This window comes from Plantactinospora sp. KLBMP9567 (assembly GCF_033446045.1).
In the GTDB taxonomy this organism is placed as follows: Bacteria; Actinomycetota; Actinomycetes; order Mycobacteriales; family Micromonosporaceae; genus Plantactinospora.
In genome coordinates this window covers 56,693-113,225 of record NZ_JAWQRR010000006.1, presented here as the reverse complement: position 1 = coordinate 113,225, position 56,533 = coordinate 56,693, and the positions used below count along the sequence as shown (strand labels likewise).

The 56,533-nt window shown below is 71.8% G+C and carries 52 protein-coding genes, 1 tRNA gene, 1 other RNA gene and 2 pseudogenes (1 of these 56 only partly in view); 26 read left to right on the top strand and 30 right to left on the bottom strand.

Going from position 1 to position 56,533, the window contains the following annotated elements; translation table 11 throughout:
- Positions 1-742 precede the first annotated feature (742 nt).
- Complete coding sequence (locus R6Y94_RS03330) at positions 743-1,261, top strand: restriction endonuclease (RefSeq protein WP_318394253.1); 519 nt, start codon at positions 743-745, stop codon at positions 1,259-1,261.
- Between the two features lie 38 nt (positions 1,262-1,299).
- Positions 1,300-2,022, top strand: coding sequence for a hypothetical protein (locus tag R6Y94_RS03325; RefSeq protein ID WP_318394252.1), 723 nt, complete (start codon positions 1,300-1,302; stop codon positions 2,020-2,022).
- Between the two features lie 116 nt (positions 2,023-2,138).
- On the opposite strand, the gene R6Y94_RS03320 is transcribed toward R6Y94_RS03325, so the two are convergent.
- Positions 2,139-3,047: a PIN domain-containing protein gene (locus R6Y94_RS03320; RefSeq protein WP_318394251.1), complete on the bottom strand. Its 909-nt coding sequence runs from the start codon at positions 3,045-3,047 to the stop codon at positions 2,139-2,141.
- Positions 3,048-3,287: 240 nt separating this feature from the next.
- Between R6Y94_RS03320 and R6Y94_RS03315 the strand changes: the two genes are divergently transcribed.
- Positions 3,288-4,121, top strand: coding sequence for a hypothetical protein (locus tag R6Y94_RS03315; RefSeq protein WP_318394250.1), 834 nt, complete (start codon positions 3,288-3,290; stop codon positions 4,119-4,121).
- Positions 4,122-4,380: 259 nt separating this feature from the next.
- Here R6Y94_RS03315 and R6Y94_RS03310 read toward each other — a convergent pair whose 3' ends face one another.
- From R6Y94_RS03310 to R6Y94_RS03300, 3 genes are all read right to left on the bottom strand, one after another.
- Positions 4,381-4,614: a hypothetical protein gene (locus R6Y94_RS03310; protein WP_318394249.1), complete on the bottom strand. Its 234-nt coding sequence runs from the start codon at positions 4,612-4,614 to the stop codon at positions 4,381-4,383.
- 385 nt (positions 4,615-4,999) lie between these two features.
- An RNA gene (gene rnpB / locus R6Y94_RS03305) (RNase P RNA component class A) lies at positions 5,000-5,440 on the bottom strand.
- A 59-nt stretch (positions 5,441-5,499) separates the two neighbouring features.
- Positions 5,500-6,117, bottom strand: coding sequence for a helix-turn-helix domain-containing protein (locus tag R6Y94_RS03300; RefSeq protein ID WP_318394248.1), 618 nt, complete (start codon positions 6,115-6,117; stop codon positions 5,500-5,502).
- Between the two features lie 98 nt (positions 6,118-6,215).
- Here R6Y94_RS03300 and R6Y94_RS03295 point away from each other — a divergent pair, with 98 nt between their 5' ends.
- From R6Y94_RS03295 to R6Y94_RS03285, 3 genes are all read left to right on the top strand, one after another.
- Complete coding sequence (locus R6Y94_RS03295; protein WP_318394247.1) at positions 6,216-6,599, top strand: SDR family NAD(P)-dependent oxidoreductase; 384 nt, start codon at positions 6,216-6,218, stop codon at positions 6,597-6,599.
- Positions 6,596-6,970 (top strand): SDR family oxidoreductase, encoded by a 375-nt coding sequence (locus tag R6Y94_RS03290; RefSeq protein ID WP_318394246.1) that lies wholly within the window; start codon positions 6,596-6,598, stop codon positions 6,968-6,970. Before R6Y94_RS03295 ends, R6Y94_RS03290 begins: the two co-directional genes overlap by 4 nt.
- Positions 6,971-7,125: 155 nt before the next feature.
- Positions 7,126-7,938: a sulfite exporter TauE/SafE family protein gene (locus tag R6Y94_RS03285; RefSeq protein WP_318394245.1), complete on the top strand. Its 813-nt coding sequence runs from the start codon at positions 7,126-7,128 to the stop codon at positions 7,936-7,938.
- Between the two features lie 314 nt (positions 7,939-8,252).
- Here the strand turns inward: R6Y94_RS03285 and mctP are convergent, their stop codons facing one another.
- Both mctP and R6Y94_RS03275 read right to left on the bottom strand, forming a co-directional pair.
- Positions 8,253-9,926, bottom strand: coding sequence for a monocarboxylate uptake permease MctP (mctP, locus tag R6Y94_RS03280; protein ID WP_318394244.1), 1,674 nt, complete (start codon positions 9,924-9,926; stop codon positions 8,253-8,255).
- A gap of 6 nt (positions 9,927-9,932) precedes the next feature.
- Complete coding sequence (locus tag R6Y94_RS03275) at positions 9,933-10,181, bottom strand: DUF3311 domain-containing protein (protein WP_318394243.1); 249 nt, start codon at positions 10,179-10,181, stop codon at positions 9,933-9,935.
- Positions 10,182-10,552: 371 nt separating this feature from the next.
- Here R6Y94_RS03275 and R6Y94_RS03270 point away from each other — a divergent pair, with 371 nt between their 5' ends.
- Positions 10,553-11,437 (top strand): alpha/beta hydrolase, encoded by an 885-nt coding sequence (locus R6Y94_RS03270; protein ID WP_318394242.1) that lies wholly within the window; start codon positions 10,553-10,555, stop codon positions 11,435-11,437.
- A gap of 77 nt (positions 11,438-11,514) precedes the next feature.
- On the opposite strand, the gene R6Y94_RS03265 is transcribed toward R6Y94_RS03270, so the two are convergent.
- The 5 genes from R6Y94_RS03265 to R6Y94_RS03245 all read right to left on the bottom strand — a co-directional run bounded on the left by R6Y94_RS03265 (position 11,515) and on the right by R6Y94_RS03245 (position 16,312).
- Complete coding sequence (locus R6Y94_RS03265) at positions 11,515-12,693, bottom strand: bifunctional RNase H/acid phosphatase (RefSeq protein ID WP_318394241.1); 1,179 nt, start codon at positions 12,691-12,693, stop codon at positions 11,515-11,517.
- Between the two features lie 33 nt (positions 12,694-12,726).
- Positions 12,727-13,467 carry a zinc ribbon domain-containing protein gene (locus tag R6Y94_RS03260; RefSeq protein ID WP_318394240.1) on the bottom strand — a complete coding sequence of 247 codons (741 nt, stop codon included), beginning with the start codon at positions 13,465-13,467 and terminating at the stop codon, positions 12,727-12,729.
- A complete protein-coding gene (locus R6Y94_RS03255; RefSeq protein WP_318394239.1) occupies positions 13,464-14,357 on the bottom strand; it encodes a Nif3-like dinuclear metal center hexameric protein in 894 nt (297 codons plus the stop codon). Before R6Y94_RS03255 ends, R6Y94_RS03260 begins: the two co-directional genes overlap by 4 nt.
- A gap of 130 nt (positions 14,358-14,487) precedes the next feature.
- Positions 14,488-15,057 (bottom strand): flavoprotein, encoded by a 570-nt coding sequence (locus R6Y94_RS03250; protein ID WP_318394238.1) that lies wholly within the window; start codon positions 15,055-15,057, stop codon positions 14,488-14,490.
- 22 nt (positions 15,058-15,079) lie between these two features.
- The gene (locus R6Y94_RS03245; protein ID WP_318394237.1) at positions 15,080-16,312 is read right to left on the bottom strand and encodes a helix-turn-helix domain-containing protein; all 1,233 of its coding nucleotides are present in this window, start codon (positions 16,310-16,312) and stop codon (positions 15,080-15,082) included.
- Between the two features lie 237 nt (positions 16,313-16,549).
- On the opposite strand from R6Y94_RS03245, the gene R6Y94_RS03240 reads away from it, so the two are divergent.
- Together R6Y94_RS03240 and R6Y94_RS03235 are read left to right on the top strand one after the other, a co-directional pair.
- Complete coding sequence (locus R6Y94_RS03240) at positions 16,550-17,230, top strand: bifunctional DNA primase/polymerase (protein WP_318394236.1); 681 nt, start codon at positions 16,550-16,552, stop codon at positions 17,228-17,230.
- Between the two features lie 317 nt (positions 17,231-17,547).
- The gene (locus tag R6Y94_RS03235; RefSeq protein ID WP_318394235.1) at positions 17,548-17,802 is read left to right on the top strand and encodes a DUF3040 domain-containing protein; all 255 of its coding nucleotides are present in this window, start codon (positions 17,548-17,550) and stop codon (positions 17,800-17,802) included.
- Between the two features lie 121 nt (positions 17,803-17,923).
- Here the strand turns inward: R6Y94_RS03235 and R6Y94_RS03230 are convergent, their stop codons facing one another.
- The 3 genes from R6Y94_RS03230 to R6Y94_RS03220 all read right to left on the bottom strand — a co-directional run bounded on the left by R6Y94_RS03230 (position 17,924) and on the right by R6Y94_RS03220 (position 23,059).
- The gene (locus R6Y94_RS03230) at positions 17,924-18,892 is read right to left on the bottom strand and encodes an SWIM zinc finger family protein (protein WP_318394234.1); all 969 of its coding nucleotides are present in this window, start codon (positions 18,890-18,892) and stop codon (positions 17,924-17,926) included.
- Entirely contained in the window at positions 18,889-22,206 is a 3,318-nt protein-coding gene (locus R6Y94_RS03225; RefSeq protein ID WP_412102687.1) for an SNF2-related protein, read from the bottom strand. Before R6Y94_RS03225 ends, R6Y94_RS03230 begins: the two co-directional genes overlap by 4 nt.
- Before the next feature lie 334 nt (positions 22,207-22,540).
- Positions 22,541-23,059 carry a GAF domain-containing protein gene (locus R6Y94_RS03220; protein WP_318394232.1) on the bottom strand — a complete coding sequence of 173 codons (519 nt, stop codon included), beginning with the start codon at positions 23,057-23,059 and terminating at the stop codon, positions 22,541-22,543.
- A 184-nt stretch (positions 23,060-23,243) separates the two neighbouring features.
- Between R6Y94_RS03220 and R6Y94_RS03215 the strand changes: the two genes are divergently transcribed.
- Both R6Y94_RS03215 and R6Y94_RS03210 read left to right on the top strand, forming a co-directional pair.
- Positions 23,244-23,567: a zinc ribbon domain-containing protein gene (locus R6Y94_RS03215; RefSeq protein WP_318394231.1), complete on the top strand. Its 324-nt coding sequence runs from the start codon at positions 23,244-23,246 to the stop codon at positions 23,565-23,567.
- A 56-nt stretch (positions 23,568-23,623) separates the two neighbouring features.
- Positions 23,624-23,833, top strand: coding sequence for a hypothetical protein (locus R6Y94_RS03210; protein WP_318394230.1), 210 nt, complete (start codon positions 23,624-23,626; stop codon positions 23,831-23,833).
- 72 nt (positions 23,834-23,905) lie between these two features.
- Here the strand turns inward: R6Y94_RS03210 and R6Y94_RS03205 are convergent, their stop codons facing one another.
- From R6Y94_RS03205 to R6Y94_RS03175, 8 genes and pseudogenes are all read right to left on the bottom strand, one after another.
- Positions 23,906-24,604, bottom strand: a complete 699-nt coding sequence (locus R6Y94_RS03205) for a DUF4142 domain-containing protein (RefSeq protein ID WP_318394229.1) — start codon at positions 24,602-24,604, stop codon at positions 23,906-23,908.
- Positions 24,605-24,967: 363 nt separating this feature from the next.
- Positions 24,968-25,042: transfer RNA gene (locus R6Y94_RS03200), tRNA-Val, on the bottom strand.
- A 127-nt stretch (positions 25,043-25,169) separates the two neighbouring features.
- Positions 25,170-25,634, bottom strand: coding sequence for a peroxiredoxin (locus tag R6Y94_RS03195; RefSeq protein WP_318394228.1), 465 nt, complete (start codon positions 25,632-25,634; stop codon positions 25,170-25,172).
- A gap of 149 nt (positions 25,635-25,783) precedes the next feature.
- On the bottom strand, positions 25,784-26,221 hold the full coding sequence (locus tag R6Y94_RS03190) for a DUF3052 domain-containing protein (RefSeq protein ID WP_318394227.1): 438 nt from the start codon (positions 26,219-26,221) through the stop codon (positions 25,784-25,786).
- A gap of 111 nt (positions 26,222-26,332) precedes the next feature.
- Positions 26,333-28,306, bottom strand: a pseudogene (locus tag R6Y94_RS03185) (transketolase C-terminal domain-containing protein); the annotation flags it as partial.
- Positions 28,307-28,449: 143 nt separating this feature from the next.
- A pseudogene (locus R6Y94_RS44990) lies at positions 28,450-28,810 on the bottom strand (MFS transporter); the annotation flags it as partial.
- 94 nt (positions 28,811-28,904) lie between these two features.
- Entirely contained in the window at positions 28,905-29,162 is a 258-nt protein-coding gene (locus tag R6Y94_RS03180) for a hypothetical protein (RefSeq protein WP_318394225.1), read from the bottom strand.
- Positions 29,159-29,290, bottom strand: a complete 132-nt coding sequence (locus R6Y94_RS03175) for a hypothetical protein (protein WP_318394224.1) — start codon at positions 29,288-29,290, stop codon at positions 29,159-29,161. Before R6Y94_RS03175 ends, R6Y94_RS03180 begins: the two co-directional genes overlap by 4 nt.
- 548 nt (positions 29,291-29,838) lie before the next feature.
- On the opposite strand from R6Y94_RS03175, the gene R6Y94_RS03170 reads away from it, so the two are divergent.
- The 3 genes from R6Y94_RS03170 (at position 29,839) to R6Y94_RS03160 (ending at position 33,401) form a co-directional block, all read left to right on the top strand.
- Positions 29,839-31,056, top strand: a complete 1,218-nt coding sequence (locus tag R6Y94_RS03170; protein WP_318394223.1) for a helix-turn-helix transcriptional regulator — start codon at positions 29,839-29,841, stop codon at positions 31,054-31,056.
- Positions 31,057-31,065: 9 nt separating this feature from the next.
- On the top strand, positions 31,066-31,590 hold the full coding sequence (locus R6Y94_RS03165) for a GNAT family N-acetyltransferase (protein WP_318394222.1): 525 nt from the start codon (positions 31,066-31,068) through the stop codon (positions 31,588-31,590).
- Positions 31,591-31,748: 158 nt separating this feature from the next.
- A complete protein-coding gene (locus tag R6Y94_RS03160) occupies positions 31,749-33,401 on the top strand; it encodes an alkaline phosphatase D family protein (protein ID WP_318394221.1) in 1,653 nt (550 codons plus the stop codon).
- Positions 33,402-33,587: 186 nt separating this feature from the next.
- Here the strand turns inward: R6Y94_RS03160 and R6Y94_RS03155 are convergent, their stop codons facing one another.
- Together R6Y94_RS03155 and R6Y94_RS03150 are read right to left on the bottom strand one after the other, a co-directional pair.
- Entirely contained in the window at positions 33,588-35,240 is a 1,653-nt protein-coding gene (locus tag R6Y94_RS03155) for a mucoidy inhibitor MuiA family protein (RefSeq protein ID WP_318394220.1), read from the bottom strand.
- A gap of 115 nt (positions 35,241-35,355) precedes the next feature.
- On the bottom strand, positions 35,356-35,760 hold the full coding sequence (locus R6Y94_RS03150) for a YjbQ family protein (protein ID WP_318394219.1): 405 nt from the start codon (positions 35,758-35,760) through the stop codon (positions 35,356-35,358).
- Between the two features lie 188 nt (positions 35,761-35,948).
- On the opposite strand from R6Y94_RS03150, the gene aceE reads away from it, so the two are divergent.
- Positions 35,949-38,705: a pyruvate dehydrogenase (acetyl-transferring), homodimeric type gene (aceE, locus tag R6Y94_RS03145; protein ID WP_318394218.1), complete on the top strand. Its 2,757-nt coding sequence runs from the start codon at positions 35,949-35,951 to the stop codon at positions 38,703-38,705.
- A gap of 58 nt (positions 38,706-38,763) precedes the next feature.
- Here aceE and R6Y94_RS03140 read toward each other — a convergent pair whose 3' ends face one another.
- A complete protein-coding gene (locus R6Y94_RS03140; RefSeq protein ID WP_101367363.1) occupies positions 38,764-39,201 on the bottom strand; it encodes an SRPBCC family protein in 438 nt (145 codons plus the stop codon).
- Positions 39,202-39,425: 224 nt separating this feature from the next.
- Between R6Y94_RS03140 and gltX the strand changes: the two genes are divergently transcribed.
- Positions 39,426-40,835, top strand: a complete 1,410-nt coding sequence (gltX, locus tag R6Y94_RS03135) for a glutamate--tRNA ligase (RefSeq protein ID WP_318394217.1) — start codon at positions 39,426-39,428, stop codon at positions 40,833-40,835.
- Between the two features lie 82 nt (positions 40,836-40,917).
- Here gltX and R6Y94_RS03130 read toward each other — a convergent pair whose 3' ends face one another.
- Positions 40,918-41,529 (bottom strand): copper resistance protein CopC, encoded by a 612-nt coding sequence (locus tag R6Y94_RS03130; RefSeq protein WP_318394216.1) that lies wholly within the window; start codon positions 41,527-41,529, stop codon positions 40,918-40,920.
- Positions 41,530-41,798: 269 nt separating this feature from the next.
- Between R6Y94_RS03130 and R6Y94_RS03125 the strand changes: the two genes are divergently transcribed.
- The gene (locus R6Y94_RS03125) at positions 41,799-42,422 is read left to right on the top strand and encodes a hypothetical protein (protein ID WP_318394215.1); all 624 of its coding nucleotides are present in this window, start codon (positions 41,799-41,801) and stop codon (positions 42,420-42,422) included.
- A gap of 83 nt (positions 42,423-42,505) precedes the next feature.
- Here R6Y94_RS03125 and R6Y94_RS03120 read toward each other — a convergent pair whose 3' ends face one another.
- Together R6Y94_RS03120 and R6Y94_RS03115 are read right to left on the bottom strand one after the other, a co-directional pair.
- Positions 42,506-43,171, bottom strand: coding sequence for a hypothetical protein (locus R6Y94_RS03120; protein WP_318394623.1), 666 nt, complete (start codon positions 43,169-43,171; stop codon positions 42,506-42,508).
- A 230-nt stretch (positions 43,172-43,401) separates the two neighbouring features.
- A complete protein-coding gene (locus R6Y94_RS03115; protein WP_318394595.1) occupies positions 43,402-43,941 on the bottom strand; it encodes a hypothetical protein in 540 nt (179 codons plus the stop codon).
- Between the two features lie 243 nt (positions 43,942-44,184).
- Here R6Y94_RS03115 and R6Y94_RS03110 point away from each other — a divergent pair, with 243 nt between their 5' ends.
- Together R6Y94_RS03110 and R6Y94_RS03105 are read left to right on the top strand one after the other, a co-directional pair.
- A complete protein-coding gene (locus R6Y94_RS03110; RefSeq protein ID WP_318394214.1) occupies positions 44,185-45,678 on the top strand; it encodes a sensor histidine kinase in 1,494 nt (497 codons plus the stop codon).
- A 179-nt stretch (positions 45,679-45,857) separates the two neighbouring features.
- Positions 45,858-46,508, top strand: a complete 651-nt coding sequence (locus R6Y94_RS03105; protein ID WP_318394594.1) for a response regulator transcription factor — start codon at positions 45,858-45,860, stop codon at positions 46,506-46,508.
- Positions 46,509-46,667: 159 nt separating this feature from the next.
- Here the strand turns inward: R6Y94_RS03105 and R6Y94_RS03100 are convergent, their stop codons facing one another.
- The gene (locus R6Y94_RS03100) at positions 46,668-47,330 is read right to left on the bottom strand and encodes a phosphatase PAP2 family protein (RefSeq protein ID WP_318394213.1); all 663 of its coding nucleotides are present in this window, start codon (positions 47,328-47,330) and stop codon (positions 46,668-46,670) included.
- Positions 47,331-47,389: 59 nt separating this feature from the next.
- Here R6Y94_RS03100 and R6Y94_RS03095 point away from each other — a divergent pair, with 59 nt between their 5' ends.
- The 7 genes from R6Y94_RS03095 (at position 47,390) to R6Y94_RS03065 (ending at position 54,592) form a co-directional block, all read left to right on the top strand.
- Positions 47,390-48,610, top strand: coding sequence for a helix-turn-helix domain-containing protein (locus R6Y94_RS03095; RefSeq protein WP_318394212.1), 1,221 nt, complete (start codon positions 47,390-47,392; stop codon positions 48,608-48,610).
- 133 nt (positions 48,611-48,743) lie between these two features.
- On the top strand, positions 48,744-49,919 hold the full coding sequence (locus R6Y94_RS03090; RefSeq protein WP_318394211.1) for an acyltransferase domain-containing protein: 1,176 nt from the start codon (positions 48,744-48,746) through the stop codon (positions 49,917-49,919).
- Between the two features lie 52 nt (positions 49,920-49,971).
- Entirely contained in the window at positions 49,972-50,901 is a 930-nt protein-coding gene (locus R6Y94_RS03085; RefSeq protein WP_318394593.1) for a beta-ketoacyl-ACP synthase III, read from the top strand.
- A 132-nt stretch (positions 50,902-51,033) separates the two neighbouring features.
- Positions 51,034-51,273, top strand: a complete 240-nt coding sequence (locus R6Y94_RS03080; protein WP_107261778.1) for an acyl carrier protein — start codon at positions 51,034-51,036, stop codon at positions 51,271-51,273.
- Between the two features lie 2 nt (positions 51,274-51,275).
- Positions 51,276-52,502 (top strand): beta-ketoacyl-ACP synthase II, encoded by a 1,227-nt coding sequence (gene fabF / locus R6Y94_RS03075; protein ID WP_318394210.1) that lies wholly within the window; start codon positions 51,276-51,278, stop codon positions 52,500-52,502.
- 180 nt (positions 52,503-52,682) lie between these two features.
- Positions 52,683-53,315 (top strand): SAM-dependent methyltransferase, encoded by a 633-nt coding sequence (locus R6Y94_RS03070; protein ID WP_318394209.1) that lies wholly within the window; start codon positions 52,683-52,685, stop codon positions 53,313-53,315.
- A gap of 8 nt (positions 53,316-53,323) precedes the next feature.
- Positions 53,324-54,592 carry a D-arabinono-1,4-lactone oxidase gene (locus R6Y94_RS03065; protein ID WP_318394208.1) on the top strand — a complete coding sequence of 423 codons (1,269 nt, stop codon included), beginning with the start codon at positions 53,324-53,326 and terminating at the stop codon, positions 54,590-54,592.
- A gap of 16 nt (positions 54,593-54,608) precedes the next feature.
- On the opposite strand, the gene R6Y94_RS03060 is transcribed toward R6Y94_RS03065, so the two are convergent.
- Positions 54,609-56,533: the 3' portion of a hypothetical protein gene (locus tag R6Y94_RS03060; protein ID WP_318394207.1), read on the bottom strand. Its footprint extends 355 nt past the window's final position; only the last 1,925 of its 2,280 coding nucleotides appear in the window; its start codon lies off the right edge, out of view; it ends in the stop codon at positions 54,609-54,611.

The following is a 56,533-nucleotide window of genomic DNA, read 5'->3' as shown; positions in this document are numbered from 1 at the left end:
GTACGAAGGCGACCAAGTGAATCACTATCGCGTCATATGTGATCGGCTATTACACAACGGAACTCGCTGCGCCCTGCACCGCTGCCATTCTGGCGAATGCCGTCCCATTTAGGGACCCGACTTAAACCTAATTCGTCACTGGGGGACCTTCCGTACGTCTTCAAAGCGGCCGTTGACGGGCCGCACGCGTCGCCGCCATGGGCGCATCCGTCGCTCCGCTGACGCTCCGACTCCGGCCACGCAGCACGCCCAGCGGCTAGCACGGAAAGCGGAAGCCCAAGGGGTCGCCGGAGACGACAGCGGTGGAAGCTAAGAAATGTTGATGGGCCGTCAGCCGGCCGGGCCGGGCAAGAGCCCCGCGGCGCGCTCGACGCACGCCACCGCCAGACGGGCGAAGGACGGACCGGCCGGCCGCACCCGGGCGTGGAGCATTGGCGAACTCCGGGAACGTGCGAGGTTGCGGTTACTGCCGCCTCCGGCGGGGATCCCCCGGCCCGGTATGCCGGTGGGTCCGACGCCGCCGGGTCCTTATGTGGCTGAGGTGGGGGAGCCATCCTGCCCACCGTCGACCCGGGCCCAGTCGAGCAGACCCCGGCCCAAGGCGCCAGCTTGACGGCGTACGGGATAGCAGACAGGAGATGAACCGCCTGTTCGGTCCGTTGACTAGCCGGAAGTGCCGTTGACAGACTGGAGGAACACGGGTTCCATGGGTTCGATCGAGCCGCCTTGAAAGAGAGGGCCTGTGTCCGACTCCGTCGACCCTTTATGGCAGCGCTACGAAATTTCTGTCCAAGAGTTACTAGCTGCTATGGACCCCAGCGCCCAAGTTGTGCACAACCAGAAGGTTCGGGGTCGTCTCAGCATGGCCGATAGGCAAGTAGATGTGCTTGCAAGAGGAACTGTTGTTGGCATCGAGGTTACTGTTGCCGTCGAATGCAAACGCCACCGACGCATTCTTGACATTGGCGCGGTTGACCAATTCATAGGAAAGGTACTTGACCTTAGCGCCGACAAGGGTATTCTCTACTCCTACTCCGGATTCACTGATAATGCCGTTACGCGCGCAATCAATGCGCGGAACCCACATATCCTGACAGTTGCTGTCGAAACTCCGGAGGAGTTGACAGGACTCCTGGGCGTGCCTGGATATCCTGCGGAGCTAAGCTGGCAAGAGGTTCCTCCTCAGTGGATCGAGGAACTCCGCAGTGACGCATTCGAACGCTTTCTGCGGACGGGAGAGTGGAACAAGTTCTGGAGCTAGCGCTAGTCGCAGCTGGGGGCTCACAGGGAGGCGCAATAGTGTCGACGGAAGAAATACCAACGGAGATTGCTCGTATTGTTGAACCCTCTACAGAAGAAAAAAGAGCGACAAAGGCGCTGCCTATTGCCAAGGTGGTTGCGGGCGTACTGACTAAAGGCACACTTAGCTTGGTTCCCGGCGGTGGATTCGTCACAGAATTAATGCACGTAGTGGAGCAACGCAGCGATCGTAAAAAGCAAGAGGTTCTGGCGCTTGCCGTTGCGGCCTTGCAGGAAGATGCGGACGCATTGAAGGCGAGACTAGAGGACGATGACGAACTGGCGGCCTTGTGGCTCAGGGGCCTTTCAGCTGCACAAGTTGCGCGAACGTCGGAAAAACTGAAGGTTTTTGCGGCGATACTCGCGGGTGCCGTAGATGCGGATCACCATCAGCGGATGGTAGCTAATGCGTTATTCCGGGTGCTTGAACAGTTGGAACAGGAACACATAGAGGTTATGAGATTGGTCGAGGAGGCTGGGGCCGCCGCAACCTCCAAGGAGCCAGATGGTTCGAATGGCCGATCCGGCGCGACGTTGCCCTGGCTCCAAGAGCGTCTGCCTCATCTCACTCCAGTACTGCCCCTTCTTCTTGCAACCCTAACCTCGCTTTCCCTGACAAGGAATGCTTGGGAAAACACCTGGGGGGGTATCGAGGGGCGTGTCGCCTTTGTGTTGACGGACCTTGGATCCGAGCTCCTGCGGGTTTTCCGCTCCCAAGTCTGACAACTGAGTGGTGCGACGACCACAGCGTAGATACAGTTAAGGCGATCCCGAGCGTAGGGTCATGTGTGTTTCTGTGTAGCAGCCGACGGAGACGAACCAGAATATCCGACGACCCGCTACGACTTTGTCGGCGGCTGACCTTCGGCCTTGTGCGCCGCTTCGAGCTCCGCCTTTTGGTTTTTCCGTGGTGCCTTGACTGCCTTGAGACGGACCGAGCGGGCTCGGAACGATTGGTTAGTATCACAGGTCAGGAGGATCACCTCACGTGCCGCGAGCGGCTGGACGGCCAACGCCCTGTCGATGATCTCGTCGTCCACTATTGGAAGGCGGACGTGTCCGGGCGAGTCGAGCAGAATCTCAACGGTCAGTTGCCCAGTCGGGACCTGAAACCCCGGGCTGAGTTGGCGGAGTTCGGGCGGTCGGAGCTCGTGAGGGTCCTGGGGGGACCCAGAGACCACACGGTCAAGAATGGCGAGCGAGACTCGGGCGCGGTGCCGCACTTCAGTGCGGGCTTCTTTGAGGTCGTCCAGTTCGTCGACAACGGCGACAGGGATGAGCAACCGAATTGGTTCCCGCCAGTTAACGTCGAGGATGCCGTGATAGTCCGCTTGGTCAAACAGGCGCTCTCCCTGGCAGAAGAAACTTGTGTCCGGAACGATATAGGTGGCGAGATCAGCCCATCGGTGGATCTGGCTTTCGAGGGCTCGACTGGCGGCATCGAATTCGGCGATCCGCTGGTCAATTTCACGAGAAAGGACGGCATAAAACTGAGGGGTACCGATGTTGGGCGAACCGAGCAATGCCCAGTAACGTGGAGTAAGAACGAGCCGCCGGATATCCCGTTCGGCGACTTGGCCCGTCAGTTGGCCGACGGCAGTGTCCGTCCAACGAAAGTACGAACCAATTGGAACCTGCTCACCGTGGCCGGCGCCACCGCCACGAACGTTGGTCGCAGCGGCATGGAGTTGGCGGAGGGTTTGTCGCAAGTTTTGGCGATTGGTGCCAGGTAGGGGTGTGACAAGCATCCAGAGATTCTGACACGCCCATGGACGGTATCGGGCGGCGTGGCGGCCCCAGGGGTTGTTTCGCCAACGTGGGGTACAGCAACCTGCCGAACACCGAACCCAGCCGGGACAATCGCCGCGTGGCGGACCAGTGTGTCGTATCGGACTTTCGGCTCTCCGCGTCAAGGTCTGGGAATCAAGAGCTCACGTCAACCGAGTGACAGACTGGGTGACGACGGAGGTCAACACCGACGGACACCCGTGAACGCTGCTTGGACTGTTCTGGCAGCTCAGACCACCCTTTCGGGCAGCTCAGTTGCCTCGATCGCTCCTTCCGCCAAGCAGGTCAATGGTTTGCTCCCAGCATCGCCCACCAAGTCAAAGGGTTTGCTAGGTGTGCCAGGTGCCCCACCGGTATCGTCGATCACCCTGCTTGCCAACCGAGTCTGGGACGAGGGGAACTGGATGGGTAAAGCGGGCCGGAACAGCACCAAGACCCGGGGTATCCGGGCTCTCACCCGCGCGCAAAGAAGCACGGTCCTCAGCCGCGCCACTCGGCTCGTCGCCCAGCTCAATGCCGCGAGAGCGCGGTGTATCGAGAGTGTAGCGCTGCTCGACCGTGTAGCCGATCTGGTTCACATCAAGGCGGAGCCGGTGCCGGTTGCGGTCGCGGCGCAGGGTCCCGCCGGCTCCTGCATGCTGGGCGAGGCCGTGAATGGCGTCATCCCGCTCGCCGCTGGCGGCAGAGTTAGGCGTGCGCCGACCTTGAACGCCGGGCCCTGGGATGGTGCAGGTCACCTCGTGCTGTTCGCGACGCAGGAGCGCGTGCTCTTCGATCCGACGCTGGACCAGGTGAGCGTTGCCACGGGTTTCCCTGTTGGGACGCTGATCATGCCAGTCACCCCCGACGAACTCTACGCCGACGACGTATCTTTCGGAATCGACGAGGGCTGCCAGGTTCTATATCGCGTAGTTCGAGGCGACTCCACCTGGAGGACTGCGTACAACAGTCAGTATGCCGTTCTCGGGCAGACCGCTCGGGCGACCGCACAGCGGGCGTTGGAACTGGAGGGTTTCGACGAGAATCTGGTCTAAGGCGGCTGGCAGGACACCAGTGGATCGGGCATCCGCGCGTCGTTGACGAGCACCAAGTCCAAGCCGGTAGGCCAATCTGTTGACCAAGGCGATCCTGGCTACACCTCACGCATTGCCGAAACGTTCTCTTTTGGATCAAGGCACCGCGCTCCGCGCGGTGCGGGGCGGCAGGCCCGGCCGGCGGCAAGCCGCCCCGGCCGCCTACGGCGCCGGGGCGGAGAGCCACCGACAGCCGCCGGTACACCGCCCCGACACAGGGTCAGTTCGGGGCGACCTCGTCCGGGAAGCGCTCATGAAGCCTGGCGACCACATGGCGGAGGCAATGGTCAAGACTGTTGCCGTCGCACCTGATCGACGCCCCGTCGAGCCGCTGGCCCGAAATCACCACCGTCCAGGGCTTGTGCTCCCGCTCCCCGTCAATCTTGACGATGCCGACCAGGCCCAGCTCGCCCAGACGCGTCAGCAGCTCCGGTACACGCTCGTCCCACCCCATCCAGGGATTGGACCACGAAGGCCGGTACGGAAGCCGGCACACCACCCGCCGTCGAGGTTGGGGCTTCCGGCTGCCGCGCCAGTCCAAACCCCGCTGGCTTGCCACCGGTCGCCGGTTCGCGGCACCAGCTCCACCGCCAGGACGTGCCCGACGTCCGCCCCCGCGTCGCGCACCGTCCAGGAGACCAGGCCGCCGCTGAGCCCACCGCACGGCACGGCAGACGAGATATCAACTGAGCGGGAAGCAGCCTCTCCCGGGCCGTCTCTGGGCCGTCTGGGCCGTCGCCGGGCCGTCAGATGCCGCCCAACACTGACCAAGGTCAACCAACGACACCAGACAAAGAAGCAGGTCACGGCCATGATCAGAGCCGTGACCTTGGGTACGACGGACGAGTCGACCTGTACGCCGGATTTTGTGCCCGGCACGCACCGTTGCCGGTGGCGCCGGCGGCGGTCATCCATCTCGGCCTACCGTTGCCGGCAGGCTCCAGCGGCCTACCCGCAGGCATCGGGCGGGCAGCCCTCGAACGCCTGCGCGGGCCGTTGCCTTTCGGCGATGGCCCTCTCTTGGCCTTGCTCCGGGTGGGGTTTACCGAGCCATCCCGGTCACCCGGGATGCTGGTGGGCTCTTACCCCACCGTTTCACCCTTACCGAACCGGTCGATCCACGCGTTTCCGTGTAAACCACCCCGGTTGGCGGTCTGTTTTCTGTGGCACTTTCCCGCGGGTCACCCCGGGTTGCCGTTAGCAACCACCCTGCCCTGTGGAGTCCGGACGTTCCTCGGCGGCGGGCTCGCGCTCGCCGACGCGACCGCCCGGTCGACTCGTCCGTCGCGTACCAATGGTAGCGATGATCCCGAAGAGCGATCCACCGGGCCGCCGCCGCTCAGCCCCCCAGGCGATCGACCAGATCCAGCCAGCCCGCCTCGATCCGCTCCGCTGGGACGCGCCGGTGGCTGTGCAGCCGGTTGAGGAACGGCGTACCGAGATAGCTGCTGAGCAGCTCGGCGATCAGGTCGAGGTCGCCCGGTACGCCCGCCGCCCGTAGCAGGCTCGCCAGGTGAAGGGTCCGCACCTCGTACGGCGGATGCGGGCTGTACTGGCGGGCCAGTTTCGGTTCGGCCTGCAGATAGAGGTCGAGATAGCGGATCTGGTGCCGGATCGTGGCGACCCCGAAGGCCGCCAGACGTTCCCGGGACGGCGCCCCCGGACCCAGTGGCGGCGGGCCGGACAGGAAGTCCTCTTGGAAGGTGCGTTCGGCGTGGTCGAGCAGGGCGAACATGAGGCCGGCGCGGTCACCGAACCGGCGATAGACGGTGCCCTTGCCCACGCCGGCCGCGTTCGCCACCGCCTCCATGGTGATGTGCTCGGCTCCTCGCTCCCGCACCAGCCTGGCGGCGGCGTCCAGCAGGCGTACGCGGTTGCGGGCCGCGTCGACGCGCTCCGCCGCGGGCCGGCCGGCGAGCGGGAGTCCGGGGTCAGGGGCGGTTGCGGGTGACGTCACAGTCGCAGCCTAGCCAGAGCGGGAACAGAACCGGACCACAGTCCGTTTCGAGAGATGAAAAGCGGACCGGAGTCCGCTTCTATCGGGAAGGACATGTCATGGGCACACTCTCCGGGCAGGTCGCTGTCGTCACGGGAGCGGCACAAGGCATCGGGGCCGGCATAGCGAAGGACCTCGCGGCCGCCGGAGCGGCGGTGGTGGTCAACTACTACCCTGGTGACACCGAGCGGGCCGACCGGGTCGTGGCAGAAATCGCCGCCCTGGGTGGTACGGCGGTCGCGGTGGCCGCGGACGTACGGAAGCCGGACGACCTGGCGGCGATGTTCGATCGGGCCGTCAACCAGTTCGGCAGGCTCGACATCCTGGTGAACAACGCGGGCGTGTACGAGTTCGGCCCGCTCGAAGCGGTGACCGAGCACGACTTCCACCACCAGTTCGACACCAACGTGCTGGGCGTGATCCTGGCGACCCGGAAGCGGTGAAACGATTCGGCCCGGACGGTGGAAGCGTGGTCAACATCAGCTCGACCGCCGTCCAGTTGTCCCAGCCCAACCAGATGATCTACACGGCCACCAAGAGCGCGGTGGAGGCGATCACCCGGGTACTGGCGAAGGAGCTCGGCCCCCGCCACATCCGGGTCAACGCCGTCGGCCCGGGCGGCACGGAGACCGAGGGAGGTCACTCACACGGCCTGATCGGCAGCTCGTACCTCGACGAACTGGTCGCGGCGACCCCGCTCGGTCGGCTGGGGCAGGTCGGGGACGTCGCCCCGGTAGTGACCTTCCTGGCCTCGCCCGCCGCCGGGTGGGTGACCGGCGAGGTACTGCTCGCCTCGGGCGGTCTGCGTCCATAGGTGATCCTGCCGTGACGGGGGACGGAGCAGGGCATCCCGGCCCTGTTCCCCCCGGCCGTGGTGGCCTGGCGGCCGTTCCCGGAAGTAGCTGACGGCGGGACGGACCGGCAGGCCACCGAGAGGTCGGGAACGCCGCCGATTAGCCTCGACAGGCTATGGATTTTCCCGAGGCGCTGCTGCTGCTCGCTGCCGGGCTCGCCGCGGGCACAGTCAACGCGGTGGCCGGGGGCGGCTCGCTCATCACCTTTCCGGCCATGATCGCGATCGGGCTGCCACCGATCCCGGCCAACGTGAGCAACTCGATGTCGGTCTGCCCCGGCTACCTGGCCAGCGTGTGGGGCAGCCGGGCCGACCTGCCGGACCGGCGGTGGCTGCGCCGGCTGGTCCCGGGCACCGTGCTGGGCACCGCCGCCGGTTGCGCGCTGCTGCTCTCCACCCCGGCCCGGGCGTTCGAACTGGCCGTACCGTTCCTGGTGCTGGGCGCGACCGCCGTGCTGGCGTTCCAGGACCAGCTTCGCCGGCTCATCAGAGAGAGCGGCGGCCGACCCGCCCCGACCGGTTCCGGCTTCGCCGCCTCCGGCCGGACGGCGGTGCGGAACGCCTCCCGGCAGAGCCTCGGGCTGCACACCATGGTCGTGGTCGGCGCGGTCTACGGCGGATATTTCGGCGCCGCGCTCGGGGTCATGCTGGTGGCCGGGCTGGCGCTGGTGCTGGACGAGACGCTGACCCGGATCAGCGCGATCAAGAACCTGCTCTCCGCGGTGGTCGGGCTGACCACGATCGTCGCCTTCGCCGCGTTCGGCCCGGTGGACTGGACCGCCGTCGCGGTGGTCGCCCCCGCGACCATCATCGGGGGGTACGCGGGCGCGCGGCTCGTCCGCCGGCTGGCGCCCGAGGTACTCAAGACCGTGATCGTGCTCTTCGGTACGGCAATCGGCCTGCTGCTGCTCTACCGCTCCTGGAGCTGACCCCGGCCTCCGGCGGGACGGCGGCTCAGCGCCCGCGCCGGGCGGGATAGCGCCGTCGGACCTCGGTCAGCATCCAGCCGAAGAACGCCACCTCCAGCAGGCCGAAAGCGCCGACCAGCAGCATCTCGAGCATCTGCCACACCTCCGGTCCGGGTCGGCTCGTCGTCGCTCCCCGACGCTATCAACACCCGCCGATCGGCGCCGGACAAGAGATCCCCGTGGCCAGGTCGGCGTACCCGAATCTCGGGTTGCCTGCCCTGGCCACGGGGATCCCCCGCGGACGGGGTGGTTGGTGTCGGTGTGTGTCGGCCCGGTCAGACCTTCGGGGCGGGTTCGACCGGCTCGCCGGCCACCTCGGCCGACTCCCTCGGGCTGGGTACGAGCCGCGGGTCGCCCTCGTCGGCGAAGTAGTCGTCCTGCTCGGTCCCGTCGACCCCGTCGGCGACCTTGGCGGCCCGGAGGATCAGCGTGACGATCGCCGCGACCAGCAGGTTGACCGCGACCGCGACCAGGCCAACATAGATGGTCTTGGTCGAGCCGTCGAAGCCGAGCTTCTCCAGCGGGAACGCGGACCCACCGAAGTGCGCCCGCTTGCTCGCCGGGTTCGGGATCTGGTAGAGCATCCACATTCCCAGGCCCATGCCGGCGATCCAGCCGGCGACCAGCGCGCCCCGGTGGAACCACCGGGTGTAGAGGCCGAGGGCGACGGCCGGCAGCGTCTGCAGGATGATGACCCCGCCGATGAGCTGGAGGTCGATCGAGAACTGCGGGTCGAGAAAGACGATGCAGGCGACCGCACCGATCTTCACCACCAGCGACGTGATCTTGGAGACGTTCGCCTCCTGGGCAGCGGTGGCGTCCTTGCGCAGGTACTCCTTGTAGATGTTCCGGGTGAAGAGGTTGGCTGCCGCGATCGACATGATGGCGGCCGGCACCAGCGCGCCGATCCCGATCGCGGCGAACGCGATCCCGGCGAACCAGCTCGGGAACTGCTGCTCGAAGAGCAGCGGCACCACCGTGTTGTTGTCCACGGTGCCCTCGGTCGCGCCCGGCAACGGGGTCACCCCGGCGGCGATGGCGGCGTACCCGAGCAGGGCGATCAGGCCCAGCAGCAGGCTGTACGCCGGCAGCGCCGACATGTTCCGCTTGATCACGTCCCGGCTCCGGCTGGCCAGTACGCCGGTGAGACTGTGCGGGTAGAGGAAGAGCGCCAGCGCCGAGCCGAGGGCCAGGGTGATGTACTGCAACTGGTTGTTGGCGTTGAGCGTGATGCCGTCGTTCGGTGACGGGCTCGCGTCGAACTTCGCGTCCGCCGCGTCGAAGATGCTCCCCCAGCCACCGAGCTTGTACGGCAGGTAGATGATCGCCACCAGGATCACGATGTAGATCAGCGAGTCCTTGACGAATGCGATCAGTGCCGGTGCCCGCAGCCCGGACTGGTAGGTGTAGGCGGCCAGGATGGCGAAGGCGATGATGATCGGCAGGTGCCGGGCGATGGCGCTCTCCCCGCTGACCCCCATCGTCTTGAGCACCGCCTCGATGCCGATCAACTGGAGCGCGATGTAGGGCATGGTCGCGACGATGCCGGTGATCGCGATGATCAGCGCCAGGGTCGGCGAGTCGAAGCGCTTCCGGACGAAGTCGGCCGGGGTGACGAAGCCGTGCCGGTGCGAGACCGACCAGAGCCGGACCAGCACCAGGAAGACCAGCGGATAGATGATGATCGTGTACGGCACCGCGAAGAACCCGGCCGCCCCGGCCCCGAACAGCAACGCCGGTACGGCCACGAAGGTGTACGCCGTGTAGAGGTCGCCGCCGACCAGGAACCAGGTGATCCAGCCGCCGAAGCTGCGCCCGCCAAGGCCCCACTCGTCGAGGTGCGCCATGTCGCTCGGCGCCCGCCACCGGGCCGCGACGAAGCCCATCCCGCTGACCAGCAGGAACAGCAGCGTGAAGATGATGATCTCAGTGAGATGGTCCTGCCACACCGTCGGTCACCCCCGCTTCTTCGTCATCTGGTACACCACGGTCGTGGTGCCGACCCCGAGCAGGATGAAGGCCAACTGGAGCCAGTAGAAGACCGGAAAGCCGAACAGCCGGGGTGAGTCGGCGTTGAACAGCGGCGTGATCAACGGCACCACGATCGGCAGGAAGAGCAGCCAGTTCCACGGGCTGTGGTCCTTTGCCCGCGCTCTCGCCACCACCTCGCCGGCTGGCGCCGCCGACGTCTCAGATTCGCTCATGCCGGCACTCCGCTCCGCTCCGTACCGCCATGAGGCACATCCGCGCTGAGTCCGATGATTCGCTCGCTGCGCTCGCTCATGCCGTCTCCTCGCTGCGCTCGGCCTGGTGACCCGCCTGGTTGCGCCTGGCCGTCAGTGAACTTTTCGTGACGTGTCGTCGTTGACCTACGTGTGACGCCGGAGGTTAGGGCAGAGTGACGGCGGTCACCTCGACGGAACCGGACCGGTGCGCCCAACGGCAAGCACGGTGCGCCGAATGGTGATCAACGACCAGAATAAGGTCGCGCTAAACGGCCCTATCAGGGCAAATAATACATCGAAGTACGACGATTGCTCTTGATCGGGGGTCGGCCGGTTGCCATGCTGGCCGGGTGCCGCGATTTCCCTCGTACGACAGCACCGCACTCGCGTACCACGTACTCGGGTCCGGGCCGCCGATCGTCTGCCTGCCCGGCGGGCCGGCCCGGGCGTCGAGCTATCTCGGCGACCTCGGTGGACTGACCCGGGACCGCACCCTGCTCAGGCTCGACCTCCGGGGCAGTGGCGAGTCGGCCGTCCCCGAGGACCCGGCGAGCTACCGGTGCGAGCGGCTGGTCGACGACGTCGAGGCGTTCCGGGTCCACCTCGGACTGGACCGGATGGACCTGCTCGCCCACTCGGCCGCCGGCAACCTCGCGGAACTCTACGCGGCCCGGCATCCGCACCGGCTGTCCCGGCTGGTACTCGTCACCCCGGGCCTGCGCTCGGTCGGGGTGGAGACGGTCGGCTTCGCCGAGGCGGTGGCCGCCCGCGCCACCCAGTGGTGGTACCCGGAGGCGAAGGCGGCGATGGACGCCTGGCAGGAGGCGGCGGGCCGGGGCGCCGGGCCGGACGAGGTGAACCCGTTGCGCAGCGGCGCCGCGCCGTTCGCGTACGGCCGATGGGACGAGCGGGCCCGGGCACATGCCGAGGCCGAGCCGGAGGAACGGCCGGACGCGCCGTCCACCGGGTTCTACGACGGCTTCGCCCCGGACACCGCCGCGGTCCGCGCCGCACTGGCCGGACTCGACGCCCCGGTGCTGGTCGTGGCCGGCGAACTGGACCCGGCACCCACCCCGGAGGCGGCCCGGGCGCTCGCCGCGCTCTTCCCGAACGCCGAGACCGTGGTGCAGGACGGTGCCAGCCACTTCCCCTGGCTCGACGACCCGGCCCGGTTCGTCAAGACCGTGCTCACCTTCCTCACCGACGAGCCCCGGACCCTCGCCGACCCGCACTGACCGGGCTTCGGCCCGGCACGACGCGATATCCCGGCCCGGTCCGGTCCGACCGCGGTCGGACCGGGCCGGGATCACGGTCAGATGCCGGTCAGGTGGGCGGTGTCGTTGACGGTCCGTACCGCCATGCCGCCGTCCGGCCAGATGTCCAACAGGGACAGGCCGGCCGGGTCGAGATAGAGCCGGTGCAGGAAGGCGTCGGTCGCGGCGAGCGCGTCGCGGAGCGCGATCTTCACCGGCGAGACGTGCGAGACCACCACCACGGTCTCCCCCGGGTAACCGGCCAACAACTTGGCCATCGCCCGGCTGACCCTGGTGCCGACCTCGACGAAGGACTCCCCGCCGGGCGGAGCCACGGCCGGCGATGCCAGCCAGGCGTCCAGCTCGGCGGGCCAGCGTTCGCGTACCTCGGCGAAGGTGCGCCCCTCCCACTCGCCGAAGTCGCACTCGATCAGATCCGGCTCGACCACCACCGGGACCCCGCCGAGCCCACCGGCGACGATGCCGGCCATCGACGTACACCGGGACAGCGGCGAGCTGACCACGGCCGCGACCTGGTCGACCAGCCCGGCCACCCGCCGGGCCGTCGCGCCGGCCTGGGCCAGGCCCCGGTCGGAGAGCGGCACGTCACCCCGGCCCGAGTAGCGGCCCTTCGCGGTGTACTCCGTCTCGCCGTGCCGGAGCAGCAGCAACCGGGTGGCGGTCTCCGCCGGGCGCGGCTCCCAGGAACTCTTCGCCGTCGACCCCTGCGCGGCGACCTCATGCGCCACCGCCCGCCCCGTCGCGTCGGACGGCGGCGCGGCCGCCGGCTCGGCCGCGCTGTTCCGGGCGGCCTCCGGCACCTTGCCGGCGGCCAGGTCCATCGCCGCGTTCGCCAGCGCGTCCGCATGCCGGTTGCGCTCCCGGGGAATCCAGGTGTACGTCACCGAGTCGAACTTCCGGACCAGCCCGGCCGCCTGCGCGGCGAGCGGACGCAGTCCCGGGTTCTTGATCTGCCAGCGGCCCGCCATCTGCTCGACCACCAGCTTGGAGTCCATCCGCACCTCGACCCCGGACGCACCCACCTCGCGGGCGGCCTCCAGCCCGGCGATCAGGCCACGGTATTCCGCGACGTTGTTGGTGGCGACGCCGATCGACTCGGAACGCTCGGCCAGCACCTCGCCGCTGCCGGCGTCCCGGACCACCGCGCCGTAGCCGGCCGGGCCGGGATTGCCCCGGGCGCCGCCATCCGCCTCCACCACGACCTTACGACCCGGCACGGGTCCACCCCCCGATCCCGCCGCCGACCCCGGTCACAGCCCGGACTCGGCGGTACGCACCATGATGCGGCGGCACTCCTCGCAGCGCACCACCTCGTCCGGGGCGGCGGCCTTGATCCGGGCCCGGTCCGCACCGTAGAGCTCCAGCCGGCAGCCGCCGCAGCGCCCACCGGCGACCAGGGCCGCGCCGAGTCCGCCCGACGACTCGCGGATCTTGTCGTAGAGCGCGAGCAGGTCGGCCGGGAGGTCGGCCGCGAGCGGCTGCCGCGAGCCGGCCTTGAACTCCTCCTCCTTGCCGATCTCGGCAAGGGCCTGGTCCCGCCGCTCCTCGGTCTGCGCGCGCCGCTGCCGGGCCGCCGCCAACCGCTGCTCGATTCCGTCGAGTACGCCCTGTGCGGTCTCCCGCTGCTCCATCAGCTCCAGCTCGGCGTCCTCCAGCTCGGTCTGCCGGCGGTTGAGCGAGGCCAGCTCGTGCTGCAACGCCTCCAACTCGCGGGCCGGCCCCGAGCCGACGGTCAACCGGGCCTGGTCCCGGTCCTTGCGGATCCGCACCTGCTCGACATCCCGCTCCAGCCGGGCGATGTCCCGGTCCAGGTCGTCCACCGCCACCTGGGCCCGGACCCGCTCGTCCTCCAGCGCGGACAGCTCCCGGGCCAGCGCCTCCAGCTCGGCGTGCTCCGGCAGCGTACGACGCCGGTGCGCGAGCTGGGCGAGCCCGGTGTCGATCGCCTGTAGGTCGAGCAGGCGGCGCTGATCTTTCGGATCGGCCTTCATCGCTGGGACTCCTTGTCCACGGAGGATGCGGGGGTTAGCACGGGTGGTACCGGAGACGCCGCCTGCACCGTCCACGGGTCGGTGTCCAGATCGGACACCAGGGTCTGCACGCCCAGCCGCTCGCGCAGGTGCGCGGCCAGATCGTCGAGCCAGGGCCGCTCGGTCGCCCAGTGCGCGGCGTCCAGCAGCGCCGGCCCCTGCTCGGCGAGATATTCGCTGACCGGATGGTGCCGCAGGTCGGCGGTGAGGAAGGCGTCGACACCGGCCCCGAGGGCGTCGCCGAGGAAGGAGTCACCGGCCCCGCCGCTGACCGCGACGGTCGAGATCGTCCGCCCGGGGTCGCCGGCGGCGCGTACGCCCCAGGCGGTCGGCGGGAGCGCCCGGGCCGCGTACCCGGTGAACTCGGCCAACGTCGTCGGCTCCGGCAGCCGGCCGATCCGCCCGAAGCCCCGCCCCACTCCGGCGGCCGGACCGGCGGGGTCGGCCGGGCGCAGCGGGCGCAGGTCGGTCAGGCCGAGCCGGGCGGCGAGCGCGTCGGAGACCCCCGGGTTGGCCACGTCGGCATTGGTGTGCGCCACGTACAGGGCCACGTCGTTCTTGATCAACTGGTGCACGATCCGGCCCTTGTACGTCGTCGCGGCCACCGACGAGACCCCGCGCAGCAGCAGCGGATGGTGCGCGACGATCAGGTCGGCGCCGTACCCGAGCGCCTCGGCGACGGTCTCCGGCACCACGTCCACGACGCAGCAGACCCGGCGTACCGGTGCGGACGACTCACCGACCACCAGGCCCACCCGGTCCCACCCTTCGGCCCAAGCCGGCGGATAGCGCTGGTCCAGCGCTGCCACGACATCGGCCACGCTGACGGCCGGAGATCCGGATGTACCCACGGCGGCCCAGCTTACCGGCGTCCGGCCGGCCGCGGCGCCGACCGTCGCTCCCGGCACCGCCGGACGTGCCACGGCACCGCTCCCACCCCCACCCGGTCGCGGGTGGAGGCCGGGCCGGACCCCGCCGGGCTCAGCCGAGCTGGCCGCTGACCGAGAGCCTGGCCCGCAGCGCGGTCACCGCCATCTCCCAGGGGAACCTCTCCAGGTAGCGCTCCCCGGTGCCCGGCGGGTGCAGCGGCACGACGTGGTCGCCGAAGAGCACCGTGACGTCCCAGTCCCGCAGCCGGGCAAGGCTGGTCAGGAAGGCCGGGTGGGCCGCCATCGCGGCGTTGGTGAACGGCATCGCCACGATCGGCAGTCCCTTGCCGAGTCCCTCGACCAGCAACCCGAGGGCGAGGGTGTCGGCTATCCCGGCGGCCCACTTGTTGATCGTGTTAACCGTTGCCGGAGCGACGATCATGGCATTCGCGTCGGGCAGCACGTCCGGATCGCCAGGGTTCTTGTACGTCGACCGCACCGGATGCCCGGTCTGCCGGCTCAACGCCGGTACGTCGACGAACTTCGTCCCGTCCGGGGTCAGCACCACGCAGACGTCCCAGCCGTCGCGCTGCGCGCAGGTCACCAGCCGGCCGACGTGCCGGGCCAGCGGCGAACCGCAGGCGAGCACGTACAGCACCCGTGACCCGGTCGACTCCGTCACCGGACGCTCCCCTGTACCGCCGTCATACGGCTACTCCCATCTGCTCAGCCAACTCCGCAATCGGCGCGGGCGGCGCACCCCGTGTGCGACGCAACACGTTCGACATCACCTCGTGCGCGATCGGCCGGCAGCGGATCTCGGACGGGGCCAGCCGGTCGCCGTCGACCAGCGCCTCGCCCGCCCGGTCCAGGTCGCCGATCTGGGCGAACCCGCGGGCCAGGTCCAGCATGTGGTGCGCCCGCCGCTCCGGCAGCAGCGCGTTGAACCCCTCCCGCCGCATGATCCGCCGCTCGTGGGTATGCACCGCGTTCCCACCCTCGCCCAACTCCACCGCCGCCGCCGCGCGGTGCAGCTCCAGGTTGGTCGGGCCGAAGCTGGTCCAGTAGTGGTTCTGGTCGCTGCCGAGCCGGTCGGCCGCCCCCTCGGCCTCGTTGACCAGGTCCTTGACCGTGTTGTTGTCGCCCATCCGGGCAGCCGCCATCGCCCCCTGCAACAGCAGCATCCCGTAGACGGAGAGCCGGTCCGGCCCGGCCTCGTTGCTGCCGCCCGGCGCGAGGCGGTTGGCGACGCTCACGTTCACCTCCAGCGCCGGCCGGGCCCGGCCGAGCGCCAGCAGGGCGTTGCCGACCCGGTAGGTGGCCACCCCGGCCAGCAGTGGGTCGTCGGCCCGCTGGGAGACCGCCATCGACCGGTCGGCGGCGAGCCAGGCCAACTCGTACTCGCCGAGTTTGCGCAGCGCCGACGAGGCGATCTGGTAGACCTGCCCGAGCAGGTGGGCCGCCTTGCCGGCGTCGTCACCGCCGGTCACGCTGTCCAGCGCCTGGGCGTCCCGGAGCAGCTTCGGCAGCGCCCGGGTCAGCACGCCGTACCGGGCGTACTGGTACGTCAGCCAGGCGTGGTTCACCGACTTGGTCATCTCGGCCAGCGAGGGCGGCTGCGGCGTGGTGGTGAAGAACGAACTCATCGAGTCGTACCGCTCCAGGGCGGAGCGGATCTCCTCGACCTCCACCTCGTCGATGCAGGTGAGCCCGTCGGCCCGGCGTTCCGGCGCCTTGCCGAGTAGAAGCTGGGCATCGAGCTGGAGTACGTCGGCGATCTCGTACAGCACCGAGAACTTGTCCAGTCGGCGTACGCCCCGCTCGACCTTGTCCACCCAGCTCTTCGACTTTCCGAGCCGATCGGCGAAGACCTGCTGCGACATTTTGCGGCGACCGCGCCAGTAGGCGACGCGACGCCCGATCGGCAGTTCGTCCACGTCCGGCCCTCCTTTCTGCGTCGGCGGTCCGGTCAGGGGGCCCGCGCCGTTGCGAAAACGGGGTGCGACTCACGTCTGTGCTGGTCGCACAGCATGTACGTCACTCCGGAGACGGCCGCTCGTAGCTTTCGATGCACTTGCGGCTGTCTGCCCGGACAAACGACCGCGTCAGACGCCAGTGACGGGCTTCGACCTGCATAACTGGCCGAGATCAATAAATGTAGGGGGTTCGCAGAAATGTGGGAGAAAGTCCGTCCACGTTCGGTCCGTTTCGCCCAGCTCGACCGGGTCCGGCTGCGCCGGATCGCGGTCCGCTACGCCGCGCACGGCTGGCAGGTCACCCCCGGCGCCTGTCTGGCCCGGCACCGGTTCGTCTGTGGCCGGGCCGGCTGCCCGACCACCGGCTGCCATCCCGCGCTGGAGCAGTGGGAGCAGAGCGCCACCGCCGACCCGGCCCGGGTCGCCACCTGGTGGCGCCTCCGCCCGCACTCGATCCTGCTGGCCACCGGCCGCGCCTTCGACGTGCTGGAGGTCCCGACCTACCTCGGGCGGTACGCGCTGGAACAGGCCCGGCCCCGGCTGTTCGGCAGCGTCTCCGGCCAGGTCCGCGGGCCGGTCGCGGTCACGCCGGGCGGCCGGTGGATGCTCCTGGTACGCCCCGGCGAGCCGCTCCGGCCCGAACTGGAGCACAGCCTCTACGTGGTCCGGCACGGCGGCGGCTCGTGGATTCCGGCCCCGCCGACCCGGCTGCCGGAGGGAACGGTGCGCTGGGTGGTGTCCCCGGAGGAGACCCGCTGGCGCCTGGCCGACCCGTACGGCGTCCAGGAGCTGATCGTCGAGGCGCTGGAGGCCGTCGCACCGGCCCTGCCCGAGCCGCTCTTCCCGGCGCACCTGCCCGCCCCGCGCCGGGGTTACTGACGCCCGGGTCGTCGGGTTCCCGACTGCACCTGAAGCCGGAACACCGTCCCGCCGTCCGGACCGCCCACCGGGCGACGGGCCGTCCCGGAGACGCCAGAAGGCATCCCGCGGGCGAATCCGGCCGCGAGGGACGCCGGCGTGTTCGACAGGTCGAAAGCCCGCGTCCGGCTCAGCACGGGCCGAGCCGGACGGCAACCGCGTGGGCGGTCCGGGGCGACGCGCGGGGCCGGTAGCAGGGGCACGAGCAGCGTGAGAGCGGCCCCGGACCGGGTAATCCGGCACCGGACTGGTTGACGCCTGAGGAAAGGGCCCACGCCATGCTCAGCAAAGAGGATCAGCGCCGGTTTGACGAGATCACGCACCAGCTCCGGATAACCGATCCCGAGTTCGTCGCCCGGCTGGGCGACCGGGGCAAACTGCGGCGCGCTCGGCTGATACTCGTGTTGACCTTCGTACTCTGGGCCACCGTGCCGGCCCTGGTCGTACTCGGCGGCTGGCTGGCCGTCGCGATCGCCCCGGCGGTCCTGGTCGCGGCCACGCTGTTGATGTGGCAGGCCCGGCGGATCCGGTGACCCGGCGACGGCGGGGCACCGTCTCCGGCGGTGGCCGGCCGAGGTGAGCCGCGGGTCAGCAGGCGGTCGGGCGGCACGGGCCCGGGCCGGTGTGGTCGGCCCGGTGCGGTGTGCGGCTCGGTCAGTCCGGGTCGCCGTCGCCGAACCGCGTGTAGGCGCGGCGGAGCCGCTCGGTCAGGCCGGGACCGCCGATCGCCGCACCCGGCGGACCGAGCTGGCGCAGCACCAGTTCCGGTTCGGTCGCCAGGGTGGGCGCGCGGGCCGGCAGCGGCACCGGGGCGACCCAGAACCGGTCGAGCATCCCGGTCAGCGGCTCGGCGGGCAGGTCGGCGAGGGCCAGCCCGACACCGACCGGCGGCGGCTCGACCGGACGGGAACCGACCGGAACCGGCAGCGCGGCATCGTCGGCGTCGGACGTACCGGTACGCGCCCGTCGCCGGCCCGCCGACCGGCGACCGCGCCCCGGGCCGGTGTCCCGCTCGGCCGCCCCGCCACCGGAGTCGGCGCCGCGCAGCGCCCGCAGCCGGGCGAGTAGCCGTTCGCGGTCCCGTCCCCGCCAGTGCAGCAGTTGGAACGGATCCGCGTCGAACGCCTCGGCGAGCAGATAGAAGGTGGCGGCCAGGTGCTTGCACGGCACGGCGAAGTCGGGGCAGTCGCAGCGCTGCGTCAGCTCGTCGACGCCGGCTGGGAAGAGCGGCGCACCCGCCTCGGCGAAGACCGCCTCCAGCTCCGGCGGTACGTCGCCGGCCAGCAGCCGCGCGCTGAACAGCGCCTGCGCGGCGAGCAGCGTCTCCAGCCGGGTCCAGGCCCGCTCGGCCAGCGGCCGGAACCGGATCGACACCTGGTACGGCTCCGGCCGGGAGCCCTGCACCACGGCGGTCACCTTGCCCGGTGCCACGTCGAGCGAGACGACCTGCCCGGCGCGGGCGTACGAGCGGCCCCGGGTGAGCCGGGTGCCCAGCGCGAAGGACTCGAGTACGTCGAGGAAGCGGCGGGACCACCACGACCGCCCGATCGCCCCCCTGGCGGTACGCGCCCGCAGCCCGCCGTCGACCTTGCGCGGGCGGCCGTACTCCGAGAAGTCGCTCATTCGACCACCGCCCCGCTCTCCAGGGCGAAGAGCTGGCGCAGTTCCGAGGTGGACAGCTCGGTGAGCCACTGCTCGCCGCTGCCGACGATCCGCACGGCCAGCCCCCGCTTCTCGGCGATCATCGCGGCCACCTTCTCCTCCACGGTGCCGGCGCAGACGAACTTGCGTACCTGCACGGCGCGGCGTTGGCCGATCCGGAACGCCCGATCGGTGGCCTGGTCCTCGACCGCCGGGTTCCACCACCGGTCGACGTGGATGACGTGGTTGGCGGCGGTCAGGGTCAGCCCGGTGCCGCCGGCCTTGAGGGAGAGGACGAAGAGGGCCGGCCCGGCCGAACCGTCTCCGGCCGACTCCTGGAACCGGGCCACCATCGCGTCCCGGTCCGCCTTGCCGACGCCGCCGTGCAGATAGAGCACCTCGCGGCCGAACCGGGCGGCGAGGTGGGCCCGGAGCATCCCGCCGAACTCGGCGTACTGGCTGAAGATCAGTGCCTTCTCGCCGGCTGCCAGTACCTCGTCCAGGATCTCCTCCAGCCGGGCCAGCTTGCCGGAGCGGCCGGGCAGCGCCGAGCCGTCCCGGAGTACCTGGGCGGGGTGGTTGCAGACCTGCTTGAGCCGGGTCATCGTGGCCAGCACCAGCCCGCGCCGCTCGATGCCCTCGCTCGACTCGATCTTGGCCATCATGTCGTCGACCACAGCCTGGTAGAGGGACGCCTGCTCCCGGGTGAGGTTGCAGAGCACCTCCATCTCCAGCTTCTCCGGCAGGTCGGTGATGATCGACCGGTCGGTCTTCACCCGGCGCAGCACGAAGGGGCCGGTGATCCGGCGCAGCCGGGCCGCCGCCTCGTCGTCGCCGTGCCGCTCGATCGGTTCGGCGTACCGCTTCTTGAAGGCTGCGGCGGCGCCGAGCAGCCCGGGGTTGGCGAACTCCATGATCGACCAGAGGTCGGCGAGGCGGTTCTCCACCGGGGTACCGGTGACCGCCACCCGGTGCCGGGCGGGCAGCGACCGGACCGCGGCGGCCTGCCGGGTCGCGGCGTTCTTGATCGACTGCGCCTCGTCCACCACGATCCGGTGCCAGTCGACCTCGGCCAGCGCGGCGGCGTCCCGGGCCGCCAGCGAGTAGGTGGTGAGCACCAGGTCCGCCTCCCGCACCGCTGCGGCGAACTTCGCCCCGCGCGGCCGTTCCGCGCCATGGTGTATGTGCACCCGCAGCTCCGGGGCGAACCGGGCCGCCTCGCGCTGCCAGTTGCCGACCAGCGACATGGGGCAGACCAGCAGGGTCGGACCGGCTTCCGGCGGGTCACCGGCGAGCAGCGCGAGCATCATGATGGTCTTGCCCAGCCCCATGTCGTCGGCGAGGATGCCGCCGAGGCCGAGCGACTGGAGAAAAGCCAACCAGGCCAGCCCGCGCTGCTGGTACGGCCGCAGCGTGCCCCGGAACGACTCCGGCGCGTCCCTGAGCGTGAGGTGCCGCTCGGCCTGCCCGGCGAGCAGGTCCCCGAGCGGGCCGTCGGCGCCGACCCCGAGCACCGGCAGCGCCTCCGGATCGTCCTGCGCGGCCAGTCCCAGCCGGAGCAGGTCTCCGACGGTCAGCTCGCCACCCGCGCGGAGCAGCTTGAGCCCGGCGGCGAGCCGCTTCGCGTCCAGCTCCACCCACTGACCGCGCAGCCGGACCAGCGGTGTCTTCAGCTTGGCCAGCGCCCGCAGCTCGGCGGCGGACAGTGGCTGGTCGCCGAGCGCCAGCTCCCACCGGTAGTCGACCAGCGCCTCCATGCCCAGCGCGCTGCGCGAGGCGACCGTCCCCGGCGCGGTACGGGTCTTGGCCTGCAACCGGGCACCGAGCCGGGCACCCGGACGCTGCCACCAGGAGGGGAGCAGCACTCCGAACCCGGCGGCGTGCAGCACCGGCGCGCCGTCCCGGAGGAACCGGTGTGCTCCCTCGGTGTCCAGCTCCAACGCCTCCGGCGCGGCTGTCCGCAGCGCGTCGTTCAACTCCGGCCAGAGCCGGCTCGCCCGGCCCAGCTCGGTCAGCAGGGTCTCCTGCGGGGCGGCCAGGTGCCGGGCCAGCGCCCGCAGGTCGCCCCGGGCCGCCCAGATCCGGTCCGCCCCGACCACCAGGCTCGGCTCGTCGGCCGCTTGGAGCGCGAACTCCACCCGCCAGCGCTGCGCCGCCCCGGCCAGCCCCGTCAGCCCCTCCGCCCCGGCCAGCCCGGCGGCCTCGGTGCGCTCGCCCGTCTCGGTCAGCCCGGTCATTCCGGCGGCCTCGGTGCGCTCGCCCGCCTCGGTCAGCCCGGTCGGCTCGTCCGCCTCGGTCGGTGCCACGTCGAATTCGACCGGCGCGGGCGGCTCGACGAGCCGGAAGCAGGCCCGTACCGGGCTACCGGCGGCATCCCGCTGCCAGGCGCGCAGCTCGCCGTCCAGTCCGGCCAGTGCCTCCGGCGCCGCGGTGAAATCCCGCTGCCGCCCGGTCAGCGCCCGGAGCCAGGCCCGTACGGCGGCGTCGGCGGCGCCGGCCCGACCGGCCCCGATCAGCCGTACCCCCTCCAGGGCCGTCCGGGCGGCGGCGTCGGTGAGCGCGTCCAGGGCGTCCACGACGGTGGCCGCCGCCGAGCCGCTCGGACCGGGAGCGTCGCCGGGCGGGACCGCTCCCGACCCGGTGCCGCCGTCCGGTCGGGTGGTTGCCGGCCCGCTGGTGTCGTCCGGTGCGGTGGCCCCGGCCGCGGGCGGGTCGAGCGCGGCGCGGGCCGCCGGCGGCAGTGCCATGGTCAACGCGCGGGCCCAGCCGGCATCGGCCCCGGTCAGCAGCGGTCGCCACACGGCCCGGGCCGAGCCGGCCGAGCGATCGGAGCGGCCGGGGCGATCGGAGCCGCGTGGACTGCCGGGGCTGGCCGCCGCGCCGGGGCGGGCCGAGCTGTCATCCGCGCGGGTGGCAGCACCTCCGGGCGTGGTCGGCACAGAGAGGCCGGGCAGGGTCCGGCCCCGCCGCACCAGCTCGACCGCGAACTCGGCCAGCCCGGCGAGGTGGCGCAGCGACGCGCCCCGGACCGGCGGGCCCGCCCCGTCGGGCTCCTGGCCGGCAGACGGCTCCTGGCCGGCAGACTGCGCTGGGGCGGTGGTTGGGCCGGCGGGCGAGCGCCGACGGGTGGGCCGTTCCCGGCGGGCGGGCGCCTCCCGTCCGGCGAGCGGCTCGCCCTCACCGAAGGCGAGCAGCACCGGCAGCGCGTGGTCGGCGTCGTACTCCAGCACCGGCACCCGCCACGGCGCCAGGCCGACCGGGCCGCGGCCCGACTCGACCGGCTCGGTCCGGACCAGCTCGGCCGAGTCGACGGGTGCGCCGGCCCGGGTGGGCAGGGCGAGCAGGGCACTGCCGGTGGTCGCCTTCGCGGCGAGTTCGCCGAGCGTACCGGCCAGCCCGGCATGTCCCGCCGCGAACGGGTGCGGCCGGTGCCGGGGCGGGCGGCCGGGCCGGCGCGGCGGCCGGACAGGCAGTGTGGAGTCCTCCCCCCACACCGCGAGCCGACCACCGGCCAGCCACAGGGCATGGACGACCAGCACGCACAGGTCCCTTCTCGGCCGTGGGGTCAGCGGGCGGATCCCTTTCTAGCACCCCGCCCGGCACGGCGGGCGGGCCCACGCCGGCATCCGGCTAGCGGTCGACGCCGTACAGCGGGGTGATGGCCGCCGCGCACCGCTCCAGGAGTTCCCGCTCGGCCGCGCCGAACGCGGCGAGGTGCTCGCTCTCCAGGTCGAGCGTGCCGAGTACGGCACCGGTGCGCGGGTGCAACACCGGCACGACCAGCTCGGAACGGGTGGTGCCGAACACGGTGAGGTAGCGCGGATCGGCGGTCACGTCGTCGACCACCACGCTGCGGCCGGTCGCCACGGCCGTACCGGTCAGCCCGCTGGTCGGGGGGAACGTCGGGTACGCCGGCTCACCCGGTCCGGAGTAGCCGAGGATCCGCACCTCGGTCCCGGTCACCCGGTAGACCCCGACCCACCGGTGCCCGGTCTGGCTCCGGAGAGCGGCGGCGATCTGGGCACTCCGGCGCCCGGTGTCGTCGTCGGCGACCGCCGTACCGGTGATCCCGTCGGGTCCGCCCGCGCCGGTGCCGCCATCTCCGTCGGCGAGGGAGGCGACGACCGCGATCAGTTCGTCTGGCGTCATTCCGGCAGAGTATGGGCTCGACCGCCCTGGCAGAGCGAATATCCGCGACCGCCCGGGCGGGAGTTCCTGGTGATTTTCGGCCTTACCCCAGTCACGAATCGAACAGTTCCGCCCCGCGAGCCGTACTAACGGAGAAGATGACGACAGGCATGGATGCGTCGGCATCACGAGCGAGGCGGTGACCATGGACTTCCCCATCGTGAAGCGGGCCACGCCAGGGCGCTACCTGCTGCGCGGGCTGATCTCCTGCGGGCCCTGCGACGAACTGCTGATCCCGTCCTTCTCGTCGAGCGGGCGTCGCTACTACGGCTGCCCGCGGCGGCAGTGCCCCCGCCCCTGGATCCCGGCCGAGCAAACCGAGCAGGCCGTCTGGGCGCACGTCGCGGCGACGTACGGGGACGCGGCCCGGGACGTGCCGCAGGACCGGCGACAGGCGCTGCTGACCGCCCTACTGGCCCGGGTCAGCATCGGGGTGCGGGTCGCCGATCTGCACTACCAGTGGCGGTGACCGACCGGGTACGCCGATCCGCTGCGCGGGGCCGGCTCCGGCGGCAGGATGGCCACATGGAGGCCACCACGGAGATCCCGCTGGTCGGTGGTGTGGGTGACGGCGGCACCGTGATCGTCGACCTCGACGTGCACGGCCGTCCGCCGCTCACCCACCACCACCTGATCGACGGCGGACTCGCCCGGGCCGAGATCTACGAGCTGGAGGCGGTAGTCGGAGAGGGGCCGCCCTGGCTGTACCGGTGGCGCGGGCCGGCCCCCTCCTGAACCGGTTCCGGCCCGCCCTGAGCCGCGTACCGGCCCGGCGTGCCGTCGCCCGCTACTTCGTGGGGTCGCCCGCTACTTGCCCCGGAACACCCGGACCGTGGCGATGCCGCCCAGGGCCAGCGCACCGAGCAGTACCGCCCAGATGACCGTGGTGTTCAGGCCGGTGCCGAACTCCGCGTTCGCCTTGGCGTTGGCGGCCAGCGAGTTGTCCTGCGGGACGGGCACCACCACCGGGGGAAGTTCGGCGTAGCGCACCAGGCCGGTGCTCTCCAGCAGGGTCATGTGGGTCTGCACGAAGCCGTTGGCCTGCTCGGCGAGCTTGCGTACGGTCTCGTTCCGGGTCCCGGCCCGGACCGCACCGATCACCGGGAAGATCGCGCCGTGCGCCGCCCGCAGCCGGTCCACGAAGATCCGGTCGAACCGCGCCCCGGAGGCGTTCGTCATCTCGTCGAGCCAGCCCTTCTGCTGGGCTGTCGGGTCGGTGGGCAACTGGACGCCGAGCTTGTTCGCCGCCTCGACGGTGAGCTGGTCCAGTTCCACGTGCTGGTTGGCGATCTCGGCCCCGATCTCCCGGACCCGGGCACTGTCACCCTTCTCGGCCGCCATCTTCCCGGCCGGCATCTCCCAGAGCCCGGCCAGCCGTACCCCGTTGAACAGGGCTATGTCGGCGGCGCCGAGCTGGGTCGGCCCGGCCGGGGCGGCGATCGCCGCCCCAGGCAGCACGAGCAGTCCGACGACCAGGCCAGCCAGCAGAGCAGCCGTCCGGCGCATTGCCTTTACCGCAGATCGGGCCGTGGCCACGTACTCAACCTCCCAGAAAGCGGCGCCAGAGTGGCAATGGAGTTGTCGGCCAGGACGCTATTGCGATGCACGCTTATGAGTCAATCTCGGACGTCCGAACAGAGCGAAGCTTAGGCCACATTTAAAGGAAACCTATACCGGCGGGTAGCGGCGGCCCCGGTGGCCGCGGAGGCGTGCGTGCGGAAAGACCTGCGGTTTCCGGGCTCGGGAGTTCGGGCCGGCGGCCGGTGCGGCTGGCGGTCGACGGCACACCGGGATTCGAGCCGGTCGACCACGATCCGCAGCCCGGCGTTGACAACAGGTGAGACCTCGGGTGAAGAGAAGGAGGATCGGTGGTGGGCGCGGCAGGTTTCGAACCTGCGACCCCTCGCTTGTAAGGCGAGTGCTCTCCCACTGAGCTACGCGCCCGGAGCGCCTGACGGCCTACCGGCGGCGGCAAGCTTACCCTGCCGCCCCGGCACCCGCTCCACCCAGTTCGCCGATCCGGGTGTCCGCGACAGCGGCCGCCCCCGCCCCGGTCGGCTCCGGTGCCGACTCAGTCCCGCGCCGCGGCCAGGGCCTTGCGCCAACCCGCCTGGTCGCGCCGCTCACCGGGCCCGTTGCACTCGGCGAAGCGCACCGTACCGGTTTTGTCGATCACGAAGGTGCCCCGGTCGGCGAACCCCGCCGTCTCGTTGAAGACGCCGTACGCCTTCGCCACCGCCCCGTGCGGCCAGAAGTCGGCCAGCATCGGGAACTGGTAGCCCTCCCGGTCGGCCCAGACCTTGTGCGCGTACACCGAGTCGACGCTGACCGTCAGCACCTGCACGTCGTCGTTCTGGTATTCGTCGAGGTTGTCCCGCAGCTCGGCCAGCTCCCCCTGACAGGTGCCGGTGAACGCCAGCGGATAGAAGACGAGCAGCACCACCCGCCGACTCCGCAGGTCGGCCAGGCGCACCCGCTGGTTGTTCTGGTCCTTCAGCACGAAGTCCGGCGCCTGGGCACCGACGTCGATCGGCATGTGGTCCTCCCTGGTCGTGCGGCACCGACCGGCTGATCATGCGGGATCGGCCGGTACGGTCGTGCGGGTGCCCACCGGGAGCACCGTCCGGGACGGGTCTGGCCACGAGCACCGTCCGGGGCGGGACGGTACCCGTGTCGCCGCCCGGGCTACTTCTTCGCCTTGGCACCCCGGCGGAGGACCAGTCGCGCGCCGCTCCAGTCCTTGCCGGCGTTGACGGTCGACGTCTGCTGGAGGCCGGCGGTGACCGCCGTCTCGCTGATCTCGCTCGGCTCGACGTGGCCCTCCCGCCCGGCCTTGGGCGTCAACAGCCACACCACGCCGTTGTCAGCCAGCGGGCCGAGGGCGTCGACGAGCATCTCGAACAGGTCACCGTCGCCGTCCCGGTACCAGAGCAGCACCGAGTCCACGACCTCGTCGGTGTCCTCGTCCACCAGCTCTCCGCAGCGATCGGTCAGGGCCTCCCGGAGATCCTGGTCGACGTCGTCGTCGTAGCCCATCTCCATGACGACCATCCCCGGCTCGATGCCGAACCGGTCCGCCAGACTCCGTACGCCGTCGGCGGCCTGACCAGCGGTCGCGCTCACTGTCACGTGCCTCCTCATCTCCACTGCCAGCGGCATCCGTGCGACGCCGATGACGCAAAGTCCACACAGTTGTCCCGTCGCGCGCAAGTGGCGCACCGAGTCGAAGGGAATTTACCGTGCCAGCAGCGTTCGGGCACCCTGGGTAATGGCCTCTTCGGAGACCAGTACGTGACGGGCGGCCGGACCCAACGGGACAAAGGTATCGATAGAAGCTACCCTACGGGCAGATCCGACAAAACCGGCATCGACCAACGCCGCCACCACTCCCTCACCGACCCCGCCGGACCGGCGTGTCTCGTCCACGACCAGCACCCGGCCGGTCGCCTGGGCCTCCCGGATGATGTCCGCCACCGGCAGCGGAGCCAGCCAGCGCAGATCCAGCACCCGGACGCCGACGTCCTCCTCGGCCAGCTTGGCGGCGGCCCGCAGGGACATGCGAACACCATTACCGAACGTGATGATCGTGACGTCCTCCGCCGAGCCGACGCCGTACACCCGGCCCCGGCCGATCGGGACGTGGCTGGCCGTCCAGCCACCCGGCCCGAGGTAGGGCGCGAGCCACTCCCCGTCGCCCTCGGCGTGCAGGTCCCGGGTGTGGTAGAGCGCGATCGGCTCCAGGAAGACGCAGACGCTGCCGTCGACCGCCGCGCTGGCCAGGCAGGAGCGCAGCATCGGGGCGGCGTCGTCGGCCCGGGCCGGCACCGCGAGCACCAGCCCCGGAACGTCCCGGAGTACGGCCAGCGAGTTGTCGTTGTGGAAGTGCCCGCCGAACCCGTCCTGGTAGGCCAGCCCGGCGATCCGGGCCACCATCGGGTTGCGGTAGGCGCCCCGGGAGAAGTACTGCATCGTCGCCGCCTCGCCCCGGAGCTGGTCCTCGGCGTTGTGCAGGTACGCCAGGTACTGGATCTCGGGCACCGGCAGCATCCCGCTCAGCCCGGCGCCGAGACCGAGCCCGAGGATCGAGGTCTCGTCCAGCAGCGTGTCGAAGACCCGGGGGGCGCCGAACCGCTCCCGCAGGCCCTTGGTGACCCCGTACACCCCGCCCTTGGCCGCCACGTCCTCGCCGAAGACGGTCATGCCCGGATAGTCGAGCAGCCCGTCGGCGAGCGCGGCGTTGATGGTCTGGGCCAGGGTGAGCGGGCCGGCCTGCTCCGGCAGCTTGCCGTCGAAGGCGGCGCCGCGGGCGGCGGCGCCCGGCCCGGCGGCCCGGCCGGCGGCGTCGGTGATCGCCCGGGCAACCCGGACCGGGCGCCTCGGCGCCAGCGGCGCCACGATGTCCGCCGCGCTGTCCAGCTTGCGCTCGCCGAGCACCTCCTCGGCGACCTTGCGGACCTGCCAGCCGACCTCGTCGTAGCGGGCGATCAGCTCCTCGGGGGTGCCCAGGCCGGCCTCGGCGAGCAACCGGGCGGTGGCCACCACCGGATCCCGGGCCACGTCCCGGGCGATCTCGACGGCGCTGCGGTACCCGATCTCGGCGTCCGCCCCGGCGTGCCCCATCAGCCGCACCGTGGACAGGTGCAGTACGGCGGGCCGGCGGTACCGGCGCACCCAGGCGGCCGCCTCGACCGCCACGTCGTACGTCTCGACCAGGTCGCAGCCGTCCGCCGAGAAGTACCGGATCCCCGGCTTGGCCCGCAGGCTCTGCGCCACCCAGCCGTCCGGCGACTTCACGCTGATGCCGAGCCCGTTGTCCTCGCAGACGAAGAGCACCGGGATACGCAACCCGGTGTGGTCGCACCAGCCGGCGGTGTTGAACGCGGCGACGGCGGTGGCGTGGTTGACCGAGGCGTCACCGAACGAGCAGACCACGATGGCGTCGCTCGGCCAGGCCGACTCGGCCTCGCCGCGCTGCCAGGCCGCACCGCCGGCCGCCCGTCGACCGGTCGGCCGCCCCCGGCCGTCGCCGAGCCGGCGCAGCCGTTCGATGGCGAAGCCGATCCCGACCGCCCGGGGCAGGTGCGAGGCGATGGTGGAGGTGGTCGGTATGACGGCGACGGCCGCGTTGCCGAAGACCTTGTGCCGGCCACCGGCGATCGGCTCGTCGGCGGAGGCCACCACCCCGCGCAGCACGTCCCGGGCGGCGTCGAGGACCGCCTCCGGTGCGACGGCCCCGTCGTCGTCCCCACGGTCGCCGGAGTTGCCGTTGCTGTCCTGACCGCGCATCGCCTCGGCCACCCGTTCGGCGACCCCGACCCGGTGCGCCGCACCGTCGGCCCGCTCGGCCCGGGCAGCGGAGCCCTCGGCCTCGGCCTGGGCGACCCGGGCACAGTAGAACGCGCCGGACCGGTAGTGCAGCAGGGCCGGATCGGTCGGCCGGACCGCGAGCGCCACCGCGGCGTTGCCCTCGTGCCCGGAGGAGCCGATGGTGTAGAACCCCTCACCGAAGCTGCGCAGCCAGCGAGCCGCGAGATCGAGATGCCGGCTGACCAGTTGGGCGTCGAACAGCTCCAGGGCCGTCCGGCCATCGAGCGTGCCGCCGTCCCGGACCGGCCCGGAGGCCGTGCGCCCGGACGCCGACACCTCGACGGCGCCGACCGCCTCCCGGAACCGTTCGTCGAGATCTTGGGGGGTGGTCACGTCCGACAGCATTACCGACGCCGGCCACCCCTGACCACTCAGACACGTCACAACCGCCGGTGGCGTCCGCGACGACCCGCAGCTCCGCGGGCCCGCCGGGCACTGGCTAACCCCCTTCCGGTACGTGAACACGTGCCAGGGCCGCCCGGATGTCGTCGAGGGTCGCGTTGGCCGGCAGCGTTCCGGAGAGCAGGATCCGCACCACCCGCTCCCGCCGGAGCACCTCGGTCGCCCAGGAGTCGACCCGGCAGCCGTCGCGGGTGCAGTTGAGACAGCGTCCGCCGCGCTGGTGCAGATCGTGGGCCAGCCGGGCGACGGCGTACTCCAGTGCTGGGTTCCAGTCCCCGGCGATCCCGCCGCTCATCGGTCAGGCCCGGGCACCCGGCGCCAGCGGCTGGCCTCACGCCGGTAGTCGCGGACCCCGTGTAGTTCGTCAGCCAGCCACGCCAGCCCGGCAAGGATCAGATCGAAGATCCGGAGCACACCGTTCACGACCGACTCCGATACTGCCGTCGCTGGCCCGTCGTGATGATGGGCTGTCCGTCCCACCGGGTGTCAGCGGCCCAGGCAGCTCGGGCCCGTTCACGGGCCGCCTGTCGGCGCGCGTCGTAGTAGGCGCCGGCCAACCTGAGGACCCGTTCACGGGCCGCCCGCTGCTCGGCCGCGTCGTCGAGCTGGGCGGCGGCCAGGATCTGCGGGGCGGCGCGACGTTCAGCCCGCCGGCCGCGCCACCGCGTCCACCACGTGAACAACGTCGTCCTCCCTCGCTCCTGAGGGCGTGGCGGCCGGGCCCTCCCCGGCACCGGCCGCCACGCCCGCCTGGTGGGCGCCGCCCGGTGCGGAAAGAGGGTGGGTGGCGCCCGGCTGGTGGACGCGGCGCGCGGCCGTACCGGGTGCTGACGGAAGGTCGTGTCACCGCGTCCAGCTCTCGGGCCGCTTCATGAATCGGCGACCCAGCTGTAGCGTCGCCGGTAGCGTTACGGACACATAGCGGTGAGCAGTGGGCACACACAACAGCCCACACTGGATCATGGAGCCCCGTGAAGACGTTCGGCACCGCCCTGCGACACCTTCGCGCCAAACGAGGACTCTCACTGCGTGCCCTGTCCGCGCGGGTCAAATACGACTTCAGCTACCTCAGCCAGGTCGAACGAGGCGTCCGGCAACCGTCCACCGATCTTGTTACCGCTGTTGACCGGGCACTAGATGCCGGTGGGACGCTGGTAGCCGCATACGAGCGGCACTCTGGCGAGGTGGAGATGCAACGCCGTACCGTCTTGCGGGCGCTCAGCGCCCTAGCTGTCAGCGCCCCACCAACCGTCGGCCTCGAAGCCCTCCGGCACGGCATTGGCGCCGCTGTCGGCGGGAACGACCTCGACGAATGGCGGCAGATCGTCGCCGACTACGGGTACGCCTACTACCGGCTTCCGCCTGCGGCGTTGATGGATCAGTTGACCACCGACCTGGCCGTGCTACAAGCGATGATCGACGCCGACAGCGGCGGCCGACGCTCCAGCCTTACCGGCATTGCGGCACAACTCTCCGTCATCGTCGCCATGACCTTGGTGGCGGGTGGGCAGGTCTTCCTCGCCCGACGGTGGTGGTACACCGCCCGGAAGGCGGCCGACGAGTCCGGCGACGTCGAAGCGCAGGTGTTGGTGCGGGCCTGGGAGACCGTCAACGCGAGCTACGGCCACAGCAGCCCCGCCGATGTCCTCACCATGTCGGACGAGGCCGTGCACCTCGGCGCCGGTACGGCCACCGCCGCCACCGCTGGCCTTCATGCCGGACGGGCTCAGGCGTTCGCCTTGCTCGGCCGGCACGCCGAGGCCCGAATCGAGGTACGGCGAGTCGCGGACATCACCGACCAGCTACCACCCACCGTCATCGCCAACGCCGAGTCGTTGTGGGGTTGGCCGGTGCACCGGCTACGCCACACCGAGTCGTACGTGTACACCCAGATCGGCGACTTGACCGGAGCCAACAGGGCGCAAGAGCAGGCGCTCGCCTTGTATCCGGCGAGCCAAGCCCGGCTCCGCACCCAGGTGCAGTTGCACCACGCCTCATGCCTGATCCAGTCCGGGCACGTCTCCGACGGGCTACGACACGCCGCCGACCTGCTTGATGCCCTGCCCGCCGATCAACACAACGAACTGCTGCACGAGGTTGCCCGACAGGTGGTCGCCGTGGTGCCGCCGGGGACCGCTCATTCGGGAGTCGCCGAACTGGAAGCTCGCATCCCGACCGTCCGGACGTAGCCTTCGACGGTGGTCACCTACCGCCGTCTCGACGGCTCGTCCGCCATGCCGCTGTTCCCGGGCCTCGTCGAGCTGTACAGCGTGGTGTACGCGGAGCCGCCGTATGAGGAGGGACCGGACGAGGTGGCCGGATTCGCGGCGAAGCTTCCTGAGGAGTCCGTACGGCCGGGCTTCACTCTGGTTGCCGCCGAGGACGGCCCGGATCTGGTCGGTGCCGCCTATGGATGGACGATGCCGGCCGGAGTGTGGTGGTCGCGTGCCGACGCCGACCCGGTTCCGGAGATCCTGGCGGCGGCCAAGCTGGCGGTCATGGAATGGATCGTCCACCCCGACCGCCGCCGGCACGGCATCGGCGCCGAGCTGATGCGTCGACTTCTCGTCGGCCGCCCCGAGACGTGGGCAACCCTCGCATCCGACCCACGATCCCTTGCCCGACGCCTCTACGAGCGGGCCGGCTGGCGGAAGGTCGACAGCTCACATCTGCCGTGGGGGCCTGACATGGACCTGCTCGTCCTGCCGTTGCCGGCCCGCTGAGCACTGAAGGGCCACTGGGCGCGGGACCCAGTGAATCGGGCAAGCCGCCCCCTTCGCTTCACTTCTTGTTCGACTGGGCGTTATCGGGACGATCGGCCCGATGAACCGGTGCTCGCCAGGCTGCTCGGAGCCTGTCCACCGGATCTTGGGAGATCTCGATGGCTCTGTCCCGCCGTACCCTCCTGCTCACCGGCGCCGCGGCCGGGGCCGCCGGCGCGGTGACCGGCCTGCCCAGCGCGGCCGCCGCCGCCCGACCGCTGGCCGCCGACCCCTTCACCCTCGGCGTCGCCTCCGGCGACCCGGACTCCGACGGCTTCGTGCTCTGGACCCGGCTCGCACCGACCCCGCTGGCCTCCGACGGTCTGGGCGGCATGCCGAATCGGACCGTGCCGGTGCGTTGGGAACTCGCCGCCGACGAGCGGTTCCGGCACGTGGTACGCCGGGGCACGGCGGTGGCCCGCCCGCAGTCCGGGCACACCGTGCACGTCGAGCTGAACGGGCTGCAACCGGGGCGCGAGTACTTCTACCGGTTCCACGCCGAGCGGCACACCTCGCCGGTCGGCCGGACCCGTACCGCCCCGGCGGCCTGGGCCAGTGGCGGGAAGCTGCTGATGGCCTTCGCCTCCTGCTCGCAGTTCGAGCACGGCTACTTCACCGCGTACCGGCGGCTCGCCGAGGAGCACCCGGACCTGGTCCTGCACCTCGGCGACTACCAGTACGAGTACACCAAGGACAGCTACACCATCCCGGGCGGCAACCCGCGCGACCACGAGGGGCCGGAGACGGTCACGCTGGCGAACTACCGGCAGCGGCACGCGCAGTACAAGACCGACCCGGACCTGCAGGCCGCACACCAGGTCGCGCCCTGGGTGGTGGTCTGGGACGACCACGAGCTGGACAACAACTGGGCCGACGAGGTCCACGAGCGGCCGGACATCCCGCAGCCGGACTTCCTGGCCCGCCGGGCGGCGGCGTTCCAGGCGTACTACGAGAACATGCCGCTGCGCCGCACCTCGATCCCGAACGGCATCGACCTGCAGCTCTACCGGCGGATCCGCTGGGGTCGGCTGGCCAACTTCCACATGCTCGACACCCGGCAGTACCGCGACGACCAGGCCTGCGGCGACGGCACGAAGGACTGCCCGGCAGCGCTCGACCCGGCCCGCTCGATCACCGGTGCCGAGCAGGAGCGCTGGCTGATCGACGGGTTCCGCCGCTCCGACGCCCGCTGGGACGTCCTCGGCCAGCAGGTCTTCTTCGGCCAGCGGGACACCGACGCCGGCCCGGCCAGGTTCGCCTCGATGGACAGCTGGGACGGGTACGTCGGCTCCCGGGACCGGATCACCCGGGGCTGGGTGGAGGCGAAGGTCCGCAACACCATCGTGTTGACCGGCGACGTGCACGCGCACTGGGCCACCGACCTCAAGCTCGACTACGACGACCCGACCTCGCGGACGGTCGGCGCCGAGCTGGTCTGCTCGTCGATCACCTCGGGCGGCAACGGCGCCGACTCGGTGACCGGCAGCCACCCGTACTTCCCGCACAACCCGCACCTGAAGTTCCACAACAACCAGCGCGGCTACGTGCTGACCCGGTTCACCGAGCGGGAGATGCGGGCCGACTTCAAGGTGCTGCCGCACGTCACCACGGCGGGCGCGCCGGCCTACACCCGGGCGTCGTTCGTGGTCGAGGACCGGGTGCCGGGGCTGCACCAGACGTACGACCGGCCGGTCGACCCGGCCACCGCCGCCGCCCGGTCCCTGGTCGACCAGGCGGCGGAGACCGCGGCCCGGGAGAACCTGCGGCCCTGAGACCCGCACCGCATCGACCCGCGATGGTCCCGCCGGGTCGACCCGGTTCCTGGCCGGCCCGGTTCGGGTCCGGGCCGGCCAGGACCGCCCGCCGCCGGCCACCCGCGCGTTTGCCGGCGCTACTCGCGATCCGGTGGGCAGCGTCTTCGCCTTGCTCGGACCCGACGGGGCGGGCAAGGCGACGCGCTAATCGCGCCAGCCGACCAGTTCGACCCCCTTGGCCAGCTCCACCCGGAGCCCGGTGACGATCTCCCGGGACCCGCCCGGCGGCAGCTCCACCCGCCAGATCAGCTCGCCGAGCGCGGCCCGCTCGTCCGGCGGCGGGTCGAGCCGCAGCTCCCGGACCGTGATCCCGTCGCTCTGCGAGACCGGGAGCTGGTCGCGCACCGTCAGCCGGGCCGGTCGGGGCGTGTGGTTGGCCAGGGTGATCCGGTACTCGACCTCCCTGCGCCGGGTCGAGCCCAGGGTGGCCTTGGTGTCGCTGCGCCGCACCAGCTCCCGCTTCACCCGAATCCGGTCGTCGAGCCCGAGCGCCACCTCGACCTCCTCACCCGGCGCCCAGGTCGGCAGCGTCGTACCGCCGACGAAGTCGCCGCCGTGGAACACCGACGCCGGCCCGGGGAGCAGGGTGTGTTCGGAGCCGTTGACGGCGGTGGCCCGCAGGTGCACCCCGGGGGTACGCACCGGCGCGGTGACGTGGTCGAGCCGGGCTGCCAGTTCCAGTACGGCGACGACGGCCCGGTGTGCGCCCCCGTCCGCCGGTACGGCCACCGGGCGGGCCGGCTCGTAGGTGGCGGCCTGCGCCCCCTGGGTGAGGGTGGCGGTGGGCTGCGCCACCGGCGCGGGCGGGCGGGGAGCGGCACCGGACGACTGCGCCGTGCCGGCGGCGCCCGGTACCGGCATCGCCGCCGGGGAGAGCGGCCCGCCGGCCGCCCTCGCCCGGACCGGCCCGCCGCCCCAGCCGCCCTCCTGCTCCATCCAGACCGTCGGCTCCGCCTGGCGCAGATACCACGGTTCCAGCTCCGGCAGCTCGGTGCCGGTCGCCGGGCGGGCGGTGGAGAGCAGCAGCGCACACTCCGGCCAGTCCTCCCCGGTCCGCTGGCTGACCAGCCCGAACCAGGTGAGCGTCAGGGTCTCGTCGACCAGCCGCAGGTCGTACGAGGAGGTCCAGCCCGCGCCCTGCACCACGTACGACAGCTCGAGCTGGACCTCGGCGGACGGCTCCGGTGCGGTCGGCTCGGCCTGCCCGTCCGGCTCGATCCGCAGGGTCACCTCGGCGGCCAGCCGGTCCGGCGACCGTCGGCCGGACAGCGCGGCGATCTCCCGCTCGACCGCGGCCAGCCGTTCCCGGGCCTCCTCCTGGCGGCGGGCCAGCTCCCGCCGCCGGGCCTGGCTGGCGGCGGTTTGCTCGGCCACCGAGTCGGTGAAGCCGGCGACGTCACCCGGGGTGGCCTCGCCGGCGGCGAGCGCCCGGGCGTAGCTGGCACCGGCCCGCTGGGTGAGCAGCGCCAGGAAGTCGGCGCGCTGCCCCTCGACGGCTTCGGCGTCGGCCAGTTCGGCCAGCTCCGCGGTGATCCCGCGACGCCGTTCGGTCAGTCCGGCGGCGGTCCCCTCGGTGGCCCTGGGCAGCACCTCGGTCGACACGTCCACTCCGAGTACGGTCGCCGGGCCGCGCCCGCCGACCCGCAGCGAGTCGCGGAGCAGGCCGAGCGGCAGTGGCCCGATCCGGACCCGGTGTTCCCCGGGCGGTAGCCGGAGATCCGTCCGGCGGGTCACCCGGGCCCGGTCCGGATAGACCGTTACGGCGACGATCGGCGCGTCGATTCGGGATGGCGTCATTCGCGCGAGGCTACCGATCCGCCGCCACACCGGGCTCCCTCGTCCGCCAGCCGCCCCGACCCGATCGCGCCCGGGCTTGTCCCCGAAGGGGCCTCCCGGGGTGCAGAAAACCTGGTCAGCCGGGCAGGAAGGAGAACCGGACCTGGCGGGTGCTGTTGTCGCCGTTCGGGTCGACCAGGCAGATCGACTGCCAGGTGCCGAGCGCGAGCCGGCCGTCCAGCACCGGCAGCGTGGCGTACGGCGGCAGGAAGGCGGGGAGGACGTGGTCCCGGCCGTGCCCCGGTGAACCGTGCCGGTGCCGCCAGCGGTCGTCGGTCGGGAGCAGCTCGTCCAGCGCGGTCAGCAGGTCGTCGTCGGAACCGGCTCCGGTCTCGATGATCGCCAGGCCGGCGGTGGCATGCGGCACGAAGACGTGCAGCAGCCCGTCGCCCCGACCGGAGAGGAACTGCTCGGCCTCCCGGGTGATGTCCCGGACCACGGGGCGGGATCCGGTCCGGATGGTGATCACCTCGCTCTGCATTCCCCCAGTCTTCCGGACCGCCGAGCCGATCTTGAACTTCGGGGGCGAAGAACGCCGCGTTGCCGGAAAGTTACCGCCTGGTACCTGTGTCGCGCATCGCCTCTGCCGGGTCTAGACGTGACGGAGCCAGGCATCAGGGGGCAGGATGGCGCTAGAGACCTATCCCACACACAACCTAGGGAACGCCTGTGGCCACGGAACGCAAGCGCCCGGTGATCAGCGACGGCCTGCCGAGCCAGCTTCCGGACATCGACCCCGAAGAAACCAGCGAGTGGGTCGAGTCACTCGACGGTGTCATCGACGAGCGCGGCGCCAAACGCGCCCGGTACGTCATGCTGCGCCTGCTGGAGCGGGCCAGGGAGCGCCAGGTCGGGGTGCCGCCCCTGACCACCACCGACTACATCAACACCATCCCGCCGGAGCAGGAACCCTGGTTCCCGGGGGACGAACACATCGAGCGGCGGATCCGGGCGTACATCCGGTGGAACGCCGCGATGCTGGTGCACCGGGCGCAGCGGCCGGAGATCGGCGTCGGTGGGCACATCTCCACCTACGCCAGCTCGGCGTCGCTCTACGAGGTCGGGTTCAACCACTTCTTCCGGGGCAAGAACCACCCGGGCGGCGGCGACCAGATCTTCTACCAGGGCCACGGCTCCCCCGGCATGTACGCCCGGGCGTTCATGGAGGGGCGGCTGACCGAGGACCAGCTCGACGGCTTCCGGCAGGAGCTGTCGCACCCGGGCGGCGGGCTGCCGTCCTACCCGCACCCGCGGCTGATGCCGGACTTCTGGGAGTTCCCCACCGTCTCGATGGGGCTCGGCGGAATCAACGCGATCTACCAGGCCCGGTTCAACCGCTACCTGCAGCACCGGGGCATCAAGGACACCTCCGACCAGCACGTATGGGCGTTCCTCGGCGACGGCGAGATGGACGAGGTGGAGTCGCTCGGCGCGATCGGCGCGGCCGCCCGCGAGGAGCTGGACAACCTCACCTTCGTGATCAACTGCAACCTGCAGCGCCTGGACGGGCCGGTGCGGGGCAACGGCAAGGTGATCCAGGAGCTGGAGGCGTTCTTCCGGGGCGCCGGCTGGAACGTGATCAAGGTGGTCTGGGGCCGGGAGTGGGACCCGCTGCTCGCCGCGGACACCGACGGCGCGCTGGTCAACCTGATGAACACCACGCCGGACGGCGACTACCAGACCTACAAGGCGGAGTCCGGGGCGTACGTCCGGGAGCACTTCTTCGGCCGTGACCCGCGTACCCGCAAGATGGTCGAGGGGCTCTCCGACGACGAGATCTGGAACCTCAAGCGGGGCGGGCACGACTACCGCAAGCTCTACGCGGCGTACAAGGCGGCGGTCGAGCACACCGGCCAGCCGACGGTGATCCTGGCCAAGACGATCAAGGGTTGGACGCTGGGGTCGAGCTTCGAGGGCCGCAACGCCACGCACCAGATGAAGAAGCTCACACTGGACGACCTGAAGAGCTTCCGCGACCGGCTCTACCTGGACATCCCCGACTCGGCGCTGGAGGGCAACCCCTACCTGCCGCCGTACTACCACCCGGGCGAGAAGTCCGAGGAGATGGAATACCTTCGCGAGCGGCGGCAGCAGCTCGGCGGCTACCTGCCCAGCCGGCGTACCGAGTGGGCACCGCTGCCGGTGCCGGGCAGCGAGCGCTTCGGCGACGTCAAGAAGGGCTCCGGCAAGCAGAAGATCGCCACCACCATGGCCTTCGTCCGGCTGCTCAAGGACGTGATGAAGGACCGGGAGTTCGGCAAGCGGTTTGTGCCGATCATCCCGGACGAGGCGCGGACCTTCGGGATGGACTCGCTCTTCCCGACCCAGAAGATCTACTCGCCGCACGGCCAGAAGTACACCTCGGTGGACCGGGAGCTGTTCCTGTCGTACAAGGAGGCGATCACCGGGCAGATCCTGCACGAGGGGATCAACGAGGCCGGCTCGGTCGCCTCGTTCACCGCCGCCGGTTCGGCGTACGCCACGCACGGCGAGCCGATGATCCCGCTGTACATCTTCTACTCGATGTTCGGTTTCCAGCGCACCGGCGACGCGTTCTGGGCGGCCGCCGACCAGATGGCCCGGGGCTTCGTGCTCGGCGCCACCGCGGGCCGGACCACGCTCAACGGCGAGGGCCTGCAGCACGAGGACGGCCACTCGCACCTGATCGCCGCGACCAACCCGGCCGTGGTGGCGTACGACCCGGCGTTCGCGTTCGAGATCGCGCACATCTTCGAGAACGGCCTGCACCGGATGTTCGGCGAGCGGCCGGAGAACGTCTTCTACTACCTGACCGTCTACAACGAGCCGATCCTCCAGCCGGTCGAGCCGGAGAACGTCGACGTGGAGGGGCTGCTCAAGGGGATCTACCGGTACTCGCCGGCTCCCCCGGTCAGCGGCGCGGACGGCGGCGACGCGCCCCGGGCCAACATCCTCGCCTCCGGCACCGGCATGCAGTGGGCGCTGAAGGCCCAGCACCTGCTGGCCCAGGACTGGGGTGTGGCGGCGGACGTCTGGTCGGTCACCTCCTGGACCGAGCTGCGCCGGGACGCGGTGGAGTGCGAGGAGTACAACCTCCTGCATCCGGGCGACGAGCCGCGGGTGCCGTACATCCAGCGCAAGCTGGCCGACGCCGACGGACCGGTGGTGGCGGTCAGCGACTGGATGCGGGCGGTACCCGACCTGATCTCGCGGTGGATCCCCGGCGACTACACCTCGCTCGGCACCGACGGTTTCGGGCTCTCGGACACCCGGCACGCGCTGCGCCGGCACTTCCACGTCGACGCCGAGTCGGTGACCGTCGCGGCGCTACGCCAGTTGGCGCGGCGCGGCGTGGTGCCGCCGTCGGTGCCGGCCGAGGCCGCGAAGAAGTACGCGATCGACGACATCGCGGCGGCCCCGGTGGGCGAGACCGGCGGGGACTCCTGACCGTCCGCCACTGATCGACCCTGAGGGGCGGGACGTCGCCACCGCGACGACCCGCCCCTCAGCCGACCGTGGCCAACCCGGTGAGCCGGGCGAGCGAGCCCTCAAGGTCGGCACCCACCCGACGCATCCCCCAGCGCAGCAGCGCCCCGCTGACCGGGCCGGCGGGCCAGCGGACCATGATCAGGCGTACCGAGGTGCCGTCCTCCTCCGGTGCGAGTTCGACGTAGACCTCGGTGCGCGCCTCGGCCCGCGCGCCCGAGCCCTCGGCCCGCTCGCGCCACGCGATCAGGGTCGGCTCCTGATACGCGATCACCTCGGCGTCCAGCGCCCGGCCCGCCGCGTGTACCCGCTGACGGCGGCCGATCCCCTCCCCGGAGAGCACCTCCGCCTGGCGTACCCCGGCCAACCAGCCCGGCAGGTGTTCAGCCCGCTGGACCAGGTCCCACACCGCCTCGATCGGTGCGGAGACCCGCGTGCTGCGTTCGATGAGCATCATCCTCAGTCGCCTCCATTGCGGACAACCCGTGACCATTGGCAGCTTATTCACGATTACGGACGAAACCGGACGATTGACTATCGACACGCCGGAAGAAACTACCGCCGTGGAATTCGCCGGCCCGGGGCCGGGCCGAGGGGCGGCTCGCCGCGATCACCGCACGGGACGGGCGGCCGGGAAACCTGGTGGCGGGCCACCCCGAGGGCGTGCGTAGGCTGGAGGCCGTGACGGTACGCGTACGCTTTGCCCCTTCCCCGACTGGAATGTTCCACGTCGGCGGTGCCCGCTCGGCCCTACAGAACTGGATCTTCGCGAAGCAGCAGGGCGGCGTTTTCGTGCTGCGGATCGAGGACACCGACGCGGCCCGCAACCGCCCGGAATGGACCGAGGGGATCCTCTCCGCGCTGGACTGGATCGGGATCGCCCGGGGCAGCTACGAGGGACCGCACTTCCAGTCCGCCAACGCGGGCGAGCACCGCACCGCCGCGACCCGGCTGCACACCGCCGGCCGGGCGTACTACTGCGACTGCACCCGGGAGGCGATCCAGGCCCGCACCGGCTCGCAGTACCAGGGCTACGACGGCTTCTGCCGCGATCGCGGCCTGGAGCCCGGGCCGGGTCGGGCGCTGCGGTTCCGTACCCCGGACGAGGGGGAGACCGTGGTGGTCGACCTGGTCCGCGGCGAGCCCACCTTCGAGAACAAGCTGATCGAGGACTTCGTGATCGCCCGGGGCGACGGCTCGGCAGTCTTCCTGCTGGCCAACGTCGTGGACGACCTCACGATGGGCATCACGCACGTGATCCGGGCCGAGGAGCACCTGCCGAACACGCCCAAGCAGCAGCTCCTCTGGGACGCGCTCGGGGTCAAGCCGCCGATCTGGGCCCACGTGCCGGTGGTGGTGAACGAGAAGCGGCAGAAGCTCTCCAAGCGGCGCGACAAGGTGGCCCTGGAGGCGTACCGGGACGAGGGCTACCTCGCCGACGCGATGCGCAACTACCTGATGCTGCTCGGCTGGGCGCCCTCCGGCGACCGGGAGATCGTGCCGTGGTCGGTGATCGAGTCCGAGTTCCGGCTGGCCGAGGTGAACCCGTCACCGGCGTTCTTCGACGAGAAGAAGCTGCGGGCCTTCAACGGCGAGTACATCCGGGCGCTGCCGGTCGACGAGTTCGTCGCGGCCTGCCAGCCCTGGCTGACCGGTACCGAGACCATCGCCCCGCCGCCCTGGCAGCCGGCCGAGTTCGACCCGGCCGCGTTCGCCGCGGTGGCGCCGCTGGCCCAGACCCGGATCGCGGTACTCAGCGAGATCGTGCCGAACGTCGACTTCCTCTTCCTGGACTCGCCGCTGATCGACGAGGCGGCCTGGGCGAAGAGCATGAAGGAGGGCTCCGCCGACCTGCTGGACGAGACGACCGCCGCCTTCGAGGCCCTGCCGGAGTGGGCGGCGGAGCCGCTGAAGGCGACCCTGGAGGAGGTCGGTGCCCGCCGGGGGCTGAAGCTCGGCAAGGCACAGGCGCCGGTCCGGGTGGCCGTGACGGGGCGCAGCGTCGGGCTGCCGCTCTTCGAGTCGCTGGCCGTACTCGGCCGGGAGCGCACCCTCACCCGACTCCGCGCGGCCCGGCTCCGACTGGTCTGACCGGCGGCGCGCCGGCCGCACCTGTCCGGCTGCCGGGGTGTTCGACGAGCACCCGGAACCGGAGCGGCCAGTGGCGCAACGATCAGTTCGCGGAACCGGAGCGGCTCGAACTCCGGCGCCGGAGCAGCAGTCCGCCGGCCAGCGCGGCCAGCACCAGTACGGCACCGAGGACCCACGGCCACCACGCCGGTCCACCCGAGTCGGCGGCCGGGGTCAGTGGTCCGGCCGCGGCCGGCGGCTCGGTGGCCGGCGCCGAACTGGCCGGGGCGACCGGAGTCGGCGCGGCGGCCGACGGCGAGGCGGTCGGGGTGGTCCCCACGGTGAGGGTGAACCGGACCTCCCCCTTCACCGGGTGCCCGTCGCCGGACGCGACCTGGTACTGGACGATGTAGAGCCCGGCGGCGCCCGGCCGGACCGGCACGGTCACCCGGGAGCCGGCGAAGGCGGGCTTACCCGCCGCCGCGTCGACGTTGTCCGGGCCGGTTACCGTGACCCGCGTGGTGCGCGGGTCGAGCTTGTTCAGGAAGGTCAGCCGTACGCTGGCCGGCGCCATTCCGAGCCGGGCGCCGTTACGGGGATCACTGCTGGTCAGCGAGTTGTGCGCGGCCGCGGGACCGGCCGGCAGCAGTACGCTCAGCGCCACCAGCACGACGCTCAGCACCAGTGTTCCGACACGGGTGACCCGGGCCCCCATGATCGCCTCCGTCCCGCTACGATTTCGCCCAACTGATCAATGGCTCGCCACCTTAGTCGACCCTAGATCGCAGATAGTTCCAATAACTGCTCGTCCAGGTGCAACCGAGCGGCGTTCTGCGGAGTCTTTGTAGTGAGTACGGCAGGTCCACCCCGGACAGTGCCGTGCGCTCCACCGACCAACCAGCGCGTGACCTGCATCATGGCCACCATTGAGACGGGGCGAGGAGGTCGGCGATGGCCGGAGAGGTGAGTCGTCGACTTGTCGGCGTGGCTACGCTGTTGATCGCTGCGACGAGTTGGCTCGGGATCGCGGGCGCCGCCCAGGCGAAGCCGGCCAAGCCGACGTCGGTCGTCATCAGCGGCAAGGACCTGTCGGCCCCGCTGACCGTCCAGGCCCAGGACAAGCCGGAACTCTTCGCCGCGCTCGTCGACCAGGTGGGCTTCCTGAAGACCGGCGGCGGCAACACCCGTGGGTTGAAGGCCGCCGACCTGGGTCCGAAATACACCGTCGTGGTGCACGTCGGCAACGCCGCCCAGCAGTCGTACGACCTGTACCCGCTGGCCAAGGGCGGGCCGCGGGTCTATCGACCGGCCCGGCAGCCGGACAAGAGCCGGCCCGGCGCGGCTTGGTTCTTCGGCCGGCTGACCATGGCCGAAACCCTGCTGGCGGCCGGCGTGCCGCTGCCCGAGCAGAACGTCGGCAGCCTGCACGGCGGCGGGGTCGGCGGTGGCGAACGGGTGATCCCGGACGACGCGATCGGCACCGGCAAGGACGTCGACCGGCTGCTCGGCGATCTGCGGCAGTTGATGCTGCTCAACGGCGCCGTGCTGCTCGCCATCACACTGGGGCTCGCCGGCATCGCACTGCTGGTCCGGCGCCGCACCCGCTGACCCGACCGGCCAGCCAGCGCCCGGGAAGCATCCGGTCCGGACCGGCCGGCCCCGACCACGGGCAGGGCCCCGGCGGGCAGCGGTCAGCACCAGCGGCGCGGCGGGCGGTCGCGCCGGACGGAACGCCGCGACGGGCGTACCGCGCCGTGCCGGTGCGCCCCGGCCCAGCCCGGCAGATCGGTCTGGCAACCCGGGGTACGCCGGCCGGCCGGCTCGATCGGCGTCTCCGACGACCCGTCCGGGCTGCCCGTCGAGGTGCTGGCGTGGGCGGGCCGGTCCTGGACCTCGCCGTCCGGCTCGCCCGGGCGGGGCCGGGGAACCAGCCTCGACCGGTCACCCACCCGCCCCGGATCGGTCAGGGAGTGCTCCGCGCCGCCCGGGTCGGAGGCCAGCACGGCGCCCTCCCCCGGGTCCGTGGGCCGGCACATCCCGGCCTGGTCGTCCGCCGCCGTCGGCCCGGCTGGCCGGGCCGACGTCCTCGCCGCCGCCGGCCGGGACACACCGGACGGGTCGGCCGGATCCGCGGCCGATCGCGGATCGTCGAGGCCGTCCGGGGACCCGGCGACCACCGGATCGGCGCCGGGCCGGCCGGGCGCCGGGCCGTCGAGCGGACCCGCCGGAAGCCCGGCACTGGCGCCGCAGACCCAGCGGAACCGTCCGACCGGGCCGAGCGGGGGCAGCGGCCCACGATCGCCAAGCAACGAGTCCGGCTCGTCCTCCGAACAGCCACGCTCGGCGTCATGCGCCATCCAGGCCTCCTCACACTCGCCGCCGGGTGGGCGGTCGCCCCGGTGTGCGGTGGCACCCACACGGTTGACGGTGAGCCAGTGCGGGAAAGCGCATCACCGGGACCATGTCACCGTACTGGTCTCCGACGACGAGTTCGATGCCGCCGTGGCGAGAAACTGCAGCATTCCGCAGTGCGGAAGATCCAGGTCACGAACTGGTTAACCTCCGGCCGGCGGGACACCGCCGGTGGTCACTCCTGCCCGGCGGGCTTCGGAAAGACGGTCGCCCAGAGCGGGAAGGCGACGAGCCAGATCACGATCGCCACGGTCAACCGCACGATCCAGGCCAGCAGTTCGGCGGTGCGGTCCGGGTCGCCGACCATGAGGATGCCGAGGCCGAGCAGCCCGCAGGCGACAAACCAGCCCAGCAGCCCCTTCGCCCACTCCCGCCACTCGTACCGAGCCCGGGCCCAGCCGCCGCTGGGCGGCTTGGTGGGTGGCGGGCCGCCCGCGAACCGGTACGCGAACCGCTGGTCGGCCCAGCGGATCATGCTGTGCCCGAAGGCGACCGAGAAGCCGAGGTACGCCGCTGCCAGCCCGTGCGTGAAGTCGGCGGTGGCACCCCGACGCAGGTCGAGTACGGTGGCAACCAGGATCACAAGATCGATCAACGGGGTACCGAGCAGCAGCAGCGCGCCGAGCCGGGGCATCCGGAGCGGATAGCGGGCGATCAGTCCGGCACCGAGCAGCACCCAGAACCCGATCTCGCCCGCGGCGATCACCGCCAGCATCCCGTACCCCCGATCCTCCGCCCGGCCACCCGGGTCTGCTCCGGCACGGCGGCGCTGCCTGGAGCCCTGCCGCCCGGTCACTGCCACCAGTCTCGGCGGGCCGACCGGCCGCGCCCTCGGCACCGGTACCGAGATCCGGGTCCGCCGAAAGAGGTACGCCTACACCCTTCGACGGACCCTGACCGGGGCGGCCTCGTCATCGGAGCCGACGGGACGGGCCCGCCGGTGTGATGGGATCGAGGGGTGACCGCACGGCTGAGCCTGGAGCGCGGGTCCCTCGCCCGGGACATCGCGCTGGCGTCCGCGTCCCTGGCGGGCGGGCTGCTGATGATGGCGCTCGGGGTCGTCGGCCCGCTCAACCCCGGCCTGCTGGACGCCCCGCCGGGGCTCTCCGTCGGCACACTCGCCCTCGCCTGCCTGGCCGTGGCGCTGCGCCGGGCGGCGACCCGGACCGGCCTGGCGCTGGGCACCGTCGCCATCGTCGTCGACCTCGCCTACGGATCGTCGCTGGCCACCACCCTGGTCTACACCCAGGTCCTCTTCGACTCCTGCGTCTACGGGTCGGCGAGGCTCTGGCGCCGGCTGCTCCGGGTCAACCTGGCGCTGACCGGGGTCGCCGCGCTGACCGGTGTCTTCCTGGCGTCCCCGGCCTGGCAGGGCATCGGGCTGGGAATTCCGGTAGTGCTGATCGGAGTGCTGCCGGTGGTCAGCGGCATCAGCGTCCGGCAGTACCGCGACCAGGCCGCGGCCGAGCGGGCCCGGGCCGAGCAGACCGCCCGGCTGGCCGAACTCGACCGGCGCCAGGCGGTGGCGGCGGAGCGGAGCCGGATGGCCCGGGAACTGCACGACGTGGTCGCCAACCACCTGAGCGCGGTCGCCATCCACGCCACCGCGGCGCTCTCGGTCTCCGGGCTGGACCGGTCCCAGCTCGACCAGGCGCTGCGGGTGATCCGGGAGAACAGCGTGCAGGGGCTCGCCGAGATGCGGCAGATGATCGGCCTGCTCCGGGAACCGGCCGACCCCGGGTCGGTGCTGCCACCGACCGAAGTCGAGCCCGTGTCGCCCGGGGGCGACCCGCACCGGCCGGCCATCCCGGACCGGTCGCCGGGCGGCCCGGGCGGGGGTGGAAGTTCCGCGCGGGGGAACCCGCCCGGTGCCGGACCGGCGGCGGACGGAGTATCAGGGCGCGGCAGCCTCCCCGCCGCCGGACCGACCCGACTGGGCACGGTCGACGGTCCGGTCCGGGCCCGGCTGGCCGAGGTGGGCCGGCTGGTCGGCCAGGCCCGGGACGCCGGCCTGCCGGTACGGTTCTCCACGACCGGCGAGGTACGCCCGCTGCCGGTCGGCGTGGACCTGGCCGCGTACCGGATCGTCCAGGAGTCGCTCACCAACGCGCTCAAGCACGGCGCCGGCCCGACCACCCTGACCATCTGCCACGAGCGCCGGTCGGTCAGCCTCACCATCGAGAACCCGCTCGCCCGCTCCGGTGAGGCCCGCGGGGCCGGGGCCGGCCTGCCCGGTGCGGGCGCCGGACTCATCGGGATGCGGGAACGGGCCGCCCTGCTGGGCGGCCGGTTCGAGGCCGGCCCGAACGGATCGAGCTGGCGGGTGCACGCGGAACTGCCGAACGCCGAGTCTCCCGGCCCGCCGACCCGGCCTGGGCCCGAGCCCGCCGGGCCGCCCGGCTCCGCCGGGGAAGCTGGCCGGCCGGTGGTGCCGCCGACGGTCCGGCCGTGACCGGGCCGGACGACGCCGTGACCGGGCCGGACGACGCCGTGACCGGGCCGGACGACGCCGTGACCGGGCCGGACGACGCCGTGACCGGGCCGGACGACGACCGGGCCGGCGGCGTTACCGCCGTCGGCACCCCGGCCAGCGGCGACCGGCCCGGTGGTGCCGGATCGGGGGCGGGCCGGGTGATCCGGGTGGTGGTCGCCGACGACCAGGACGCGGTCCGGGCCGGTCTGGTGCTGATCCTCGCCGCTACGCCCGGGCTGGACGTGGTCGGCGAGGCGGCCGACGGCGAGGAGGCGGTGACACTGTGCCGGCGGCTCCGGCCGGACGTGGCGGTGCTCGACGTCCGGATGCCCCGGCTCGACGGTGTCTCGGCGACCGCCGAGATCGTCGCCGAGCGGTTGGCCGATGTCCTGGTGCTGACCACGTTCGACCTCGACGAGTACGTCTTCGGCGCGCTTCGGGCCGGCGCGTCCGGATTCCTGCTCAAGGACACCGACGCCGACGGGCTGGTCGACGCGGTGCGTACCGTCGCCCGGGGCGAGGGGATCATCGCACCGGCGGTGACCCGTCGGTTGATCACCGCCTTCGCCGCCACCACGCCGACCACCCCGGCAACCGCCCGGACGGCGGTGGCCGACCTGACGCCCCGGGAGCGGGACGTGCTGGCCTGTCTCGGGTTGGGGCTGTCCAACCAGCAGATCGCCGAGCGGTTGACGATGGCGGAGAGCACCACCAAGACCCACGTGAGCCGGATCCTCGGCAAACTCGGCCTGCGCAGCCGGGTGCAGGCCGCGATCCTGGCGCAGGAACTGGGCCTGCCGCCGCCCTGACCGACCCGGTCCGGTCCACCCCCGCGGCCCGTCGCCCTCCGGACCGGGCCCCCTGGTGCCCCGTCCCGCCTCGGACCGACCCGGTCCGCCACCGGTCGGGCTGGCAGCCACCACCGGTCGGGCTGGCGGCCGAGCCGTCGACGACCGGAGCGGGACGCGCTACCGGACGGCCTGGTCCGGCCGGCGGTCGGGTGCCTGGGGACTGCCGGCCGGGGGCGGCACCACCCGGGCGGCCAGCGGGACGACGGCGAGCGCGAGCAGCCAGCCGCCGAGCACGTCGGTCGGCCAGTGCGCCAGCAGGGCCAGCCGGGTAAGTCCCACGAAGGCCGCGAAGGCCACGGCCAGCGCGACGGTGAGCACCCGGGCCGGGCCGCCGAGCCGGTACCAGAGCAGGAGTACGGCCACCAGCGCCGCCGCCGCCGCGTTGCTGGTGTGCCCGCTCGGAAACCCGTTACTGGTGATCACGACGAAGCCGTCCTCGGGCCGGGGGTGGTGCACCAGCCAGTGCATCAGCCCCCAGAGCACCGGTATCAGCACCGTCGCCACGGCGCAGAGCGCGGCCGCCCGGCGCCCGCCCCGGACGGCCAGCCCCACCGTGACGGCCAGGCCGGCGACCAGGAACGGCACCGTGGCGGCGACGTCGGTGGCGATCCGCAGCACGTCGACCACCCGAGGGCTGGTGTCGCCGTACCCCCGGAAGGTGTCGCTGACGGCGGTGTCGAACCGGTCCAGCGGCGCCCAGCCGGCCACGGTCAGTGCGAGCAGCACCAGGAAACCGGCGAGCGCGAGCAGCGGGACCACCAGCGGCGGGCGGGCGACCATCGGGCCATGATGCCACGGCCGGTGGCGGCGTCCGGGATTCCGCGTGGCACGCTGGGCCGATGGCGAGCGAGGCGGGCGACGGCGAACTGGCGGCCACGCTGCGCCGGATCGAGCGGGCGGCGGGCAACCTGGCCAGCGCCAGCGTCACCCGGATGGACGAGACGCTGCCCTGGTTCCGCGACCTGCCGGCCGAGCAGCGGTCCTGGGTGATGCTGGTCGCCCAGGCCGGCGTCCGGTCCCTGGTCGAGTGGCTGCGATCGCGACCGGACGCCGACGACCGCAGCGGCGCCGACGCGCTGGCGGACAGTCCGGACGAGGTCTTCGCCGCCGCGCCCCGGGCGCTGGCCCGGTCGATCAGCCTCCAGCAGACGGTGGCCCTGATCAAGGTGACCATCGACGTGGTGGAGGAGCAGGTACCGCACCTCGCGGCGCCGGGCGAGGAACGGCTGCTGCACGAGGCCGTACTCAAGTTCTCCCGGGAGATCGCCTTCGCGGCCGCCCGGGTGTACGCGCGGGCCGCCGAGTCGCGCGGCTCCTGGGACGCCCGCCTCCAGGCGCTGCTGGTGGACGCGCTGCTCCGGGGCGACTCCCCGGACGTGCTGGCCAGCCGGGCGGCGGCGCTGGGCTGGTCGGACGCCCCACCGGTGGCGGTGGCGGTGGGCCGGTCCCCCGGCGGCGAGGTCGCCGCCGTGCTGCACACCATCTACCGGGTCACCCGGCGGCTCGGCCTGGAGATGATCGGCGGGGTGCACGGTGACCGCCTCGTCCTGGTGCTCGGCGGCGCGACCGACCCACTGGCCGCCACCGCGAAGATGCTCGCCGGGTTCGGCCCCGGTCCGGTGGTGGTCGGGCCGGCCGTGCCGAGCCTGGACGCGGCGACCGACTCGGCCCGGGCGGCGCTGGCCGGCTTCCGGGCCGCACCGGCCTGGCCGGCCGCGCCCCGCCCGGTGGCCGCCGCCGACCTGCTTCCCGAGCGGGCCCTGGCCGGTGACCCGGAGGCCCGGCGGGCACTGCGCCAGGACGTCTTCGCCGCGCTGGTCCGGGCCGGCGGCGAACTGCTGGAGACCCTGGACGCGTTCTTCGCGGCCGGCGGTGTGCTGGAGAGTGCCGCCCGGACGCTCTTCGTGCACCCGAACACGGTGCGGTACCGGCTGCGCCGGGTCGCGGATGTGACGGGATTCTCTCCGCTCACCGCCCGGGACGCCTTCGCGTTGCGGATGGCGTTGACGATCGGACGGCTGGATCCGTCCGCACCGGTCGGGCCAGGGACGGGACAGTAGCCCCGTATGGGACAGACGGAACGAGAAGTCCGTGACTGCCGTGGATCTTTGTAGGGTCCCCACAAAGCTGGTAGTGCGGATTGGTACATCACGGCAACCACGCTGGGACGGATGATCCAGGAGAGTCGTAAGCGTGCTCGCCGTACTCTCACCCGGCCAGGGTTCCCAGAAGCCCGGCTTCCTGACCCCGTGGCTCCAGCTCCCCGGCACGGCCGCCCGGCTGCGCTGGTGGTCCGTGCTGGCCGGCGTCGACCTCGTCCGGCTCGGCACCGAGGGTGACGCCGACGAGATCCGGGACACCGCGCGTACCCAGCCGCTGCTGGTCGCCGCCGCCCTGCTCGCCGCCGAACAGCTTCCGATGCACGACGTGACGGCAACCGCCGGGCACAGCGTCGGTGAACTGGCCGCGGCGGCGCTGGCCGGCGTACTGAGCCCGGAGGCGGCGGTCACCCTGGCCGGCGTACGGGGTCGGGAGATGGCCACCGCCTGCGCGCTGGAACCGACCGGAATGTCGGCGGTGATGGGCGGCGACCAGGACGAGGTGCTGGCCGCCCTCGCCGCACACGACCTGCACCCGGCCAACTTCAACGGCGCCGGCCAGATCGTGGTGGCCGGTGCGGTCGACCGGCTGGCCAAGTTCGCCGCCGACCCGCCCGCCGGCACCAAGGTGATCGCCCTGAAGGTCGCCGGGGCCTTCCACACCCCCTACATGGCGCCGGCCGAGCAGGCCCTCGCCGGCATCGCGGCCGGGATCACCCCGAACGACCCGACCCGGATCCTGCTCTCCAACGCCGACGGCGCCGCCGTCGACCACGGACGGGAGATGCTGCAACGCCTGGTCCGCCAGGTAACCGCCCCGGTCCGCTGGGACGTCTGCGTCCGCCGCCTCGCCGACCTCGGCGTGACCGCGGTGATCGAGCTGCCCCCGGCCGGCACCCTGGCCGGGCTGATCAAGCGGGAACTCAAGGGCACCGGAGCGGTCCCCGAGATCGTCACCCTGAACACCCCGGACGACCTGGCCGCGGCCCGCGACCTGATCGCCCGGCACGGCGCACCGTCCGGGCACCGGCCTGCCACGCGGTTCCGGGTGGTGGTGGCCGGTGCCGCCGGCACCTTCGCACCGGTCGAGGGCCTGGCCGAGGGCACCGCCATCGAGTCCGGGCAGGTCGTCGGGCACGTCGCCGCTCGGCAGGGCGCGGTCGAGGTCACCGCGCACGGCTCCGGCGTACTCACCGAATGGCTCGCCCACCACGACGACCCGGTCGCCCCGGGCCAGCCCCTCGCCCGCATCGGAGGACAGCTTTCATGACCGGTCACCGGGAGAACCCGGACCACCGCCCGGCGGTGCTCCGGTGAGCAGGATGATCGCGCTCGGCCACTATCAGCCGTCGCGGGTACTCAGCAACGACGACCTGGCCCAGCTCGTCGACACCAACGACACCTGGATCCGCGAGCGGGTCGGCATCGTCACCCGGCGGATCGCCGACACCGAGACCGTCGCCGACATGGCCGCCGCCGCGGCCGACAAGGCACTGGCCAACTCGGGGTTGGCCGCCTCCGACATCGACCTGGTCGTGGTGGCCACCTGCTCGGCCGTGGACCGCAGCCCGAACACCGCCTGCCGGGTCGCCGCCAAGCTCGGCATCGACGCACCGGGCGCGTTCGACATCAACACCGCCTGCTCCGGTTTCTCGTACGCGCTCGGCACCGTCGACCACGCGCTGCGGGCCGGTGCCTCCCGCAACGCGATCGTGATCGGCGCGGAAAAGCTCTCCGACTTCACCGACTGGACCGACCGGTCGACCTGCATCCTCTTCGGCGACGCCGCCGGGGCGGCCGTGCTCACCGCCACCGGGGACGACGAGCCGGACGGCATCGGGCCGGTGGTCTGGGGCTCGGTCCCGGAGCGCAGCGATGCGGTCCGGATCGAGGGCTGGCGCCCGTACATCCAGCAGGAGGGACAGTCGGTCTTCCGCTGGGCCACCACCGCACTGGCCCCGCTCGCCCTGAAGGCCTGCGAGCGGGCCGGCGTCGCCCCGTCGGAGATCGCCGCGTTCGTGCCGCACCAGGCCAACCTGCGAATCATCGAGGGCATCGCCAAGCGGCTCGACATGCCGCAGGCGGTGATCGCCAAGGACATCGTCGAGTCCGGCAACACCTCGGCGGCGAGCGTGCCGCTGGCCCTCTCCAAGCTGGTCGAACGCCGGGAGGTGCCGTCCGGCGCCCCGGTGCTGCTGTTCGGCTTCGGCGGCGGCCTCACCTACGCCGGACAGGTCGTCCGGTGCCCCTGACCCGGTGCTCCGGGGCCGGGGCGGCGCGGCCGCCGGCCCGGCGCCACCACCATCCACCGGTCGGACGCTGACCAGCGGTGGCGGACGGATCCGCCACCGCAGATATCCATCCATGGAGAGGAAAGAACCACAATGACCCGTGACGAGATCACCGCCGGCCTCGCCGAGATCCTCGAAGAGGTTGCCGGGGTGAGCCCGGACGACGTCGCCGAGGAGAAGTCGTTCACCGACGACCTCGACGTCGACTCGCTCTCCATGGTCGAGGTCGTGGTGGCCGCCGAGGAGAAGTTCGGCGTCAAGATCCCGGACAACGACGTCCAGAACCTCAAGACCGTCGGCGACGCCGTCGCCTACATCGAGGCGCAGTCCTGACCATGAGTCGTCCCGACGTCGTCGTCACCGGGCTCGGCGCGACGACCCCGCTCGGCGGGGACGTCGCGTCGACCTGGGAGGCCATGCTGGCAGGCCGCTCCGGGGTGGGTCCGCTCACCCAGGAGTGGGCCGGGCAGCTCCCGGTACGCATCGCCGCCCAGCTCGCGGTCGAACCGACCGAGAAACTGGACCGGGTCAAGCTGCGCCGGCTCGACCGGTCGGAGGCGATCGCACTGATCGCTGCGCACGAGGCCTGGGCGGACGCCGGCCTCGCCGACTCGCCACCGGACCCGGAGCGGCTCGCGGTGAGCGTCGGCTCCGGCATCGGCGGGGCGCAGACCCTGCTCGCCCAGGACGACATCCTGGAGGCGTCCGGGCCGCGGCGGGTCTCCCCGCACACGGTCCCGATGCTGATGCCGAACGGCCCGGCCGCGTGGGTCGGGCTGGAACTGGGTGCGCAGGCGGGAGTCCACTCGGTGGCCAGCGCCTGCGCCACCGGGGCCGAGGCGATCGCGCTCGGACTCGACATGATCCGCTCCGGTCGCGCCGACGTGGTGCTGGCCGGCGGCACCGAGGCGGTCGTGCACCCGCTGCCGATCGCCGGGTTCGCCTCGATGCGGGCGATGTCGACCCGCAACGACGACCCGGAGCGCGCCTCCCGACCGTGGGACAAGGGCCGGGACGGCTTCGTACTGGGCGAGGGGGCCGGCGCGGTCGTCCTGGAGCGGGCCGACCACGCCGCCGCGCGCGGGGCCCGGATCTACGCCCGGCTGGCCGGCGCCGCGCTCACCTCCGACGGGTACGACATCGTGCAGCCGCACCCCGAGGGGCGCGGCGTGATCCGGGCGATCAACATGGCGATCGCCGATGCCGGCATCGACCGCTCGGACATCGTGCACGTCAACGCGCACGCCACCTCCACCCCGGTCGGTGACATCGCCGAGATCGTCGCCCTGCGGTCCGCACTCGGTACCCACCCGGTGCTGACCGCGACCAAGTCGATGACCGGGCACCTGCTGGGTGCCGCCGGCGCGCTGGAGTCGATCGCCACCATCCTGGCCATCCGGGACGGGGTGATCCCGCCGACGATCAACCTCGACGACCCCGACGACGCCCTCGACCTGGACGTCGCCGCGCACAAGGCCCGGCACATGGACGTGCCGGCGGCGCTCAACAACGGATTCGGATTCGGTGGCCACAACGCGGTCCTCGTCTTCGCCCGGGTCTGACCGTCCGTCGGATGTCCCGCTCCATCACCGACGGTGCCGGCCGGGTACGCCCGGAGCGCGTACCCGGCCGGCACCGTCCGGTCGGCGGCCGATGGTAGATTTCGGTCGTTCTGGCGCCTGCCGCGCCACCGGTCGCGGCGGGGGCCGTTCCGCAGGACGGCGAGCCGAGGAGAGGCGCGGATGCTGGCGGCGTTGAAGGGGTTGCTCGGGCACGAGGCGCTGTACGTGGCCCTGCAGAAGGGCCTGGGCGCGGACCGGCTCCGCTACCGCTGCCTGGACGAGCTCGCGCTGGTCGACGGCGACACGATCATCGACGTCGGCTGCGGCCCGGCCTACTACTTCGGGCGGCTGCCGAAGGTCCGCTACTACGGCTTCGACACCAGCGAGAAATACATCGCGCACGCCCGCAACCGCTGGGGCGGCGACGGCGTCGAGTTCCGCTGCGAAATCTTCGGCGAGCAGCACCTGGCCCACATCCCGCCGGCCAACGCGATCCTGCTGCTCGGGCTGCTGCACCACCTCTCCGACGACGAATGCCGGCACCTGTTGCGGGTCTCGGCCAAGGCGCTCGCCCCGGGCGGCCGGGTGATCGCCGTCGACCCCACCCTGGTACCGGGCCAGCATCCGATCTCGCGGTGGATGTCGCGCAACGACCGCGGCGAGTACGTCCGCACCCCCGAGGCGTTCGTGGCACTCGGCCGGGAGACCTTCGCGGACGTCGACGGCGAGGTCGTGGACGACGCCACCCGGATACCGACCAGCCACTGGATGATGCGGATGCGAACTCCGGCGCTCGTTCCCGACGCCAACTGACGGCAGCGATGACCACCCCGCTGCACAACTGGGCCGGCAACGTCGACTTCCGGGCACGCCGGCTGCACCGGCCGGGCTCGCTGGCCGAGCTGCGGTCGCTGGTCGCCGGCAGCGACCGGATCCGCGCCCTCGGCACCGGGCACTCCTTCAACCGGATCGCCGACACCACCGGTGACCTCGTCTCGGTCGCCGGCCTGCCGCCGCTGCTGGAGATCGACCGGGCGGCCCGCACCGTCACCGTCTCGGCGGCGCTCCGCTACGGCGACCTGGTCGGCGAGTTGCACCGGGCCGGCTTCGCCCTGCACAACCTCGGCTCGCTGCCGCACATCTCGGTGGCCGGCGCCTGCGCCACCGGCACCCACGGTTCGGGGCCGGACAACGGTAACCTCGCCACCGCGGTCGTCGCGCTGGAGCTGGTCACCGCCGACGGCGGCCTGGTGACGCTGCGCCGCGGCGCCGACGGCGACGACTTCCTCGGCGCCGTGGTCGGGCTCGGCGCGCTCGGCGTGGTCACCCGGCTCACCCTCGATCTCGTCCCGACCTTCGAGATCGCGCAGTACGTCTACGACGACCTGCCCCGCGACCAGCTCGACGCACACGCCACCGAGATCCTGGGCGGCGGCTACAGCGTCAGCCTCTTCACCGACTGGACCGGTCCCCGGATCAACCAGGTGTGGGTGAAGCGCCGGGTGGACGCGGCCGGCGGAGGTGCCGCCGAGCCACACTGGCACGGTGCCACCCTGGCGGCCGAGCCCCGGCACCCGGTGCCGGGCATGTCGACGGTGCACTGCACCGAGCAGCTCGGCGTGCCGGGGCCCTGGCACGCCCGGCTGCCGCACTTCCGGCTCGAATTCACGCCCAGCAGCGGCGAGGAACTCCAGTCGGAGTACTTCGTGCCACGTGCACACCTGGCTGCGGCGCTGACCGCGCTCGACGGGATCGCCGACCGGATCGCCGCCGTGCTGCAGATCTCGGAGATCCGCACCATCGCCGCCGACGAGCTGTGGCTGAGCCCGAGCTACCGGCGGGACAGCGCCGCGCTGCACTTCACCTGGGTCAAGGACACCGAAGCGGTGCTGCCGGTGCTGGCGGCGGTCGAGGAGCGGCTCGCGCCGTACGCGCCCCGGCCACACTGGGGCAAGCTCTTCGTCACCCCGCCGGAGCGGCTCCGCGAGCGTTACGACCGGTACGCCGACTTCGCCAAGCTGGTCCGCCGGTACGACCCGAGCGGCAAGTTCCGCAACGAGATGCTGGACCGCTACTTCCCCGCCGGCTGAGCCCGCCGTCGGCAGTTCAGCGAATCTGGTAGACGGCCATCCGGCCGTTGTCGTAGCGCAGCCGGGCCAGCCAGCCCAGCTCCGGAGACTCCGTACCCACCGACCGGTCCACCACCAGCCAGCGCACGGCGTGCCGGTCCCGCAGTTCACGCAGTCCGGCCTCGGTCGGCTCGGTGAACGCCGCGTCGTTGCGCCGCAACAGCTCCTGATCCCAGAACGGGGTGTACGCGCCGGACGCCGCCACCCGGGGCGCGAATCCCCAGCCCTCGACGAGTACCCGGCGCTCGGCGTAGGCGCTGAGCCAGAACGAGCGGGCGTCGCACCAGCCGTTCACCACCGACAGGCAGTGCACGTTGGTCGCCAGCACATCGCCGGGTTCACTGTGCTCCCGGGCCCACCGGGCGGCGTCGACCCGGCTCTTCGGCAGCGCGATGTTGGCGTACGCGCCGCCGTTCGGTGAGCGTTCCGACTTGCGCATGTCCAGCAGCAGGCCGGGCGCTCCGACCACCAGCACGGCGGTGAGCAGCGCGATCGCGCCGCGCTTGTGCAGCGCGGCGATGCCGAGGCTGGCCGGCAGCCAGATCCCGATGGCGATCACCGCCAGCACCGCGAGACCCACCGACCACCAGAGCAGTGGCCGCAGCCAGTCGAACAGGGTCTCCCCGGCGGCCGGCCCGGCGTACCGGAACTGGAACGCGACCAGCGCGGCGGCCACGGCGAGCGCGCAGAGCCCGAGCACCGTACCGGAGCGCCGGGTCAGCTTGGCCCGCTCGGCGACCATCACGTACCCCCAGGCGGAGAGGACCACCGCGAAGGTGAACCCGGCCCGGGTGAAGTACTGGTTCGCCCCGCCGGGCTGGCGCAGCAGCAGGTAGAGCGCCGGACCGGCCAGCGCGCCGCCGAGCAGGAACCACTGCACCGGTTCGAGCCGGCACCGGCGCAGCCAGAGCAGCGGGCCGATGCCCACCACCCGGAGCTGCATGTTCACCAGAAAGGCGGCGCCCACGGCGAAGTACGCCAGCGGCGTGGGCCAGCCTTCCGGCAGCGGTGTCCAGTACGGCTCCAGGCTGTTGGCCAGCGGATCGACCTCCATCCCGTACGCCTTGAACCGGTAGAGCACGGCGGTGGCGAAGAGTTGCGCGGCGGCGGTGGCCAGCCCCGCACCGACCACCATCCACGGGATCCGTCGGGTGGCGACCAGCAGGGCGACCGCGGTGAGCGCCAGCGCCAGCCCGACCACCGGCAGCGAGCTGGCCTTCGCCCCGCTGGAGGCGAGCATCAGCAGCGGGGCAAGCACGAACGCGCCCCGGCCGATCGCGGCCACCGACCGGTCCGGGCGCCGGTCCACCACGTCGGCGAGTACCGCGATCAGCGCGATCAGCAGCACCCAGCTGTAGATCATCGACATGCCGTGCCAGATCACGAACGACACCTGGGTGCCGAACGGCATCGTCACCGGGTCGGTGAAGTTGGTCTCCCCGATCACGAAGAAGAGCACCGCGGCGATCGCGCCGACCACCGGCCGCCCGCTCACCCGCCAGCCCAGCACAGCGGTGAGCACGATCGCCGCCGCGCACAGCGCCGGGATGGTGAGCCGGAGCGCCACCACCGGCAGGTCGATCCCGCCGATCAGGCTGGTCGCGGCCATGTGCACGTAGCCGAACCAGTGGTAGTCGAGCGGTTCGGCGGCGACCTGGGGGAGGTGGATCGGGTACTGGTGCTTCGCCTCGCCGGCCAGCGAGAGCTGGTAGGCGAGGTCCAGGTACTGGTGGGTCTCCTCGGAGGTGGGCAGGATCGGGTTGCGTTCCAGGAAGGTGCTGGAGAGATAGGTGGTGAAGAACGCCACCGCCCCGGCTACCGACCACGACCAGCCGACCGGGGTGGGCTGGTAGTCCCGGACCAGCCAGTGCCGGCGCAGCCGGGGCACGGCCAGGAAGAGCG

Coding starts and splice junctions, on each gene's coding strand:
- R6Y94_RS03275 (WP_318394243.1), bottom strand. CDS start 10,181: ATGAGCGAATCTGAGACGTCGGCGGCGCCAGCCGGCGAGGTGGTGGCG.
- R6Y94_RS03195 (WP_318394228.1), bottom strand. CDS start 25,634: ATGCCGATCGACGTCGGTGCCCAGGCGCCGGACTTCGTGCTGAAGGAC.
- R6Y94_RS03150 (WP_318394219.1), bottom strand. CDS start 35,760: ATGCAGAGCGAGGTGATCACCATCCGGACCGGATCCCGCCCCGTGGTC.
- R6Y94_RS03210 (WP_318394230.1), top strand. CDS start 23,624: ATGGAGGCCACCACGGAGATCCCGCTGGTCGGTGGTGTGGGTGACGGC.
- R6Y94_RS03115 (WP_318394595.1), bottom strand. CDS start 43,941: ATGCTGGCGGTGATCGCCGCGGGCGAGATCGGGTTCTGGGTGCTGCTC.
- R6Y94_RS03130 (WP_318394216.1), bottom strand. CDS start 41,529: ATGGGGGCCCGGGTCACCCGTGTCGGAACACTGGTGCTGAGCGTCGTG.
- R6Y94_RS03260 (WP_318394240.1), bottom strand. CDS start 13,467: ATGAAGGCCGATCCGAAAGATCAGCGCCGCCTGCTCGACCTACAGGCG.
- R6Y94_RS03295 (WP_318394247.1), top strand. CDS start 6,216: ATGGGCACACTCTCCGGGCAGGTCGCTGTCGTCACGGGAGCGGCACAA.
- R6Y94_RS03205 (WP_318394229.1), bottom strand. CDS start 24,604: ATGCGCCGGACGGCTGCTCTGCTGGCTGGCCTGGTCGTCGGACTGCTC.
- R6Y94_RS03100 (WP_318394213.1), bottom strand. CDS start 47,330: ATGGTCGCCCGCCCGCCGCTGGTGGTCCCGCTGCTCGCGCTCGCCGGT.
- R6Y94_RS03285 (WP_318394245.1), top strand. CDS start 7,126: ATGGATTTTCCCGAGGCGCTGCTGCTGCTCGCTGCCGGGCTCGCCGCG.
- R6Y94_RS03320 (WP_318394251.1), bottom strand. CDS start 3,047: ATGCTTGTCACACCCCTACCTGGCACCAATCGCCAAAACTTGCGACAA.
- R6Y94_RS03155 (WP_318394220.1), bottom strand. CDS start 35,240: ATGACGCCATCCCGAATCGACGCGCCGATCGTCGCCGTAACGGTCTAT.
- R6Y94_RS03095 (WP_318394212.1), top strand. CDS start 47,390: ATGGCGAGCGAGGCGGGCGACGGCGAACTGGCGGCCACGCTGCGCCGG.
- R6Y94_RS03310 (WP_318394249.1), bottom strand. CDS start 4,614: ATGGGGTGGGACGAGCGTGTACCGGAGCTGCTGACGCGTCTGGGCGAG.
- R6Y94_RS03215 (WP_318394231.1), top strand. CDS start 23,244: ATGGACTTCCCCATCGTGAAGCGGGCCACGCCAGGGCGCTACCTGCTG.
- R6Y94_RS03180 (WP_318394225.1), bottom strand. CDS start 29,162: ATGAGCGGCGGGATCGCCGGGGACTGGAACCCAGCACTGGAGTACGCC.
- R6Y94_RS03085 (WP_318394593.1), top strand. CDS start 49,972: ATGATCGCGCTCGGCCACTATCAGCCGTCGCGGGTACTCAGCAACGAC.
- R6Y94_RS03120 (WP_318394623.1), bottom strand. CDS start 43,171: ATGGCGCATGACGCCGAGCGTGGCTGTTCGGAGGACGAGCCGGACTCG.
- R6Y94_RS03140 (WP_101367363.1), bottom strand. CDS start 39,201: ATGATGCTCATCGAACGCAGCACGCGGGTCTCCGCACCGATCGAGGCG.
- R6Y94_RS03230 (WP_318394234.1), bottom strand. CDS start 18,892: ATGAGCGACTTCTCGGAGTACGGCCGCCCGCGCAAGGTCGACGGCGGG.
- R6Y94_RS03220 (WP_318394232.1), bottom strand. CDS start 23,059: ATGACGCCAGACGAACTGATCGCGGTCGTCGCCTCCCTCGCCGACGGA.
- R6Y94_RS03070 (WP_318394209.1), top strand. CDS start 52,683: ATGCTGGCGGCGTTGAAGGGGTTGCTCGGGCACGAGGCGCTGTACGTG.
- R6Y94_RS03160 (WP_318394221.1), top strand. CDS start 31,749: ATGGCTCTGTCCCGCCGTACCCTCCTGCTCACCGGCGCCGCGGCCGGG.
- R6Y94_RS03080 (WP_107261778.1), top strand. CDS start 51,034: ATGACCCGTGACGAGATCACCGCCGGCCTCGCCGAGATCCTCGAAGAG.
- R6Y94_RS03235 (WP_318394235.1), top strand. CDS start 17,548: ATGCTCAGCAAAGAGGATCAGCGCCGGTTTGACGAGATCACGCACCAG.
- R6Y94_RS03240 (WP_318394236.1), top strand. CDS start 16,550: ATGTGGGAGAAAGTCCGTCCACGTTCGGTCCGTTTCGCCCAGCTCGAC.
- fabF (WP_318394210.1), top strand. CDS start 51,276: ATGAGTCGTCCCGACGTCGTCGTCACCGGGCTCGGCGCGACGACCCCG.
- R6Y94_RS03065 (WP_318394208.1), top strand. CDS start 53,324: ATGACCACCCCGCTGCACAACTGGGCCGGCAACGTCGACTTCCGGGCA.